Raw genomic sequence first — 57671 nt, forward strand, 5'->3', positions numbered from 1 at the left:
TGCGGATGCGCAGGCGATGCTCGACACGATCGTCGCGGAGAAGTGGCTGACGCCGCGCGGTGTCGCCGGACTCTGGCCGGTGCGGCGCGAGGGGGATGATGTCGTCGTGCTCGAAGGGGAGGGCGTGCGCCTCCCCATGCTCCGCCAGCAGATTGCCAAGCGCGAAGGCCGCGCGAACATGTGTCTGGCCGATTTCGTCGACACGCAGGACGACTGGTTCGGCGGGTTCGCGGTCGGTATCCATGGGATCGACGAGCACATCGCGCGCTTCAAGGCGGGGCATGACGACTATAACGACATCCTGCTGAAAGCGCTCGCCGACCGCTTCGCCGAGGCGTTTGCAGAGCGGCTCCACAAGCATGTCCGCACAGAACTGTGGGGCTATGCGCCGGACGAACAGCTCACCAACGAGGCGATGATCAAGGAGCAATATCGCGGCATCCGCCCAGCGCCGGGCTATCCCGCATGCCCCGATCACAGTCTCAAGCCGATCCTGTTCGACCTGCTCGACGCCGAGACCGCGACCGGGCTCGAACTGACCGAGAGCTTTGCGATGTTCCCGACCGCGGCGGTGTCGGGCTTCTATTTCGGCCACCCGCAGGCCGAGTATTTCGGCGTCGCACGTGTCGGTCGCGACCAGCTCGAGGACTACGCGGCGCGGCGCGGCGCGGACCTCAAGACCGCCGAGCGCTGGTTGCGTCCGAACCTCGATTAGTCCGTCATCCTGACGAAAGTCAGGATCCAGTGCCAGGAAAGTCAGCCTTAGTGGCTCTAGATCCTGACTTTCGTCAGGATGACGGGGTGGAAGTGACTAACGCACGCGCACCCCGCGCCTGCTTTGCAGGCTCGCCCCTCTCCCAAGATGGGAGAGGGGGCCCCACTCAGGCCCCCGCTTCAGCAGGCTTGCCCTCGCGCACGTCGCCCGGCAAGCCGGTGATCGTCTTCACTTCCATGAAGTCGGTCAGCCCATAGCGGCCGTTCTCGCGGCCGTTGCCCGACTGCTTGTACCCGCCGAACGGGGCGCCGATGTCGGGGCTCCACGAATTGATCGTGACCAGCCCCGCGCGCAACCGGCCTGCAACCTTCGCCGCCGCGGCCGGGTCGCCCGAGATCGTCGCCGACAGCCCGTATTCGGTCGCGTTGGCGATCCGGATCCCTTCGTCCTGATCGGCATAGGCGGTGATCGTCGCGACCGGGCCGAACGTCTCTTCCTGCGCGATCCGCATGTCGGGGCGCACGTCGGTGAACAGCGTCGGCTGGATGTAATAGCCCGCATTGCGCCCGTCCGGGCGACCGACGCCGCCCGTCACCAGCGTTGCGCCTTCGTCGATCGCGGACTGGATCAGGCCCTGGATCTTGTCGAACTGCGCCTTGTTGACGACCGGGCCGATATGCTGGCCCATTTCGGCAGGATCGCCGACCTTGGTCTGCTCCATCATCGACTTCACGATCGCGGTCGCCTCGGCGACCTGGCTCGCATGGACGAGCAGGCGGGTCGGCGCGATGCAGCTCTGTCCCGAATTGGCGAGCACGCCGGCCACCGTCGGCGGTAGCACCGCCGCCAGATCGGCCCCCTCGAGGACGAGGTTCGCCGCCTTGCCGCCAAGCTCCTGATGCACGCGCTTGACCGTCGGTGCCGCCGCCAGCGCGACCGCGATGCCGGCGCGCGTCGAACCGGTGAAGCTCACCATGTCGACGTCGCGGTGTGCGCACAGTGCTGCACCGACCCCCGGGCCGTCCCCGTTGACGAGGTTGAACACCCCTGCCGGCACCCCCGCCGCGTCCATGATCTCCGCCAGGATCACCGCGCACGACGGCGCCTCCTCGGACGGCTTCAGGATCATCGTGTCGCCAGAGGCCAGCGCCGGCGCGACCTTCGCGCAAATCTGGTTGAGCGGCCAGTTCCACGGCGTGATCATCGCGACGACGCCAAGCGGCTCGTGCACGACGGTCGCCTTGCCGATCGTTTCGGAGAATTCGAACGCCGCCAGCGCCTTGGCGGTCGCGGAGAAATGCGCGAGTCCCGTAGGTGCCTGCGCCATCGACGCGAGCGCCATCGGTGCGCCCATCTCCTGCGACATCGCCTTCGCCAGATCGGGCATCCGCGCCTTGTATTCGGTCATGATCCGGCCGAGCACATCGAGCCGTTCCTGCACGCTCGTCCGGCTCCAGCTCTCGAACGCCACGCGCGCCGCAGCGACCGCGTTGTCGACGTCGGCAGCGGTGCCCAGCGTGATTTCGGTGCACGCCTGCTCGGTCGACGGGTCGATCACCTGATAGACGGTGCCGCCCTCGCTATCGACCCACGCGCCATCGATATACTGCTTTAAATAGCTTTTCATCGTGCCTCTCCGCATCTTGTCTTGCCAAGGAATGGGCTCGCCGGAGATCGGTTGCAACCCGAAACGCGTCGGGTAGGTTGCCCTCGAAATTCATGAGGAGTCGGGCATGGCGAGAGTGGCATTCATCGAGCAGACCGGCGGCCCGGAGGTCATCCAGTGGCACGACGTCACGCTGCCGCCGCCGGGCAAGGGCGAGGTCTGGATGCGCAACACCGCGGTCGGCCTGAACTATATCGACACCTATCACCGCAGCGGTGTCTACCCGGTCGACCTGCCCTCGGGACTCGGCAGCGAGGCGGCGGGCGTGGTGATGGCAGTCGGCGAGGGCGTCGCCGGGTTCGCGCCCGGCGACCGGGTCGGCACGTTCGGCCCGTCGCGCGGCGCCTATGCGACCGAGCGCAACGTGCCCGCGACCGAGCTGTTCAAACTGCCCGACACGCTCGACGACCGCACCGCCGCGGCGATCCTGCTCAAGGGCACCACCGCCGAGTTCCTGATCGAGCGCTGCGCCAAGGTGCAGGCGGGCCAGACCGTGCTCGTCCATGCGGCGGCGGGCGGAGTCGGCCACATCCTGGTCGGCTGGTTGAAGGCGATCGGCGCGACCGTCATCGCCAGCGTCGGCAGCGAGGACAAGGCGGCGCGCACGCGGAAAGCCGGTGCGGATCACGTCATCCTCCACAAGTCCGAGGATATTGCCGCGCGTGTCCGCGAGATCACCGACGGCAAGGGCGTACCCATCGTGCTGGACGGCGTGGGCGGTGCGACCTGGACCGCCTCGCTCGACAGCGCGGCCAGGCGTGGTCTGATCGTCAGCTACGGGAATGCGGGCGGCGTGGTCGACGGCGTCAACATCGGCGTTCTCGCGCGGAAGGGCTCGCTGTTCGTCACGCGGCCGACGCTGTTCGATTATTATGTGACGCCGGACGAGAGGCAGGCCGGCATCGCGCGCCTTTTCGCAATGCTCGACAGCGGCGCGATCACGCCCGAGATCGGCCAGACCTTCGCGCTCGAGGATGCGGCCGACGCGCACCGCGCGGTCGAGAGCGGCGACACCTGGGGCAGCACATTGCTGCTGCCGTCATAGGGTCGGTGATCGAGCGGCTGAATTAGCGAATGTGGAACGGCAGGTGCGTTGTTAACCTGCACCTAACCCGTTGATTGTACGTCGAACGAATGTCTCGTTCTTACAATCTCGCCACGCTCTCGTGCCTCGTCGCGCAAGGGCTGGCGGTCGTGCTCGGCTTTGCGGTGCTCACGGTGTGGCCGCCGCGACGAGGCGAGTATCTGCTGGTACCGGTCGGACGCGACGCCACCGCCAGCCTGCTGCCGATCGCGGTGGCGGAGCATGCCTTGCTGATCGGTGCGGGACCTCTGCCGCACAGCTATGTGGTGCGGGGCGACCGGTCGTTGCTGGCGAGCGTGATGATGTCGCACGGGATCGTCCTGCTTGCGGCTTCGGGCGTCGGCTGCGGTTCGTCCGACGGTGCGGCATGAACCCGACCGAGCTCGAAAGCCTGCGCGCGCGCGGCATCGCGATCCTCGCGGTTGCGGGCTGGGCGTGTACCGCATGGCTCGCGGTGATGGGGCTGTGGCTCGACGCTGACGGCCTCGTCCCGGTTCTCGTCGTCGCTACGCTGGTCAATCTCGCGCCGAGCGTGATGGCGCAGCAGCGGCGGCACGACGCGTGCGCACGGCTCGTCTCGGGCGCCCCGGCCGCGGTGTACCCTGCGCTCGGGGTGTATCTGTTGCAGGGGCACCCGTGGCAGATGGATGCGCACATGTACTTCTTCGTCGCGATGGCGGCGCTGGTGGTGCTGTGTGACTGGCGGCCGATCGCGCTCGCCGCGGGGTTGATCGCGCTCCACCATCTGGCGCTTGAGCATGCCGAGCCTGGCTGGGTCTTTACCGGCGTGGGCAATATCGGCCGGGTCGTGATCCACGCGGTTGCGGTCGGCCTGGAACTGGCGGTGCTGAGCTACGTCACCATCCGCCTGCGCGAGCTGACGATCCGGCAGGAGGTCGCGCGCAGCGAAAGCGAGACGTTGGCCAACGAGGCGATCGACAGCCGCAACCGGATGGAGGCCGCGATCGCAGGGTTACGTGCCGCCGAAGCGCGCGAGGCCAGCGAACGCATGCACCGGCAGGCGATCGAACGCGAACTGGTCGAGCGCCGCGAGGCTGAGATGATGGCGCTCGCCGAGGCGTTCCAGGCCTCGGTCGCGGACATCGTCGATTCGGTCGGCTCGGCCTCGACCAGGCTCGATGGCTCTGCCCGCGCACTCAACGAACTGGCACAGGCCGCGACCCGGCAGACGGTTGCGAGTGCCGCCGCCGCGACTCAGTCGTCCGAAAGCGCCGGCCGGCTGTCCGCGCAGATCCACGCGCTGACCCAGTCCGTCACATCAATCGCGGCCGTCGCGGCGCAACAGGTCCAGCTGGGGACCGAGGCGCGGACCGCGTCGACGTCGAGCCATGCCGCGATGCTCGCGCTGGTCGAGCGGACGCAGACGATCGGCGGTTTCGCCAATTCGATCCAGCAGATCGCGGCGCGCACCAACCTGCTCGCGCTGAACGCAACGATCGAGGCGGCGCGCGCGGGCGAGGCGGGGTACGGCTTCAAGGTGGTCGCGAGCGAGGTCAAGCAACTGGCGGGGCAGGCGACGGGCGCGTCGAGCGAGATCCGTGCACTGGCGGGATCGGCGGAGGAGGGCGCGGGGCTGGCGCATGATGCGATCGGCCGGATCGCCACGACGATCGGCCAGCTGGCGACGGCCGCGGACACGATCCAGGCCGAGGTCCGGCATCATCACCAGACTGCCGCGTCGATCGAGCGCACCGCCGACACGACCGCGGCGGGGATCGACCTGATGGCGGACGAAATGCTTGGCGTCGCGCGCGTGGCCGGGGAGACCGCGGGGCTGTCGGACATGGTCGCCCGCGCCGCGACCGGCCTGCTCGATACCGCGCGCCAGCTGAGGGCGGCGACCGACCGCTTCGTGGTGCAACTCAGGGCGGCGTAGCGCGCGGACCCGTTTGCGTTGGCGGCAAAGCGCGGTAGGGCAGGGGCCCCTTTCGGCGAGACGATGATGAGCCTGAACCTGTTGCTGGTCGAGGACGATGCGGTGTTCGCGCAAGGGTTGGCGGACGAACTGCGCGGGTTCGATCACGCGGTGACGGTCGCCGCGGATGGGCGTGAGGCGCTGGCCGCGGTCGACAGCGTGCCGTTCGACGCGGTGGTGCTCGATCGGATGTTGCCGAAGGTCGACGGGATGTCGGTGCTCGCGCGGTTGCGCGGCAGCAACATGACGCTGCCGGTGATCATGCTCACCGCGCTCGGCCGCTCGGTCGAGAAGGTCGAGGGGCTCGAGGCGGGCGCGGACGATTATGTCGTCAAGCCGATCGCCGCCGCCGAACTCACCGCCCGGCTGCTGGCGATGGTGCGCGGGCGGCGCTGGACCGCGGGCAGCAGCGACACGATCCGCGCGGGCGACATCGTCGTCAGCCCGACCAGGTTCCGGGCCTGGCGCGCCGGCACCGCGATCGATCTCGGCAAGCTCGAATTCAAGCTGCTCGCCGAGTTCGTCGCCAATGCCGATACCGTGATGACCCGCGCCATGCTGATCGAACGGGTCTGGGGCTATGACTTCGCGCCGACCACCAACATCGTCGACGTGTATGTCCGGCATCTGCGCGTCAAGCTGACCGCGGCGGGGGGTGAAGACCCGATCCTGACGGTGCGCGGCGTCGGCTATATGTTGCGCGGATGATCCGGTTCCGGTCGCTGCGCGCGCTGACGCTGGCGTTCCTGCTCGCGTTCCTCGTCGCCACGATCGGCACCGGTTTCGCGATCCACGGCATCACGCTGCAGACGATCGAGCGGCTGGTCGACCGCCGAATTGTCGTCGTCAGCGACGCCATTGCGGGCGTGCCGGGCGAGCGACGCCAGTCCGACGTGTTCCGCCGCATGGACGCCGCGATGCGCGAGCGCGACACCGGCGATATCGGGCTGCTGCTGGTCGATGCCAGCGGCCGTCCGCTTGCCGGCAACATCGCGCTGTCGCGCCGCCTGCCTTCCGGCTTCTCGACGATCGCGCGCGACGAGGGGATTGCCGGGCTGACCGCGGGGCGCGCGCTGGTCCGCGACGTCGGCAGCGGGATGACGCTGACGACGGTCGCCGAGACCGAGCCGTTCGACGATTATAATGCCGCGCGCACCTGGATCTATCTGTTCGGCTTCGGGTCGATCGTCCTGATCGTGGTCGGCGGCCTGCTGTTCTTCGTCGTCACGATCGGGCGGCGGATCGGCGAGACCCGGCGCACGGTCGAGGCGATCATCGATGGCGACATGGCGCGCCGCGTGCCGATCCATCCGTCGGGCGGCGAGTTCGCGCACCAGGCGCGGGCGTTCAACCGGATGCTCGATCGGATCTCGGACCTGATGGCGAGCATCAGCAACGTCTCCAGCGACATCGCGCACGACCTGCGCACCCCGCTCGCGCGGTTGCGGGGGCAGCTATCGCTGGTGCTGCGTCGAGCGGAAACCGACGCGCAGCGCGGCGACATCGAAGCGGCGATCGCGATGAGCGATGACCTGCTCGAGATGTTCGCGGCGATCCTGCGGATTGCGGAGGTAGAGGGGGGCGATCGCCGCGCCGCCTTCGCGCCCCTCGACCTAGCCGTACTGGTCGACGAGATCGCGACGATGATGCAGCCGGTGGTCGTCGACGACGATCGGACGATGCTGGTTCACTGCGCTGGCCCGGCCCGGATCACGGGCGACCGGCATCTGCTCGGCCAGATGCTCGTGAACCTGATCGAGAACGTGCTGCGCCACACGCCGCGGGGCACGCGGATCGCGATCGGTGTCGCGACGACGGGGAAGACCGCAACGCTCTCGGTCAGCGATACCGGGCCCGGCATCCCGGCAGATCAGCGCACGCTGGCGCTGCGACGCTTCGGCAGACTCGATGCGAGCCGCCACGAACACGGGCACGGGCTTGGCCTGCCCCTGATCGAGGCGATCGTCCGGCTGCACCGCGGTACGATCGTGCTCGAAGACGCTTCCCCCGGGCTGCGCGTCGTGATCGCGTTGCCAAGGGGCTGAGACGGGAAACCCGGACAGGCGTGGCGCCTGTCCGGGTTTCCCGTCTCACGATAGCGTGGCGATCAGAACTTGACCGACGCCTCCATGCCGTAGGTGCGCGGCGCGTTGAAATTGCCGTAGTCGCCCAGGACGTTGCTGATGCTGCCCGAGGTCGTGCTCGTCGTCGGCGAGCCCGGCAGGCTGTTCGACGGATCGCGGCGGAACACATACTGCTTGTCGAACAGGTTGCGGACCCAAGCCGAGATCGTCACCGCGTTGCTGCCGGCGACATGGATGTTCGCCAGCGCCAGGCGCGCATTGGCGATGAACGCCGCATCGTTCTTGGTGGCATATTGATCGAAGGTCTGCGTGGCCTGCGAGTAGTTGCCGTCGAGATGGAACTTCAGGTCCATGTCGCTCACCGGCACCGTATAGTCGATCGATCCGTTGGCGGCGTTGCGCGGCGTGAACACGATGTAGAAGTTCTGGTACACGCCGGTCGACGCGATCAGCACCGGCGGGATCTTCGTATAGGTATAGGCATAGCCCGCGGTCAGCGTGAGGCCCGTGACCGGCTGCACCGTCAGGTCGGCCTCGATCCCGCGGATCTTGGTGATGCCGGGGGCATTGATCGTCACCAGGTTGTTGAAGCTGCCCGACGCAGTGGTCTGGATCGAGCTGATGTCGACCTGGCTGTTCTTGCGATCCATGATGTAGCCGGCAAGGTTCAGGCGCGCGCGGTGACCCCAGAAGTCGGTCTTGGCGCCGATTTCGTACGACTTCACGTCCTCGGGGTTGAACGTCTGGTAGTTGGACGTCCGCGAGCTGGCACCGCCGGCGCGGTAGCCGGTCGCGTATTTGGCATAGAGATGGACCGAGTCGCTGGCGTCATAGGCGAGCGTGGCCATCGGGTTGAACCGGTTCCAGCTGGCGTCGAGCGGCTTGTACCCGGCGGCGGTCAGCTGCGCGGCGGTGGCCGTGTCGTAGTTCAGGTTACGCGAATAATGCAGCACGCCCTCCTTCTCGTCACGCGTGTAGCGGCCGCCTGCGGTCAGGTGGATCGTGTCGGTCGGGTTCCAGGTGACCTGGCCGTAGCCTGCATAGCTCTTCGAATGCACTTCCGAGGCGCGATCGATCGAGCGGCACCCAGGCTGCGAACCGAACCCGCCAGACCCGGTGCAGGGATCGAGAACCGAGATCGTCGACAGCGTCGAATTGAACGCCAGCGAGTTCGGCGTCGCCGCGTCGTCGCTGATGTGCTCGTTGAAATAATACAGCCCGGCGACATAGTCGAACTGGCCGACCGTGCCGACCGCCTGGAATTCCTGGCTGAACTGGTTCTGGTGGAGGTCGGCAAGGCTGTAGCGGCTGAAATTGCACGCCGTGCCGGTGCAGCCTGCGGCGACGACGGGGACGCGGTGATAGCCGCCGCTATTGTCATACTGCGTCGCGTTCACGCCGCGCCATGCGGTGATCGAGCGGAGTTCGATCTCGGGCGCGACGTTCCAGCGGATGTTCGAGGTGAAGCCGTGCGTCTTGTCCACGCTCGGCTGCTGCGGCACGCCGATATCGGCAGTCTTCATGCGGCTGGTGCCGTTGACGACGACCTGGCTGGGGACCGGCTTCACGCTGCCGGTGAGCGTCGTGTAGTTGGTGCCGGGCAGCTTGCACGCGGACGCGGCGGACTGGGCGCCGGCGACGCAGCCGTTCGGGTTCACGTTCAGCAGCTGGCTGTAGAACGGGCTGTTCGAGTCGTAGCCGTTATCGTAGCTGAAATCGGCGGTCATGCCCGAGATCGGGTGGACGCGTGCCGTCGCCTTGAAACCGCGGCGATCGTAATAGTTGAAGCCGGTCTGGCCGACGAGCGGGTTCTTGGTGGTCGCACCCTGATACTGGATGACACCGTCGAGCTTCAGCGCGACGCCGTAGACTTCGGGAAGGTCGAGCCGCAGCGCGCCGTTATAGCCGCCGTAATTGGCGATCCCGCCGGTCGCGCTGCCGCCCCATTTGCCGCTCGGGCCCTTGGTGACGATGCTCAGCGCGCCGCCTTCGGTGTTGCGACCGAACAGCGTGCCCTGCGGACCCTTCAGCACTTCGATCCGGTCGACGTCGAACAGCGCTGCGTTCAGGCCGTGCTGGCGACCGAGATAGACGCCGTCTATATAGACGCCGACGCCCTGTTCGCGCGCGGGCTGGTTCGCGTCGAGCGGGACGATACCGCGAATGCCGATGGTCAGCGCGGACTGGCGCGCTTCGAACGTCGCGACGCGCAGCGACGGTACGGCGCCGTCGGCGAGATCGTACAGGCTCTGGACGTGACGATCGGTCAACGCCTGGCTGCTGAGCACGTTGATCGCGATCGGCGTCTTCTGCAGGTTCGTTTCGCGCTTGGTCGCGGTCACGACGATGTCGCCGAGACCGGTCTGGTCGGCGGGGTCGGTCGTCACCGGATCGGTGGGCGCAGGATCGGTCGCGGTCGGCGCGGCGGCGCTCGGCGCGGCAGCGGTCGGCGTGGCATCGGTTGGCGTGGCGGCGGCGATGGCGGGCGACGCGATCGCGACCGTCAGGGCGGCGCCGGCCAGCAGCCGCAAGCGCAGGCTTGCTGAATTCAACATCGAGGGTTTCCCTTTTTCGGCAGTGTTTGCCTTGAGGGGCGCGATAGGCGGCGGTCGTGGCACGTCCGTTACGATTATAAGAATCGCGTGTCCGGGATTCTTAATGGTGGTTTAATGTTGGGCCAGGTGACGGCGCTGTCATGATCCCGTCATGACCCCGTAACGCGTAAGCCACGCGCGGCGGCTACCGCGCCCCCAAGCCGGCTGGACAAAGCCGGGACACCCGGGGATCTATTATGACACTCAATCCGTCGCGCCGCGTTCGCGGCCCTGTTTTCGCGCATGTCCTGCTCGCCGGTTGCGCGCTGACGCCGTTGACGATCGCCACCGCCTATGCTGGACCGATCGCCGCGACTCCCGCCGCTGCGCCGCGCGCTGCCGGATCGATCACCGGCACAGTGTCGCAGGCGGGCAGCGGCGATTATCTGGATGGCGCATCGGTTTCGATCCCTGCGCTCGACCTGTCGACGGTGGTCGATCGCACCGGCCGGTTCGCGCTGGTCGGCGTGCCCGCCGGTACGCATGACCTCGTCATCCGCTATGTCGGCTTTCCCGACGCGCGCCGGACCGTGACGGTCGCCGACGCCGCCGTGACGCTCGACGTCGCGATGACCGTCGGCGCGCCCGCCGACGCCGGGGAGGGCGACGAGATCGTCGTCTCCGGCTCGCGCCCGATCGCGGAATCGGAAGCCGCCGCGCTGCAGATCCAGCGGACCAGCCCGTCGCTGGTCTCGGTCATCGCCTCGGATTCGATCGGTCGTCTGCCCGACCAGAATGTCGCGCAGGCGGTCAGCCGGCTGCCCGGCGTTGGCGTCCAGCGCGACCAAGGTCAGGCGCGCTACATCACGTTGCGCGGCGCGCCGATCAACTGGACCACGCTGTCGATCGACGGCATCAACGTCGTCAGCCCCGAGGGCCGCGACGCGCGCTTCGATTCGATCCCCTCGGCGATCGCGTCGCAGATCGTCGTGCGCAAGGCGGTCACCCCCGACATGACCGGCGAGACGATCGCGGGCAATGTCGACATCATCACGCGCTCCGCGTTCGATTATCCGGGCATGAAGGTGCAGGCCAAGGGCGGCCTCGGCCATGTCGAGCTCGGCAAGAAGACCGAATATGAAGGCTCGCTCGTCATCTCCGACCGGATCGACACGGGGATCGGCGAATTCGGCATCGTGTCGTCGGCCAGCCTGTATCGCCGCGGCATGGTGACCGACAATTTCGAGACCGATTTCGAGGCGGTCGACCGCGATCGCCGGCCCGGCTACCAGACGCGCAACTGGGCGCGCGAGACCGAGAACAAGCTCTATCGCCTGACCCGCAAGAACTACTCGCTGTCGACCCGGCTCGACTGGCGTCCGGCGCCCGGCCACAAGCTGTTCGCCGAGACGATCTATTCGGCGTTCCAGGACGACGAACAGCGAAACAACTATATCTTCGATCTCGACGACCAGCAGTCGCGCACGCCGAACGGCACCGCCGGCTGCACGGTCAACGCACGCCCCGCTTCAGGAACCACGGGCTATGCCGATGTGTGCACCGGCAACACGCCGCTGCTCGGCACGGTGTACGGGATCGATCTCAACTCGAACTTCACGGTGCGCAAGTACAAGCAGTCGGTGTTCACCAACACGATCGGCGGCGATCACGAACTCGGCGCGTGGAAGGTCGCCTGGCGCGGCAACTTCACGCGCTCGATCGACGATCGCACGCAGCCCGCACAGCTCAATTACGACAGCCCGGCATTCGGGACGAACGGCGCGAACGCGGCCAATCGCCTCACCGTCGGCTACGACCTGACCGATCCGCAGCTCGCCAAGGTCCAGCTGTTCCGGACGATCCGCAACGCCGACGGCACCTTCTCGCGCGGGGACCGGGTGACCTCGATCGAGGACTTCCCGCGCACGCTGACTCGTCTGCGCTCGCTCAAGGCGCAGGACGTCACCGAGGCGTACACCGCCAAACTCGACATCAGCCGCGAAGCCTCGCTGTTCGGCGCGCAGACGGTGTTCACCGCCGGCGTCCGCTATGACGATCGCACCAAGACCGCGAACGAGGATCTGCTCGACATCAGCACCCCCGCACAGTTTGCCGCGGCGGGGATCCCGACGGGCTATGCGGCGATCGCCAAGACCGGCGGGTTCCAGGGCGAGATTCCGCTCGGCTACACCTTCCAGTATTTCGACCGCGACAAGGTGCTCGGGCTGGTCGACCAGGCGAAGACCGTGGCCAGCTACCTGCCGGTCGATGCGAATTTCTACGAGGTCGGCGAGAAGGTCTATTCGGCCTATGCGATGGCGACCGTGACGACCAACTGGGGCAGCATCATCGGCGGTGCCCGAGTCGAGCATATCCGCAACGACGCGCGTGCCTTCTCGATCAACGCTTCGACCAACGCGACGACACCGGTCGAGGCGAAGTCGAGCCAGACCCTGGTCTATCCCAGCCTCCACCTGAACTGGGACGTCAACGATCGGATGAAGGCGCGCCTGTCATTCAACACCGGGGCTGCGCGCCCCGATTACGATCAGCTCCGCCCGAACCTGACGTATAACGATGCTAACCTGACCGTGTCGGGCGGCAACCCGGATGCGAAGCCCGAAAAGGCCAAGGGCGCGGATCTCTACGTCGAATATTACACGATGCCGCGCGGCTTCCTGTCAATCGGTGCCTATTACAAGGACGTCACCAACGTCCTGTTCGATTCGGTCCAGACCTTCGGCAGCACGATCCTCAACAGTGGCAGCACCGATCGCTCGCAATATCAGTTCTCGACCGTCCTGAACGGCGGCAAGGGCTATATCATGGGCATCGAGGGCGCGATCCAGCAGCAGCTGGAGCCCTTCACCGCCGATCTCGGTCTGCCCGAGTGGATGGGCGGCTTCGGCGTTCAGCTCAATGCGACGATCAACAAGAGCCGCGCGGATACGCCGGGTGCGGCGGGCATTCCGTCGCGCAAGGTGCCGCTGCCGGGCGCCTCGGACGCGATCTACAATTTGATCGGCTATTACGAGAAATACGGCTTCTCCGCGCGAGTCTCGTACCAGAACCGGTCCGCCTGGCTCGACGCGATCGGCGCGGTCGCGCAGGTCGGGGACACCGTTCGCGGCGTCGATGGCGGCGATTTCTACTGGGCCAAGGACAATGAGCTCGACGCGTCGGTGCGGTATGCGATCAACGGCAATGTCGAGATTTACGCCGATTTCGCCAATTTGCTGAACGGCCCGGGGCGCCGCTACGTCGGCTCATCCGCCTACACGATCGAGCATGAGACGTTCGGGCGTCGCTATACCGGCGGCATGCGGGTGACGTTCTGATGCGCGCGCTTCCCTTCGCCGCCTTGCTGCTCGCGGGGTGCGCCACGACCTCGGCCCCGCTGGCGACCGAGGCACCGATGGTCGCGGCCACGGCGGAGACCGATCCGGTCGACACTTCCGCCGATGCCGCCGACGATCCCGCGATCTGGCGCAACTCCGCCGATTCGTCGAAGAGCCTCGTTATCGGCACGGACAAGAAGGCGGGCATCCATGTGTATAGCCTGGCGGGCAAGCGGCTGAGCTTCACGCCCGCCGCGCGCCTCAACAATGTCGATCTGCGCGACACCGGCGCGCGGGTGATCGCCGCCGCCAGCGACCGCGCCGACGTCGCGACCGCGCATGTCTCGCTGTTCACGCTCGACACCGCCGCGGCAAAGCTCGTGCCGCTCGGTCGGTTCCCGGTCGGCGCGGGCGAGGCGTATGGCATGTGCCTGTGGACCCGCGCCCGCGACCACGCGCTGTTCGGTTTCATCGTGCTCAAGGACGGTCGCATCGACCAGGTCGCGATCGATCTGTCGGGTGCGACGCCCAAGGTGACTACGGTACGCTCGATGAAGCTCGCCACGCAGTCCGAAGGCTGCGTCGTCGACGATCGGACGGGGCAGTTATACGTCGCCGAGGAAGATGTCGGCCTCTGGCGGTTCGATGCCGACCCGTCCGCAGCCACGACCGCAACCGCGATCGCCAGGGTCGATGGCAAGACGCTCGTCGCGGACGCGGAGGGGCTGGCGCTCGCACCGTCGGGCAGGACCGGTGGCTATCTCGTCGCGTCGAGCCAGGGTGACAATGCCTATACGCTTTATCGCCTGCCCGGCGTCACCTATGCCGGCCGCTTCCGCATCGGCGGCGGCGCGATCGACGGCACCAGCGATACCGACGGCATCGACCTGATGCTGGGCAATTTCGGTCCGGCCTATCCGCGCGGGTTGCTGGTCGCGCAGGACGGCGACAATGCGCCCGCCACGCAAAACTTCAAATATGTCAGCTGGGATGCGGTCCGCCGCGCGCTCAAACTGCGCTGATCGTCAGGCCGTCGGTGGCTGTCAGCGCTGGGATTGGAGCGGGTGAAGGGAATCGAACCCTCGTCACTTGCTTGGGAAGCAAAAGCTCTACCATTGAGCTACACCCGCAGACGCATGCCTATACCGGCGCGGTCCGGTGTCCGTACCCGGCACGATCGCGAAGTTCAAGCGTCAAGCGCATGGGAACGTCCGTCTGCGTCCAAGCGCTGTAGCGCTACGGGCGCGATGCCCGACAAGGATCAAGGCATGACGACCTCCCCATCGACCCGCGGATCCCAGCCAGGCGTTCCCGAAACCGACCGTTCAACCGAGGCGCGCGCGAGAGACGGTTTGTCGCGGCCGATGGCAGCGTTGATCGTCGCCGGCGTCTTGGGGGCGAGCGCGGTGCTCGGGCGGCGCAACGCCCCCGATCCGTCGCATCCCAACACGCGGCGCTGGTACAAGCGGCTCGACAAGCCCGACTTCACGCCCCCCGATCGCGTGTTCGGCGCGGTCTGGCCGGTGCTCGAGACCGGGCTGGCGGTCGGCGGCTATCGACTGATGCGCGCGCCCGCCAGCCCGCGTCGCAACGCGGCGGTGGGGCTGTGGCTGCTCAACACCGCGATGGTCGGCGGATGGACCGAATTGTTCTTCCGCAAGCGCGCGCTGGAGACGAGCACGGTTGCGGCGGGCGCGATGGTCGTCACCGGCGCCGCCTATGTCGCGACCGCGGCGAAGGTCGATCGCCCCGCGGCAGGGCTGGGCGTACCGTTCGTCGGCTGGCTGGGGTTCGCTACCGTGCTCGCGGCCGGGATCAGCCGGCGCAACGATTCGCGACGATGAGCCGGCTCACCGTCTGGCATGACGGCGACTGCCCGTTATGCCGCCGCGAGATCGCGCTGATGCGCCGTCTCGACCGGCGCGGTTCGATCGACTTCGTCGACGCGACCGATGGCGACGCGTCCTGTCCGATCGATCGCGGCGCTCTGCTCGCGCGGTTCCACGCCTGCGAGGATGGGCAGATGCTGTCGGGCGCCGCAGCCTTCGCGGCGATGTGGCGGGCGATCCCTATCCTGCGCCCGCTGGGCCTTGCCGCACGGCAACCCACCGTGCTGCGGGTGCTAGAGCGCATCTATGTCGGTTTTCTGCGCGTCCGGCCGAAGCTGCAACGTGCGGTGCGTCGGCGTGAGGCGAACGCGCGATGACAGTCCGCCGTGATCCCGTGCGGCCGGGGCAAACGAGCGTTTGGGATTTTCCACGGCCGGCGATCGCGGTGCCGAGCGCGCAGCACGTGCGGATCGAGCATCGCGGCCAGGTGATCGCCGACACGCGCGCGAGCGTGAAGACGCTCGAGACCAGCCATCCGCCCAGCTATTACATCCCGCCGGACGCCGTCGTGATGACGCTGTTCCGCCGGTCGACCCACACCTCGTTTTGCGAATGGAAGGGCGATGCGGTCTATTACGACCTGCTGATCGACGGCGAGACGCTCCGCGGCATTGCCTGGAGCTATCCCGCCCCGACGCGCGCCTTCGCCGCGTTGCGTGACCATCTCGCCTTCTATGCAGCGCCGTTCGATGCATGCTTCGTCGACGACGAGCGGGTCGTGCCGCAGCCGGGCGGATTCTATGGGGGGTGGATCACCAGCGATCTTGCCGGGCCGTTCAAGGGCGTGCCCGGCAGTCGCTATTGGTAGAAGGCGTCAGTCCAGGCCAGCCGCCCGGCGGACGGCGAGGCCTGCACCCGCCCAGTCGACATCCTCGCCCTCCAGCGCGATCGCGGTACGCAGATGATCGCGAACGATCCCGAGCAGCGGCATCGGCGTCCGTGACGCGCCCGCCGCGGCGTCGACCAGGTTCATGTCCTTCAACCCCAGCGGTGCTGCAAAGCCCGCTGGCTTGAAGGCATCTGCTACCAGCATGTCGCCATAGGTCTTGTAGACCGGCGCTGAGAACAGCGTGCCGGTCAGCACCTCGAGCAAGGTCGCCCGGTCGACGCCGCCCTTTTCGGCCAGCGTCATCGCCTCCGCCATCGCCTCGACCGCGGCCATGATCATGAAATTGCCGCTCAGCTTGACCAGATTGGCGGCGGAGGGCGTGGTGCCGACGCGGAAGACGCGCTGGGCGATCGCCTCGAACACGGGTTCGCACAGGTCGATCAGGTCGTCCGCGCCGGCCGCGACGACGAACAGCTTGCCCGCCTCCGCCGCGGGCGGGCGGCCGAACACCGGTGCGGCGACATAACGCTGCCGCTCGCCTGCGAGCCGGTCGGCGAGCGCGACGCCGATCGTGCTGTGCGACACGTGCAGCGCCGGGCAATCGAGGATGCCGTCCTCACCGAAGACCACGGCTTCGAGCGCGCGATCGTCCGCCAACATCGTCATCACGACATCGCCCTGCGCGGCGGCGGCGGGGGTGTCCGCAAGAACCGCGCCCGCCGCAACCAGCGCATCGGCCTTGCCGGGCGAGCGGTTCCAGACGGTGACCGCGTGGCCCGCCTTGACCAGGTTGGCGGCCATGGCGCTGCCCATCTGGCCGAGCCCGATGAATCCGACCTTCATGCTACTTCCTTCCGAATGCCTGTCGCGGGGCCAACGCACGCCGCGACGGATCGCTGCGTCATGCGCGCAGCGGGAGGCTGAGGCGTGCGAGCAGTCCGCCGGTCGTCGAGCGCCCTAGGACGAGCGTGCCGCCGCTGAGTTCGGCGAGTTCGCGCGTGATCGACAGCCCGAAGCCATGGCCGTCGCCGCGTTCATCGAGGCGTCGGCCGGGCAGCATCGCCTGCGCGATCGCGTCGTCGTTGATACCTTCGCCATCGTCCGCGACGTCCAGCGTCACGACGCCGTCGACCGCCGCGCCGCCGATCGCCAGCGCCGAGCGCGCATGGCGCCAGGCGTTGTCGAGCAGGTTGCCGATCATCTCGTCGAGATCCTGCGCGTCGATCGCGACCGCAAGCCCGGCGGGGATGGCGATGTCGACCGCGATCGGGCGGTCAGCGTGGATGCGACGGAGTACCGTGACGAGATCGTCGACCGCGGGGGCGATCGGCGTCCGGCTCCGCGCGCCGCCGGTGACATCGGCGCGCGCGCGGCCAAGATGATGGCGCACGCGGCGGTCGATCTGGTCGACCATGTCGCGGACGTCATCGCCGGCGCCCGCCTCGGCGAGCCGCAGCGACAGCGTGGCGAGGGGGGTCTTCAAGCCGTGCGCGAGGTTGGCGACATGCTGGCGCGCGTGCGCGAGCCCGGCGGCGTTCTGGTCGATCAGCGCGTTCAGTTCGGTGACAAGCGGTTGCAGCTCGCCCGGTTGCTCGTCGGGGACATGGCGCTGCGTGCCCGCGCGCACGGCGGCGAGCGCGGTGCGCAGATCGCGCAACGGACGCAGCCCGAACCGCAACTGGAGAAGCGTCGCCAGTGCAAGCCCGGCACCAAGCAGCGCGAGCGAGCCGAGCAGTGGGATCATCGCCTCACGCAGCGGCTCTTCGACGATCCGGCGCGGGCCGATCGCGGTGATCGTCACCGCACCGCGCGGCGTGGGCACGTCCATCGTCCGCGAATGCAGCCGCTCGCCGCTGCTTGCCCGCGTGTCGCCGGCGTGAAGCTGGCGGTCCTCGGGGCCGCCCGGGCCGGGCGGGGGCGGGGGGCGATCGGCACCGGGCTTGGGAGCCGGCGGTGGTGCGGCAGGTCTCGGGGCGGGGAGCGGCGGCGTCGTACCGCTATCGACCCGACCGGCGGGGCCGTCGACATGCCACGACCAGTCCGATCCGGGGACGCCGAAGTCGGGCAGGTCGACCGCGCGGGTCCGGTCGAGCGTCGCGTCGGGGCGGACCGCGCGGGCAAGCACCGCGACCTGCGCGTCGAGGCGCTCGTCGAGTCCGCGCATGACGAACCGTTCGAGCACGTTGCCGATCGTGATCCCCGCGAAGACGAGCGCCAGACCCGTCGACAGTGCGGCGATCACGAGCATCCGGCCGAACAGCGACCGCGGGATGATGCGCAGGGGCCTCTTCATCGCCGTGCTCGCGGGAGGATGGAAAAGGCCGGCACGATCACGATCCGTCCGCCGTCAGGCGGTAGCCGCGGCCGCGCACCGTTTCGATCATCTGCGCGCCGATCTTGCGGCGCAACCGGCCGATGATGACCTCGATCGAGTTCGAATCGACATCCGCATCGCCTTCGTAGACGCGCTCGATCAGGTCGGCGCGCTCGATCACGACTTCTCGGCGGAGCATCAGCGCCGAAAGGACTCGCCATTCGAACGCGGTGAGCTTCAACGGCAGGCCATCGAGCTCGAACGTGCCGAGCTGTGCGTCGAACGCCAGCGGCCCGCAGGTGACTCGCGCCGCCGCGTGGCCGGCCGCGCGACGGACGAGCGCGCGAAGCCGCATCACGACCTCCTCGACCCGGAAGGGTTTCACCACATAGTCGTCCGCGCCGGCCTTGAACCCCTCGACCTTCTCCGACCAGCCGTCGCGCGCGGTCAGGATCAGCACCGGCAAATCGCGGCCCGCGGCGCGCCAGTCGCGCAGGACGGAGAGCCCGTCGCGCTTGGGCAGCCCCAGATCGAGCACCGCCGCGTCGTAGAGTTCGGTGGCGCCGAGATGGCCGCCATCCTCGCCGTTGCTCGCGACGTCGACCGCGAAATGCTCCGCGCGCAGGGCCCGCGCGAGCCCGTCGGCGATCGCCGCATCGTCTTCGACCAATAATACCCGCATGCGCATCCCCTAAGTCCGAGACCCCAACGGAATCTGAACGGCTTGGTTCAGCGGGCGTCGGCAGCGTGCGCCTAAACGGTGATTCGTCAACCAATGAGAGGAAAGACGCACGTGACCGAACATTCCCACATCGCCCCGAAGAAGGGCTTCAACTTCCGCCGTAACCGCCTGGCGCTTGCCGCGGCCGGCCTGCTCGCCGTCGGTGGTGCCGCCGGTGCCGTCACCGTCGCCGCCACGCGCCCCAGCGTGACGATGGCGCCCGCCACGCCCGTGGCGATCCGCTCGCTCCAGTCGGACGGCATCGTCACGATCCGCGGCACCGTCGCCGAGATCTATGGCAACAAGTTCGTGATGGCCGACCCGACCGGCCGCGCGCTGGTCGACCTCGGCCGCGAGGGCGACAATGGCGCTCTGGTCACCGCCGGCCAGCCGGTGACGATCCAGGGCCGGTTCGAGGATGGCTTCGTCCATGCCTCGTTCCTGGTCGGTGCCGGTGGCAAGGTGACCGCGCTCGGCCCGGTCGGTGGCCCGCCACGTGGTCCGGGCGGTCCTGGCGGTCCGGGTGGCCCCGGTCGTGACGGCCCGGCCGGTCCTGGTGGTCCGGGCGGCCCCGGCGGTCCGGGTGCGCCTCCGCCCCCGGCCGGCATGGCACCCCCGCCGCCGCCAATGACTCCGGGTGCGGCGCGTGCGCCGGTCGGTGTCCCGGCGGGTGCGCCTGTTGCCCCGGCACCGGCTACCGCGCCGGCACCGCAGGCGGCGCCAGCGACCTGATCCAGATGGAGCCGGTCATGCCGGCTCCATTACTCGTTCACTGTCGACAGGGCGGGGGCCGCAAGGACCCCACCCTGTCGTCGTACGTTTAGGCCCGGCGCGCGACTTGCGCGGCCCTCGGCGATTCGGCGCGGCGCGGTTGCGTGGCGGGGGGCAGGACCCAGCATCGGGCGGTCACGGCCAGCGGCAACGCGAGCAGCAGGCCTGCGCCGACATCCCAGACTCCGTCGCCCACCAGCCCCGCGCCGAGACCCGCGACGGTCGACACGCCCAGCAGGATGGGCACTGCGAAGATCTGGCGGTTGGTCTTGTGGCTCACGCTGTTTCTCCCGCCATCACGACTTCGCGGACTCGTTGCTCGCTCGGACCGCCCTTGCGGCGCAGCCACAGATACAGACCGCTGCCGAGCACCACGATCGTCAGCACGTCGAAAACCGCCCAGACGATCTTCATCACCAGCCCGCCATAATCGCCGAAGTGCAACGGCTGCGCGAGCAGCATCGCCTGCATGTACCACGGCATCGGCGTCACCGCGTCGAGTTGCCCGGTCGCGGCATCGACGAACCCGGGCAGCAACAGCTTCGACGTCATCGGCGTCGTGCCCTTCATGAACACCGCATAATGATGCTTGCTGCTGAACACGACGCCGGGGAAGGCGATGAACTGCGGTTCCATCTCGGGTGCCTTGCGCTGCACCGCATCGAGCGCCGCCTGCACCGAGGCGCGATTGGGGCCGAGCGGCGTGCGCGTCTCGCTCGCGGCGATCGCGGCGAGGCCGTTCGCCTTCCAGATGCTCGTGATCGGCACGACGAAGGTGTTGATCGTCCCCGTCACGCCGACGACGCTCGCCCAAACAAGCGTGACGATGCCGAGCAGATTGTGGCGATCGAGCCAGCCGAGCCGCTTGCTGCGACCGCGCCGCAGCGTGCCGAAGTCGAGCTTGGCCATGAACGGCGCATAGAGAACGACGCCCGAGACGATCGCCGCGAAGAACAGCAGCCCCATCACGCCCAGGAAGATTTCCGCCCAGAAGCCGAGCAGCATGTCGGTGTGGAGTTCGAGGATGAACGCCATCACGCCGGGCACATAGGGCGGCATCGTCGCACCGGTGCGCGCGTCGAAAGCGAGGAAATGCATCGCGGCCGGGGCGACATCGCCGGTCGCGCCGGTCGTCACATAGACGATGGGTCGGTCGTCGTCGAAGCTGATATAGAGCGGGATATCGCCCGGCGCGGTCGCGGCGGCCCGCTTCAGGATCGCGTCGAGTGGGAGCGAGGGCGTGCCCGTGGGCATCGTCGCCATCGGTGCTGGCGGGTTGAGCCAGCCATCGATCTCGTCCTGGAAGATCAGCGGCAGCCCGGTGACGCACAGCATCAGCAGGAACGCGGTGCAGATAAGGCTCGTCCATTTGTGGACGAGGTACCAGGTCTTGATCGTGCCGCGAGTCATGCGCGCGCCGCGGCGTCGTCGAACGAAAAAGGCGGCCGGATGGTCACCGGCACACAAGTACAGAATTGATAACGATGTGCAATAGCGACGTCGCTGATCAAGCCTTGAACCGATCCTCCCCCGCCAGGGGGAGGTGGCTGGCGTCAGCCAGACGGAGGGGGAGGGAAGGGTAACTGCTGTTCCGTGTCCGCCCCCTCCGACACCTCCCCCTTGCGGGGGAGGAGCACAGTAGGTGCGGCTTACTTGAGCAGGATCAGCGCCTTCGACAGCGTCATGTAGATCCCCCAGAGGATCGGCAGCCCGACCGCCAGCCATGCGAACACCACGATCGGCGAGGTGCCGGTCTCCGCCGCGACGGTGCCGCCGGCAACCGTCTCGACCGCCCGCGGCGCATCATCCGCGGGCATGTGGAACTTCGCGGCGACCGGCCGGACGAACAGGTTCGCGACGAACCCGGCAACCAGCATCGCCGCCAGCACCCAGAAGATCGGCGGGTAGATATCGCCGCGCGGCACGCCCGCGGCGATCGCCCGGTCGCGCATATTCGCGACGAGCAGCGGCCCGACCACGCCCGCGGTCGACCAGGCGGTCAGCAACCGGCCATGGATCGCGCCGACATATTTCGTCCCGAACAAATCGGCGAGATAGGCCGGCGCCGTCGCGAACCCGCCCCCGTACATCGATGCCAGGATGCAGAAGACGAGGATGAACAGCCCGAGCGTCGTGCCCGCAAGCGCCGGTGCGGCAAGCCCATAGAGCAGCGCGCCCGCGACGAGGATGGTTGCGAACAGCGGCTTGCGGCCGATCCGGTCGGACAGCCACGCCCAGAAGAACCGGCCGCCGATGTTGAACAGGCTGATCGCGCCGACAAAGCCCGCGCCGACCGCCGCCGCCGCCTTTTTCTGGTCGTCGTCGAACGCGGTGAACAACACGCCCGGCGCGTCGATCAGGCGACCGCCGAACAGCTCCTGCAACATTGGCGATGCGATGCCGATGATCCCGATCGAGGCGGAGACGTTGAAGAACAGCACCAGCCACACCAGCCAGAATTGCGGCGTGCGGTGCGCGTCGGACAACGCGACGTTGAATCGGCTGATCGATGCCTTGGCACTCGTGGGTGCGGTCCAGCCTGCCGGGGCCCAGCCCTCGGCCGGCACGCGGTAGCCGATCGCGCCGGCCATCATGAACACGAAATACACGGCCGCGAGCACCAGGAACGTCTGCCAGACGCCGACGCCGGTCGCGCTGGCGAAATGCTTCATCAGCAGATCGGCGAGCGGTCCGCCGATCATCGCGCCGCCGCCAAAGCCCATGATCGCCATGCCGGTCGCCATGCCGCGCCGGTCGGGAAACCATTTGATCAGCGTCGAGACGGGCGAGATATAGCCGAGCCCAAGCCCGATCCCGCCGATCACGCCCGATCCGATCCAGATCAGCCACAACTGGTGCATCGCCACGCCGATCGCGGCGATCCCCATGCCGCCACACCAGCAGAAGGCGGCGACGACGCCGGCCTTGCGCGGCCCCGCGCGTTCGAGCCAGCCGCCCCAGATCGCCGCTGCGGCACCGAGCACCACGAAGAACAACGTGTACGTCCAGACGAGATCGCTCACCCGCCAGTCGCAGCTCGTCGTGGTCAGCGCGCCGAGCAGCGAAAGGTTGGGGCAGGCGACGGGGTCGGTGATCCCGATCGCACGTGACAGCGGCAGCCAGAAGACGCTGAACCCGTACGCCATGCCGATGCACAGATGGATCGCGAGCGCGCAGGGCGGCACCAGCCACCGGTTGAAACCGGGGGCGGCAACGGTGCGCGCGCGGCTGAGAAAGCCGTGTCCGCCTGCGTTGCCGATGCCCGTATCGATCGTATCTGTCATCCAACCCCCGATTATATCTGGTTATATTCGGGAGCGTGGACGATCAGGCGGCGAATGTCACTCGCAGCGTTTCAAATCCGTCGATCGTCGCGCTGACGCTTTGCCCCGGGCGGATCGGGCCGACTCCCGCGGGGGTGCCGGTGAAGATCAGGTCGCCCGGCGCCAGTTCGACGAAGGTCGACAGCGTCGCGATGATCTCCGGCACGCTCCAGATCATCATCGACAGGTCGCCCGACTGGCGGGTCTCGCCGTCGACCGTGAGCGCGATGCCGCCGCTCGCTGCCGGCGCGCCCGGCGTGATCGCGCCGATCGGGGCGGAGCGATCGAAGCCCTTCGCCATGTCCCATGGCCGGCCGATCGCCTTGGCCGCCGCCTGCAGATCGCGCCGGGTCAGGTCGATGCCGACCGCGGCACCGAAGATCGTCGCCGGGGCATCGGCGACCGCAATATTCTTGCCGCCCGCGCCCAGCGCGATCACCAGCTCGACTTCGTGATGCAGGTCCCGCGTCTGCGGCGGGAAGGGGAGCGTGCTGCCGTTTTCGACGACCGCGTCGGCCGGCTTGGAGAAGAAGAACGGCTCCTGCCGGTCGGGATCGGAGCCCATCTCGCGCGCGTGATCGGCATAGTTCTGGCCGACGCAGAAGATCCGGCGGACGGGAAAGCGGTCGGTCGTACCGGCGATGGCGACGCTCGGCGCGGTGATCGTGGGAATGTGCATGATGGCTCCTTTGCCGGCCTACATCACGTGTCCGGGCATGGTTTGCAACGCACGCGGAACGTCCTCCGGCACGATGGGTTGGGCCTGTCTACGCAGTGGAGATCGCGATGCCCAGCACCCAGCCCGTCCGTTTCGAAACGTCGGTCGAGACGATCGCACCCGACGAAGCGGAGACGTTGCAGGGCCTCAAGGCGTCGTTCCAGGAGATATTGGAGACCACGTCGCAGGATTACGGCCATGCGGTCCGTGCGGTCCATGCCAAGGCGCACGGCATCGCGCGCGGGTCGATCACGATTTCGGAAGGCCTGCCGCCGCTCCTCGCGCAGGGAGCCTTCGCTAAGCCCGGTCGTCACGAGGCGGTAATCCGCATCTCGACCAATGCGGGCGACATCCTCGACGACAGCGTCAGCCTGCCGCGGGGGCTGGCGCTCAAGATCCTCGACGTTGCGGGGGATCGACTGCCCGGGTCGGAAGGCGACACGACGCAGGACTTCATCATGGTCAATGCGCCGGCCTTTTCCGCGAGCGACCCCAAGGCGTTCGGCAAGAACCTCAAGTTGCTGACCAAGACGACGGATCGGTTCGAGGGCGTGAAGAAGGCGATGTCGGCGACATTCCGCGTCGTCGAATCCGCGCTGGAAGCGGTCGGAACGCAGTCCGCGACGTTGCAGACGCTGGGTGGCGCCAAGCCCGTGCATCCGCTCGGCGAGACCTATTATTCGCAGACCGCGTTCCGCTACGGCGACTCGATCGCCAAATTCGCGCTGGTCCCGGTCTCGCCCGAGCTGGTCGCGCTGACCGGCACGCTCGTCGATATCACCACGCGCCCGGATGCCTTGCGTGAGGTCGTTCGCGATGCGTTGGCCGAGCATGGCGGGACATGGGAGCTGCGCGTCCAGATCAACACCGACCTCGAAGCCATGCCGATCGAGGACGCGTCGGTGGTGTGGGACGAGGCGATCAGCCCGTTCACGACGATCGCAAAGCTGGAGATCCCGGCGCAGGCGTCCTGGGACCAGGGCAGCAGCGAGCGCACCGACGACGCACTCGTCTACAGCGTGTGGAACGGGATCACCGCGCACCAGCCGCTCGGCGGGATCAACCGCGTCCGCAAGGAAACCTATGAGCTGTCGTCCGAATTTCGCGGGCGGTTCAACGGATGCCCGGTGCATCAGCCAGCGAAGCTCTCCGACCTTGCGTGACGTCTCAGCCAAGGGGGGCGCGTCGTTGAAGCTGTTCCATGTCAGCGACGTGCATTTCGGTGCAGAGGATCCGGCGGCGATCGCCTGGTTCTCCGAACGCGTCGCAGACGAGAAGCCCGACGCGGTCATCATGACCGGCGACCTGACGATGCGCGCCACCAAGGACGAATTCCAGCGGGGCGGCGACTGGCTGCGATCGCTGGGCGTGCCGGTCACGCTGGAAGTCGGCAACCACGACATTCCCTATTACTGGGATCCGTTCCGGCGGTTCTTCGCGCCCTATCAGCGCTATGCAGCGGTCGAGCAGATGATCGAGCGGCCGCTCGAGCTTCCCGGCGTCACGGTCGTGCCGTTGAAGACCACCGCGCGCGCGCAGTGGCGGTGGAACTGGTCGAAGGGGCGCGTGAGCTCGGGCTCGTTGAAGCGCGCGCTGGCGATGATCGCCGACGTGCCCAAGGGCAATCTGATCTTCATCGGCGCGCATCATCCGCTGATCGAGGGCGGGACCACCGGCACAGCCAAGACTCGCCACGGCGACGAGGCGCTGACCGCGCTGGCGGAGGCCGGCGCGCACGCGGTGCTGTCTGGGCACGTCCATGACCCGTTCGACGTGCCGGTCGAGCGCCAGGGGCGGACGATCCGGATGATAGGCGCGGGCACGCTGTCGAAGCGGACACGCGGCAGTCCGCCTGCGTTCAACGAGATCCGGTTGGAAGGCGGCCGCTTCGAGACGCTCGCGCGGACGTTGTCGGACGAAGCCAAATACTCGATCACGAGCGCGGTCTGACGGGCCTCGCGCTTGGTCGGGCGCCTGGTCGGGCGCCTAGTCGGGCGCCTTCCCGGAATTGAACTCGATGACGATCTCGACCCAGCCGCCGAGGATCTGCTTGCCGCCGACGCGCGGCGGGCGGACGCGGAATTGCCACGCAGCCTGCCGCATCGCGCGCGCAAGGCCTGAGCCGACCGGCGACTCGCTGAGCGCGCGGCAATTTTCGACCTGGTAATTCTCAATCATCCGGCACGCGATCCGGGCCCAGCTGTTCGGCGGCGGCGGGCTCTTCAGATAGCCGTTGAGCTCGGCATCGGTCGGGCGGCGATACCATTCGACCCTGTACAGCCGCTCACCACCCGGGCCCTCGCCGGGACCATAGGTCGAGCCGCTGTCCTTGCCCTTGCCCGACCCGCTGCCGCCGTCACCGCCGGCAAGCTGGTCGTTGGGGTGCGACGGCATCTTCGAGATATCGGCGGCCTCGAACATCTCCATCCCGCCGAGCATCTTGATCGGCAGCGGGGGCGGCGCCTTTGGCGGGGCAGGGGGTGCCTGCGCCGCTTCGACGCGCGGGGCAGCGCGTTGCGGCGAACCCCCGCTGGCGCGCTTCTGCTTGGTCGGCGACGGCGTGCGCTTTTCGGGCGTCGGGGTAGGCTGGTCCGGGGCGATCTGGAACGTGACCGGATCGCGCCGTTCCTCCGGCTTGACGATCGACAAGGGTGGCGCCAGCCGCAGCAGAAGCAGGATGATCAGGATATGCGCGATCACCGTCAACACGAACGCGGCGCTGCGCCGTCGCGTAGAACCGCGCGTCTCGCTCGACGAAGGATGGTACGCCGACCGCATCGGCAGTCCGCCTAGACCGGCAACGGTCCAACGGCAACGTCCGGCATCGACGATCTTTTTTGCGCTATTCACCTGCAAAGCGCCTGTCGGGTCAGCCGTACGCGATCAGCAGCGCCGTGATCTCGTCCGCGGCGGCGTCGGCGCCGTTCTCTCGCGAAACCTGCGCGCCGATCTGCGCAGCCTTCGATTCCAGGGACGGGCTCAGGATCGCGGCGATCGCGGCCCGCGCGCGCGCCGTCGTGAACCGGCGCGACGACAGCGTCCGGCCGACACCCATCCTCAGGATCCGACGCCCATTGTCGTGTTGGTCGCCCATATGCGGCACGACGAGTTGCGGTTTTCCCGCCCGCAGCGCCTGGCCGGTCGAGCCAGCACCGCCATGATGGATGATCGCGCACGCACGCGGAAACAGCAGCGAGTGCGGCGCATAGCGGCAGACGTGAACCTGCTCGGTCGATACCGCGTGCGCGTCGTTGCCGGTGAGCAGGACCGCTCGCAGGCCGAGCGCACGGGGTGCCGCTGCCGCCGTCGCATAGAAATCGCCCGGCGCGAACGTGGCGAACGATCCCAGCGTGAACACCAACGGCGCCGGTCCTGCGGCGAGGAAGGCGCCCAGCGCCGGATCGAGCCTTTCGGGCGCGCCGGTATCGCTGTCGAACACGGCAAAGCCCGTGATGCGCATCGTGGCGGGAAGATCGGGCTGTGACGGCGCGATAAGCGGCGAATAGCAGCAGAGCGTCAGCGCCGTGGCAGCGGGTGTCTCCAGCAACAGCGCCTGGGCGGATGGCGGCAAACCGTGCGCTGCGCGAACCGCGTTCACCGGCCGCGCGTGGCGGTGCCGCAGGACGCCGCGCATGACGCGGTACACCGCCCTGTTCCACGCCCTGCCGACTGGGCCAGCCGGGGCGGGGGCCATCATCCGGAAATCGGGGGTGCTGGGCGGCGCGTAAGCGGAGAAGGTCGCCATCGGCTGCAGCAGCACGTTGACGAGCGGTACGCCGCGCAGTTCCGCGACGATCGGCGCGGCGAACACGAACAGCGATGCGACCAGGGCGACGGCGCCGTCCATCGCCTCGTCCAGCGCGGTCGTACTGTCGGCGAGCCACGGCATCAGGATCCGGTCCATCAGATAGGTCTGATCCGCCATGATCCGCCGCGCCGCCTGTTCGGGCGGCAGGCCTAGCGCCTTTGCCAGCGTATCGAACCCGCCGACGATCGCCACGCCGGCCAATCCCGCCGCTTCGACCTTGGCGACATGATCCGCCGGCACCGCCAGCACGACCGCGAACCCGCGGGCCTTTAGCGCGAGACCGATGGCGATGAAGGGATGCAGGTCACCAAGCGAGCCGATCGTGGCGAGGACGATCTTCCGCATCGGCGCTATGGTCCTTTTCGGCCGCATGAACAGGGGCCGTCATCAGCCGCCGAGAGGGGGCTGGTACGACATATTCATTGCGGGAAAATGTCAGCGACGCGCGCGCGCGGATCGGACCGCTGCCACCAGGACTTGGACGGCCGCCCAAACGAAAAAGGCCGCCGCCCGGTGTCCCGGACGGCGGCCTTTTTTCCGTCGGCGCCGAGGCGTCCGACGAAGCCGATTACTCGGCTTCGTTCAGATACTCGCCGGCATCGGCATCGGTACCGGTGCCCGACGTCACGACCTTGGCGAGCGGGTCTTCACCCGCGCCACCCTCGTCACGCGGCGAGCGCGCGAGTTCGGCCGCATGCTCGTCCGCCGCCGACATCGGTGCGACGATCGAGGCTTCCGCCATCTTGCGCTGGGCAACGCGCATCGACGCATCGCGGCTGTTCGCCACGACCCGCAGACGGTTGAGGCCTGCGCCGGTGCCTGCCGGGATGAGCCGGCCGACGATGACGTTTTCCTTCAGGCCCATCAGCATGTCCTGCTTACCCTGGACAGCCGCTTCGGTGAGGACGCGCGTGGTCTCCTGGAACGATGCCGCCGAGATGAAGCTGCGGGTCTGCAGCGACGCCTTGGTGATACCGAGCAGGATCGGCTTGCCCTGTGCGCGGGCCTGCTTCTTCTCCAGCTTCTCGTTGGTCGCGTCCATTTCCTCGCGATCGACCTGCTCGCCCTTCAGCAGCGTGGTGTCGCCGCCGTCGGTGATCTCGACCTTCTGCAGCATCTGACGAACGATCGTCTCGATGTGCTTGTCGTTGATCTTCACGCCCTGGAGTCGATAGACCTCCTGGATTTCCGACACGAGATACTCGGCGAGGGGCTCGATACCCATCGTCTCGAGGATGTCGTGCGGATCGGGCGAGCCGCCGATCAGGTTGTCGCCGCGCTTGACGTAATCGCCTTCCTGCACGTCGATGACCTTCGACTTCGGCACCAGATACTCGACGACGTCGCCGCCATCCTCGGGCTGGATGCCGATCTTGCGCTTCGCCTTGTAGTCCTTGCCGAACACGACGCGGCCCGAGATCTTGGCGATGATCGCCGAGTCCTTGGGGATACGCGCCTCGAACAGCTCGGCAACGCGCGGCAGACCACCGGTGATGTCGCGCGTCTTGGCGCTCTCGCGGCTGACGCGGGCCACGACGTCGCCGCCGAACACCTGTGCGCCATCCTCGACCGACAGGGTGGCACCGATCGCCAGCATGTAGCGGCCGGTCTCGCCCGACGTCTCGTCGAGCAGGGTCATGCGCGGACGCAGATCCTCCTTCGACTTGGTCGCCGCACGATATTCGATCACGACGCGCTGGGCGATACCCGTGGCTTCGTCGGTCTGCTCGGTGAGCGTCTTGCCCTCGATCAGGTCGACATATTTGATCGTGCCCGGGTTCTCCGTGATCACCGGCATGGTGAACGGATCCCACTCGGCCATCCGGTCGCCGCGCGACACGATGTGGCCATCGTCGAACAGCACATAGGCGCCGTACGGGATACGATCGACCGAGAGCTCGCGACCGTCCATGTCGACGATCGCGATTTCGCCCGAGCGGCTGAGCACCACGCGACGGCCACGCTGGTCGACGATGATACGCAGATCGCGGAACTGCACCGTACCGTCGGCATGCGCCTCGAGGTTCGACGTCTCGTTGAGCTGCGCTGCACCACCGATGTGGAACGTGCGCATCGTCAGCTGCGTGCCCGGCTCACCGATCGACTGCGCGGCGATGACGCCGACAGCTTCACCGATGTTGACCGGCGTACCGCGGGCGAGATCGCGCCCGTAGCACTTGCCGCAGACGCCGATCTTGGACTCGCAGACCAGCGGGCTGCGGATCTTGCACGACTGCGTGCCGAGGCCTTCGATCGTCGTGATCATCGGCTCGTCGAGCAGCGTGCCCGACGGGATGATGACCTTGCCGGTCTTCGGATCGACGATGTCCTCCGCGGTCGTACGACCCAGGATGCGCTCGCCGAGGCTTGCGATCGTCGAACCACCCTGAAGGATCGCCTTCATTTCGAGGGCGCGCGTGGTGCCGCAATCGGGTTCGATGATGACGCAATCCTGCGACACGTCGACCAGACGACGCGTGAGGTACCCCGAGTTCGCCGTCTTCAACGCCGTATCCGCGAGGCCCTTACGCGCGCCGTGGGTTGAGTTGAAGTATTCAAGGACGGTCAGGCCTTCCTTGAAGTTCGAGATGATCGGCGTCTCGATGATCTCGCCCGATGGCTTGGCCATCAGGCCGCGCATGCCGGCAAGCTGCTTGATCTGCGCCTGCGAACCACGGGCACCCGAGTGGGCCATCATGTAGATCGAGTTGATCGGCTTTTCACGGCCGGTCTCCTTGTCGACCTTCACCGCACGGATCTCGTCCATCATGGCGTTCGCGACCTGGTCGCCGCAACGGCTCCAGGCGTCGATCACCTTGTTGTACTTCTCCTGCTGCGTGATCAGACCATCCTGATACTGCTGCTCGAAGTCCTTCACGAGCGCCTTGGTGTCGTCGACCAGACCAACCTTGGCGTCCGGAATGATCATGTCGTCCTTGCCGAACGAGATGCCGGCGCGGAAGGCGTGGCGGAAGCCGAGCGTCATGATCGCATCGGCGAACAGCACGGTCTCCTTCTGGCCGGTGTGACGATAGACCTCGTCGATCACGTCGCCCACGTCCTTCTTGGTGAGCAGGCGGTTGACGGTGTCGAACGGCACCTTGTGGCTGTGCGGCAGGCACTCGCCCAGCAGCATGCGGCCCGGGGTCGTCTCGTACCGCTTGAGGTACTGCTTGCCCTTCTCGTCGGTCTGCGGAACGCGGCTGATCACCTTGGTGTGCAGCGTGACCGCCTGCGCGTTCAGCGCCTGGTGCACCTCGGCCATGTCACCGAGCAGCATGCCCTGGCCCGGCTCGTTCTCCTTCATCATCGACAGATAATAGAGACCGAGAACCATGTCCTGCGACGGGACGATGATCGGCTTGCCGTTGGCGGGCGACAGGATGTTGTTCGTCGACATCATCAGGACGCGCGCTTCGAGCTGGGCCTCGAGGCTCAGCGGGACGTGCACGGCCATCTGATCGCCGTCGAAATCGGCGTTGAACGCGGAGCAGACCAGCGGGTGAAGCTGGATCGCCTTGCCCTCGATCAGCACCGGCTCGAACGCCTGGATGCCAAGACGGTGAAGCGTCGGCGCACGGTTGAGCATGACCGGATGCTCGCGGATCACCTCGTCCAGGATGTCCCAGACTTCCTTACGCTCCTTCTCGACCCACTTCTTCGCCTGCTTCAGGGTCATCGACAGACCCTTGGCATCGAGACGCGCGTAGATGAACGGCTTGAACAGCTCGAGCGCCATCTTCTTCGGCAGGCCGCACTGGTGCAGCTTGAGTTCCGGCCCGGTCACGATGACCGAACGACCCGAATAGTCGACGCGCTTGCCGAGCAAGTTCTGGCGGAAGCGGCCCTGCTTGCCCTTGAGCATGTCGGACAGCGACTTGAGCGGACGCTTGTTGGCGCCCGTGATCGTGCGACCGCGGCGACCATTATCGAACAGTGCGTCGACGGCCTCCTGGAGCATGCGCTTCTCGTTGCGGACGATGATGTCCGGCGCGCGGAGCTCCATCAGGCGCTTCAGGCGGTTGTTGCGGTTGATCACGCGGCGATACAGATCGTTCAAATCCGACGTCGCGAAACGACCACCGTCCAGCGGCACCAGCGGGCGCAGCTCGGGCGGGATGACCGGCACGACTTCGAGGATCATCCACTCGGGGCGGTTGCCCGAATCGATGAAGCTCTCGACGACCTTCAGCCGCTTGATGATCTTTTTGGGCTTCAGCTCGGACTTGGTGACCGCGAGCTCTTCGAGCAGTGTGGTACGCTCACCCTCGAGATCGAGCGATTCGAGCATGATGCGGACCGCTTCGGCACCGATACCGGCCGAGAACGCGTCCTCGCCATACTGGTCCTGCGCGTCGAGGAGCTCGTCCTCGGTCATCAGCTGGTACTTCTCGAGCGGGGTCAGGCCCGGCTCGATGACGATGTACGCCTCGAAGTACAGCACGCGCTCGAGCTGCTTGAGCTGCATGTCGAGCAGCAGGCCGATGCGCGACGGCAGCGACTTCAGGAACCAGATGTGCGCGACGGGAGCGGCGAGCTCGATATGGCCCATCCGCTCGCGGCGAACCTTCGAGACGGTAACCTCGACGCCGCACTTCTCGCAGACGATGCCCTTGTACTTCATGCGCTTGTACTTGCCGCACAGGCACTCGTAATCCTTGATCGGACCGAAGATGCGCGCGCAGAACAGGCCGTCACGCTCGGGCTTGAACGTGCGATAGTTGATGGTCTCGGGCTTCTTGATCTCGCCGAACGACCAGCTGCGGATCTTGTCCGGGGACGCGATGCCGATCTGGATCTGGTCGAACGTTTCGGTCTTGGCGACCGGATTGGCGAAGGGGGTCATCTCGTTCATATATTGATCCTTCCAACTCCCCTCCCGCAAGCGGGAGGGGAAGGGGCCCAAGCTCTTGCTTGGGAAGGGGTGGGCACCCGGTTCGATCTTGGCGCTCCATCACTGGCCGGGAGCCCACCCCCGGCCCCTCCCGCGAGCGGGAGGGGAGCTAAGTTAACCGCGTTACTCCGCCGCGATCTGGATGCCGTCGCTGTCGAAGCCGGGCTCCGACTGCTTCAGGTCCACATTCAGGCCGAGCGAGCGCATTTCCTTGACGAGCACGTTGAAGCTCTCCGGGATGCCGGCCTCGAACGTGTCGTCGCCCTTGACGATCGCCTCGTAGACCTTGGTGCGCCCGACGACATCGTCCGACTTCACCGTCAGCATTTCCTGCAAGGTATACGCCGCGCCGTAGGCCTGGAGTGCCCAGACCTCCATCTCGCCGAAGCGCTGACCACCGAACTGCGCCTTACCACCCAGCGGCTGCTGCGTGACCAACGAGTACGGCCCGATCGAGCGTGCGTGGATCTTGTCGTCGACCAGATGGTGGAGCTTGAGCATGTAGATATACCCAACCGTCACCTTGCGATCGAACTTGTCGCCGGTACGTCCGTCGAACAGGTCCGACTGGCCCGACGGATCGAGACCCGCCAGTTCCAGCATCGCCGACACGTCCGCCTCGCGGGCGCCGTCGAACACCGGCGTCGCCATCGGCACGCCGCCCTTCAGGTTCTTGGCCAGCTCGACGATCTCGTCACCCGAACGGGCGTCGATCTCGGCGTGATACTGCTCGCCATAGACGGTCTTGAGGCGATCGCGGACCGCTTCCGGCATCGCGCCGGCCTTGGCCTCGGGATTCTCCTCGCGCCACGTCTCGAGCGCCGCGGTGATCGACTGACCCAGACCGCGTGCGGCCCAGCCCAGATGCGTCTCGAAGATCTGCCCAACGTTCATGCGGCTCGGCACGCCCAGCGGGTTGAGCACGATATCGACCGGCGTCCCGTCGGCGAGGAACGGCATGTCCTCCGCCGGCAGGATGCGGCTGATGACGCCCTTGTTCCCGTGACGGCCGGCCATCTTGTCGCCCGGCTGCAGCTTGCGCTTCACCGCGACGAACACCTTGACCATCTTCAGCACACCCGGCGACAGCTCGTCACCACGCTCCAGCTTCTCGCGACGATCGTGGAACTTGTCCGTGATCAGCTTGGCGGCATCGTCATACTGGATCTTGACCGCTTCCAGATCGCTCTGGATCTTGTCGTCGGCGACCGCGAACTTCCACCACTCGTGGCGGTCGACGCTGTCGAGCAGATCCATGTCGATCACGACGCCCTTCTTGACGCCCTTGGGCGCCGAGGTGGCCGTCTGGTCGAGCAGCATCTCGCGGAGACGCGACCAGGTCGCACGGTTCAGGATCGAACGCTCGTCGTCCGAATCCTTCTTCAGGCGCTCGATCTCCTCGCGCTCGATCGCCATCGCGCGCTCGTCCTTGTCGATGCCGTGACGGTTGAAGACGCGAACGTCGACGACCGTACCCGACACGCCCGGCGGCAGGCGAAGCGACGTATCGCGCACGTCGCTGGCCTTCTCGCCGAAGATCGCACGGAGAAGCTTCTCCTCCGGCGTCATCGGCGATTCACCCTTCGGCGTGATCTTGCCCGCGAGAATATCGCCCGGCTCGACCTCTGCACCGATGTAGACGATGCCCGCTTCGTCGAGGTTGCGCAGCGCTTCCTCGCCGACGTTCGGGATATCGCGCGTGATATCCTCAGGCCCAAGCTTCGTGTCGCGAGCCATCACCTCGAACTCGTCGATATGGATCGACGTGAACACGTCGTCCTTCACGATCCGCTCCGAGATCAGGATCGAATCCTCGTAGTTGTAGCCGTTCCACGGCATGAACGCGACGAGGCTGTTACGACCCAGCGCCAGCTCGCCGAACTCGGTCGACGGGCCGTCGGCGAGCACGTCGCCGGCACGGACCACATCGCCCACCTTCACCAGCGGACGCTGGTTGATGCAGGTCGACTGGTTCGAGCGCTGGAACTTCATCAGCGTGTAGATGTCGACGCCCGACTTGCCGGCATCGATCTCGCCGGTTGCGCGGATGACGATACGCGCCGCGTCGACCTGGTCGACGATGCCCGCACGCTTGGCCGAGATCGCAGCACCCGAATCGCGTGCCACGGTCTCTTCCATGCCGGTGCCGACGAACGGCGCCTCGGCCTGGACGAGCGGCACGGCCTGACGCTGCATGTTCGAGCCCATCAGCGCACGGTTGGCGTCATCGTTTTCCAGGAACGGAATGAGCGATGCGGCGACCGAGACGAGCTGCTTGGGGCTGACGTCCATCAGCGTGATGTTGTCGGGCAGCGCCATCAGGAATTCGCCAGCCTGACGCGACGAGACGAGCTCCTCGGTGAACCCGCCGTCCGACGTCAGCTCGGCGTTGGCCTGCGCGATCGTGTGCTTGGCCTCTTCCATCGCCGACAGGTACACGACGTCGTCGGTCACCTTGTGGTCGACGACTTTCCGATACGGCGTTTCAATGAAGCCGTACTTGTTCACCCGCGAGAAGCTGGCGAGCGAGTTGATCAGACCGATGTTCGGGCCTTCCGGCGTCTCGATCGGGCAGATGCGGCCATAATGCGTTGGGTGAACGTCGCGGACTTCGAAGCCGGCACGCTCGCGCGTGAGACCACCTGGTCCAAGTGCCGACACGCGACGCTTGTGGGTGACTTCCGACAGCGGGTTGGTCTGATCCATGAACTGCGACAGCTGCGACGAGCCGAAGAATTCGCGGACCGCGGCAACCGCGGGCTTCGCGTTGATCAGGTCGTTCGGCATCACGGTCGAGACGTCGACCGACGACATGCGCTCCTTAACGGCGCGCTCCATGCGGAGCAGGCCGACGCGGTACTGGTTCTCGAGCAGCTCGCCGACCGAACGGACACGACGGTTACCGAGGTTGTCGATATCGTCGATCTCGCCCTTGCCGTCCTTGAGGTTCACGAGCGTCTTGATGACCTCGAGAATGTCCTCGGTACGCAGCGTCGTCACGGTATCCTCAACGTCGAGGTCGAGACGCATGTTGAGCTTCACGCGGCCGACGGCCGACAGGTCGTAGCGATCCGGATCGAAGAACAGACCGGAGAACAGGGCCTCGGCCGTCTCCAGCGTCGGCGGCTCGCCGGGACGCATCACGCGGTAGATGTCGGACAGCGCCTGCTCGCGCTCTTCGGCCTTGTCGACCTTGAGCGTGTTGCGGATCCACGGACCGGTCGCGACGTGATCGATGTCGAGCAGGTCGAGACGCTCGATGCCTGCCTGGTCGAGCAGTTCGAGGTTCTCGGCGGTCACTTCGTCACCGGCTTCGATGTAGATGCGGCCGGTCGACTCGTCGATCAGGTCGTACGCCGAATAGCGGCCGAAGATTTCCTCGGTCGGGATCAGCAGGTCGGTAAGGCCGTCCTTGAACGCCTTGTTCGCAGCGCGGGGGCTGATCTTCTGGCCGTTCGGGAATACGACTTCGCCGGTCTTCGAGTCGACGATGTCGAACATCGGCTTCTGGCCACGCCAGTTCTCGACCTGGAACGGAACGATCCAGCCACCCTGGCCGCGGACGAACGTCACGCGGTTGTAGAAATAGTTGAGGATCTCTTCCGACGTCATGCCAAGCGCGTAGAGCAAAGCCGTCACGGGCAGCTTGCGCTTGCGATCGATGCGGACGTTGACGATGTCCTTCGCGTCGAACTCGAAATCGAGCCACGAGCCGCGATACGGAATGACGCGGGCGGCGAACAGATACTTGCCCGATGCGTGCGTCTTGCCGCGATCGTGATCGAACAGGACGCCCGGCGAACGGTGCATCTGGCTGACGATGACGCGCTCGGTGCCGTTGATGAAGAACGTGCCGTTCTCGGTCATGAGCGGCATGTCGCCCATGTACACGTCCTGCTCCTTGATATCGATGACCGACTTGGCCTCGGTATCGGGATCGACCTCGAACGCGGTCAGACGCAGCGTGACGCGCATCGGCGCGGCATAGGTGATCCCGCGCTGGCGGCATTCCTCGACGTCGAACTTCGGCGGCTCAAGGACGTAATCGTCGAAATCGAGATAGGCGGTGCCGGCGAAATCCTGGATCGGGAACACGCTGCGCAGCGTCTTCTCAAGACCCGAGACATGGCCGATCGACTTGTCGGAGCGCAGGAACTGCTCGTAGCTCTCGCGCTGGACTTCGATCAGGTTCGGCATCTGCACGACTTCGTGGATGTTGCCGAAAACCTTGCGGATACGGCGCTTTGCAGTGCCGTGTTCGATCGCCTTGGATGCCATAGGTTTTGTTTCGCCCTATAAAAACTGACGGGTCAGTCGTAATTTCGTGCTTGGGAACCCCCAAGCGGGACGCACGTTCACGCAAAAAGGCCGCTCGCATCAGGTGCGGCGGCTCTCAGCGTATGAAACCTCAGTATCCAATACGATCGACACGCTGCGCGACGGCATGTCATTTCCCGGATGCTGTGGTGAGCTGCGGATATAGGCGTGGCACGGCGTCATGTCAAAGGGGGAAGGGGTCACCGTGTCGCCCGATCGAAGGCCGGGTCCTTTCGAACCGTCGTTACCGACGAAAATACTATAGATTGTGCGTCCCCCGCGCAGCTAGTCGCATCCACGGTAGGACCTCGATCGTATACGCATGGGGAATACGGCAGGATGAACGACAAAGTGGTAAGCCAAAGCGTTGGAGTGCAACCAGCTTCGGACGAGGATCGCGCGAACTGGGCACGACTTATCGACGATCACCGGCATATCGCCGCGCAGTGCGTCGAGATCGCCGACCTGGCGCAGGGGCCGCGCGAGCAGAGCGGGCCGGCGTCGCGCAAGCTGATCGAGCTCGCAATCACCGTGGCCAAGCATCTCGACGTCGAGGACGAGGTGATCGACCGCACCGTCATCGCGATGGAGCCGCGGTTTTCGGCCGAGACGATTGCGATGATGGAGGAGGACCTCGATATCCTGCGATCCGACTGGAAGGTGTTTATCAGTCGCTGGCTGCCGGTAATCGCGCCGAGCGAGTGGGAAGCGTTCGGCGTCGAGGCGGAGTCGATGCTCGATCGCCTGTCGAGCCAGGTGATGCTCGAGACCGAGATCCTCTACGACCACGCGCTGCGCGACGGCGTGGTCCGTGCCGGTGGCGCGGTGCTGCACTGAGCCGAGGGGGCGACGGCGACCTACGCTATCGTCGTGTACAAGTAGTACCGCCAAACCCTGCCACCCCGGCGAAGGCCGGGGTCCAATTGGAGAGGTGGCTGTAACGAAGCGCTGCGCTCAACCATCGGCGTCCCCCAATTGGGCCCCGGCCTTCGCCGGGGTGGCGGCTGTGTAGATTGTCAGCGCGGCTCCGCTCCGAGCTACCGCCGCTTCTTCTTCGACGGCACAGCGACCACCGGAGCGACCGGCACAGGCGGTTGCGTCGTCACCTTCACCACGATCGGCACGATACCAGGATCCGCCGGATATTGCCGCCGAGCGCGCGCGAACACGAAGCGCGCCTTGGCAGCGCCGAGCGCGCTTTCGCTCACACCGACCCAGCGCCAGTGCCACGGCTCCCACTTCACATTCTGCTTGTTGCCGCCGGGAAAGCTCTGCTCGAACCCGAACCGCGGCGCATTGGCGCGCAGCCAGCGCGCGGCGGGAGTGGCGGCCATGCACGCCTCCGCGTCCGGACACCCGTTGGACGGGCGTACCGCGAAATCGAGCGCATAGCCGGTCGAGTGCTCGCTATAGCCGGGGGGCGCGACCGAGATCGCCCGGTCAGCCGCGCTGCTCGACTCGCCGCGACAGAAGACGCTGCGCTGGCGGGCGATCGAGCGCTGGCACGACAGCGCGCGGAGCTGGCCCATCACCGCCGGATCGCTCTGGGCCGCGGCGAACAGTCGCAGCAGGTCGGGCAAGATGTCGGCTCGCACCACGCAGGGATTGCCCACCGAATATTCGGTGGGCAGCGTAACGAGCTCGGTCTCCGGTGCGTCGCCGTAAGGCAGATGCCCGAAGGCGCGGCCGTCGGGCGCGATCGCCGCGCTCTGCCCCTCGCAGAGTTGCGCGTCCGCGATGGTCGGGGCGAAGAGGAGCGCGAGGGCCAGTGTGCGGTGCAACATCGACGCGGGCTCTGGCACGCAGGCGCTAATGATGGCAAGGGCGGCGCCATGCATGGTGAACGCGTACTCTTCCTCGACGGCGAGGCCCTGGTGATCGACAAGCCCGCAGGGCTGCCGGTCGATCCGCCCCGCGATGGCTCGTTGAGCCTCGAAAATCATCTCGAAAGCCTGAAGTTCGGTTTTCAGCGCTGGCCCAAGGCCGTCCACCGGCTCGACCGCGACACGAGCGGCTGCCTGCTCCTGTCGCGCAATCCCAAGGCGCATGCCCGCTTGCAGCAGGCGTTCGAGCAGGGCCTCGTGTCGAAGCGCTACGTCGCGCTGCTCGACGGCGTGGTCGAGGGCACGTCCGGCCTGATCGAAATGGCGCTGGGCAAGGTCAGCACCGCCGAGACCGGCTGGCGGATGATCGAGGATCCCAACGGCAAGAAGTCGCGCACCAAGTGGCGCGTGCTCGAGATCAAGGACGGGCGCTCGCTGGTCGAGTTCCTGCCCGAGACCGGCCGCACGCATCAGATCCGCGTCCACGCGGCCAGCGGCCTCGGCGCGCCAGTGGTCGGCGACGGTGTGTACGGCAAGGCGGACGGCCTCGGCATGATGCTCCACGCGCAGCGGCTGATCGTGCCGCGCGCGGGCAAGCCCGACGTGCTCGCCGAAGCGCCGCTGCCGGAGCGCTTCGCCAAGGCCGGGTTCGCCGACGAGGCCGCGCCTGCGCCTGCGCCCGCGGCAGTTGCGACCGACGTCGTGACGCCTGCACCCACCGACGATTGAGCGGCCTGAGGGAAGACGCGGATGGTCGCGATCCCGATAACCCGGTCCATCTCGATCGATGACAGCGAACTGATCGAGAGCACGACTCGATCGGGCGGTCCCGGTGGGCAGCACGTCAACACCACCGATAGCGCGGTGATCCTGCGGTTCGATGTCGGTCTGTCGCCGGGATTGCCGCTGGCGGTGAAGAACCGGATCGCGGTGCTCGCCGGATCGCGGCTCACGCGCGACGGCGTGCTGGTGCTGCGGAGCGAGGGATCGCGATCGCAACTGCTCAACCGGCAGGAGGTCCGCGAGCGGCTCGTCGCGCTGATCAAGGACGCCACGATCGTCCCCAAGGCGCGACGCGCGACCAAGCCGTCCAAGGCGGCAAAGGCACGCCGCGTCGATACCAAGAAGGTGCGCAGCGGCGTGAAGGCGGGGCGAGGCAAGGTCCGCGACGATTGAACGCCGGCGCGACAGAGCGACGATCAAAGCGACAAAACATTGCCACGGAGCTCCGCCCCAAAACCCGTCACCCCAGCGAAAGCTGGGGTATCCTTGAGGAACGGGCAATGCGCGCCAACATGGAGACCCCAGCGTTCGCTGGGGTGACGGACGTTACAGCGTGCCAACGCCATAACGCCGCCGACCAAGGAAGAAGACATGTACCAGTTCGATATCGCCGCCGGCAGCAAGGCCGATCTCTACCGCGACCTGCTCGCCGCGCTCGACGCGCTGACTGCGGACGAGCGTGATCCGATCGCCAACATGGCCAACGCGGCCGCGCTGGTGTGGGAATATCTGCCCGATCTGAACTGGGCGGGCTTCTACCGGCTGGTGGAGGGCGAGCTCGTGCTCGGGCCGTTCCAGGGCAAGGTCGCCTGCATCCGCATCCCGGTCGGCAAGGGCGTCTGCGGTGCCGCCGCCGAGACGCTGACGACGCAGCTGGTCGAGGACGTGCACGCCTTTCCCGGCCATATCGCCTGCGATGCCGCGAGCCGTTCCGAACTGGTCGTGCCGGTGACGAAGGACGGCGTGCTGATCGCGGTGCTCGACCTCGACAGCCCAGAGCCCGCGCGGTTCGATGCCGAGGACGCGGCAGGGTGCGAGGCGCTCGCGGCGTTGCTCGGCGAACGCCTGCTGGGGTGACCCGTTTCGGGACTGTACGCAAACTGGCGAGTCCCCCGGCGCTTTGGTAAGCAACCGGACAAGATATTCGGCGTTTGCGCGGGATTGGGTGGCAAAACCAGGGAGACGGACATGCGGGGCCTTTTGATCGCTGGCGTGGGAATGGCGCTGGCTGGTGGTGGCGCAGCGGATGCGCAGCAGCGCCCCGGCGCAAGCTACGCTGTCCCGGGCGTCGCGATGCAGGCCCCGATGCAGACGCCCCAACGCCCCGGTCCGATCGCGGCGCGTCCGCCCGTCGTCCACACATCGTCGCAGCAGCTGGGCGGTCACCGCGCGCCGCGCTGGGGCAGCAAGATCGGCGGGCGCTGGTGGGGCGGGGCGAATGCGCCCGGCGGCTGGGCAGCCTATCGCCGGCCCAATCGCGGCTGGGCAGTACCCGGCTACTGGAACGCGCCGCGCTTCTACGTCGACGACTGGTCGACCTATGGCCTGCCGCAGCCGCCGGCGGGGTATCGCTGGGCGCGCTATTATGACGACGCGGTGCTGATCGATCCGCGAGGTTCGGTCTACGACACGGTCAGCGGTACCGACTGGGACCGGTATGACTCGGACGGCTATGCGCGCGTCGCACCGGGCGCGTACGCGCAGACCGACTCGGTCTATGCCGGCCCGGCGGACCGTGGTTCCGTCGCGCCCTATGCCGATCGCGGGCCGCGCCGCGACTCCGGTCTTGGCGGTGCCGCGATCGGTGCGGTGGCGGGGGGTGCTGCGGGCAACCTGGTCGCAGGGCGCGGCAACCGGCTGGGCGGCACGCTGATCGGCGCAGGCGTCGGCGCCGCGGCGGGCTATGCGATCGACAAGGCCGAGGACCGCGGTCGTCGCCCTTTGCCGCCACCGCCGGCAAGCTATGGCGCGCGCTACGCCCCGCCGCCACCAGCCTATGCGGAGGATTACCCGATCTACGACGCGCCGCCGGTATCGCAGGCCGCACGCTATCCGCAACCGCAGCGCTATGCCTCGGCGCCAGGCGGAACCTGGGTATCGCCCGACGGGATGACGACGGTGACGACGACCAGCGGCACCGTGTATCCCACCGGTGCGACCACCGTCGTGGTGCAGTCCGCGCCGATCGTGACGACCACGACCACGACCGACTATTACGACTCCGTGTCCTACGCCCCGCGCAAGACCTGGCGAAAGCGCGCCCGCTAGCGCGCGACCATAGCCCCGTCTGAGGCCTTCCCGCCAGGCGCCTGACCGCGCCGCGGCAGGGTCGGCGCATTCCCGAAGATCGTCCCGCCGTCGCCTGGTTCCAGGCGGCGGTTTCGCGTGTCGTGCGCACGTCGAGTTCGAGTCAGATGCAAAAATAGAATATCGTATATTATATTTGACATCGTTTCGGCGACGTGATGGATTGCGCGCAACATCCAAACAGGAGCGCGGGCACTCATGACATTTCCGGTCGCAAAACTTCGCCAACGGTCGAGCATCGGTGCGATGCTCGCGATGCTGCTGTCATCGGGCGCCTATGCGCAGGTACTCCCCGCGCCGCAGCCCGGCACCGAATCGACCCCCGATGACGCGATCGTCGTGACCGGCACGCGCATCCGCCGCCCCGACCTCGCGAGCAACAGCCCGATCACCTCGGTGACCGACCAGGAGATCAAATATCAGGGCGCCGTCAACGTCGAGAACGTGCTGAACCGCCTGCCGCAGTTCACCGCGGACGCGAACGAGAACGTCTCGAACGGATCGGACGGCACCGCCAACATCAACCTGCGCAACCTCGGCTCGAACCGCACGCTGATCCTGCTCAACGGCCAGCGCCTGTTGCCGCAGCAGGCGATCGACCTGAACTTCGTGCCGTCCGCGCTGATCGACCGGGTCGACGTGGTCAGCGGCGGCGCCTCCGCCGTCTACGGGTCCGACGCGGTCGCGGGCGTCGTCAACTTCGTGCTGAAGGACCATCTCGACGGGTTGCGGATCGACGTGCAGTCGGGGCTGGGCGTGCACACCAACGACAATAGCGGGGTGCGCGATGTCGTCTCGTCGCGCGGCTATGCGAACGCGCCGGGCCACGTCGCGGACGGCGGCAAGCAGGATATCAACGCCGCCTACGGCAAGAATTTCGCGGACGGCCGCGGCAACGTCACCGTCTATGGCGGCTATCGTCACACCGATCCGGTGCTGCAGGCGAATCGCGACGTCTCCGCCTGCGCGCTCAATCCGTCGGATTCGGCCGGCACCGGCATGGTCTGCGGCGGATCGAGCAACACCCCGACCGGAACGTTCGTGCCGCTCGGCGGGCCCAATTCGGGCAAGACGCTGACCAACAATGCCAACGGCACGCAGACCTGGGTGCCGTACACCTCGGCCTATGCGTATAACTACGCGCCGACCAACTACTTCCAGCGCTCCGACGAACGCTACACCGGCGGCGCGTTCGCCCGGTTCGAGATCGCGCCGATCGCCGAAGTCTATGGCAGCTTCATGTACATGAAGGACCACACCTTCTCGCAGGTCGCGCCGTCCGCGCTGTTCCTCGGCACCACCTTCACCGTCCCCTGCAACAACCCGCTGATGAGCGCGTCGCAGCAGCAGTCGCTCTGCGGCGCGGCGGCGGGGACGAGCGCGACTCAGGACACGCTGATCGGCTATCGCCTCGGCTCGGGCCAGTCGCGACGCGACGATCTGCGCCACCAGGATTATCGCTATTCGGCGGGCGTCCGCGGCGATCTCGGCCACGGCTTCCGCTACGACGTCAACTATCTGCACTCGCTCGTGAAATTCAACGAGACCTACCTGAACAACGTTGACAATGTGAAGGCGCAGCGCGCGCTCGACGTGGTCAGCGTCAACGGTGTGCCGACCTGCCGCTCGGTCATCGACGGCAGCGACCCGGCGTGCGTGCCGATCAACGTGTTTCAGGCGAACGCGATCACCGACACGCAGGGCGCATACCTGTTTTCGGAGAGCAACACCGCGTCGCGCAACGTGCTCGACGTCATCTCCGCGAGCGTGAACGGCGATCTCGGGACGTTCGGTATCGCCAGCCCCTGGGCCAAGCGCGGCGTCAGCATCGCGCTGGGCGGCGAGCATCGGCGAGAGACGCTCAACTTCACCGCCGATGAGATCGCCAAGCAGGGCGGCACCACCGATTCCGACGGGCGCATCACCGTCAACGAAGGCTATGGCGAGATCGAGATCCCGATCCTGCAGGACCTGCCGTTCGCGCACGAACTGACGCTGAACGGCGGCCTGCGCTACTCCGCCTATCGCAACTCGCAGCAATCGACCGGGCTGAAATCGAAGTACAACGTCTGGACCTACAAGGGCGAGGCAAGCTGGGCGCCGGTCAGGGACGCGCGGTTCCGCTTCAGCTACAACCGCGCGATCCGCGCGCCCAACATCGGCGAGCTGTTCGGTTCGCGCTCGATCGGCAACGTCTCCGCGCAGGATCCGTGTTCGGGCGCGTCGCCGAGCGCGTCGATCGACATCTGCCGGCTGACCGGCGTGACGCAGGCGCAATATGGCAACATCGTCGAATGTCCGGCGGATACGTGTTCGGCGCAATATGGCGGCAACGCCGCGCTGAAGCCCGAAAAGGCGGACACCTATACCGCGGGGCTGGTGTTCACGCCGCGCATGGTCCGCAACCTGACGCTGACGGCGGATTATTACCACATCAAGGTGAAGGACTATATCAGCTCGGTCGATCCGTCGCTGGCGATCAGCCAGTGCGTGGCGGCGAGCGATCCCTTCTATTGCGGGCTGTTCACGCGCGATCCGCGCTCGGGTGCTCTGTTCGGCAGCAACGGCTATATCGTCTCGACGACGTATAATACGGGATCGCTCACGACGTCGGGGATCGACCTTACCGCGGACTACACGCTGGGGATCGGCGCGCTCGGCAAGATCAACCTCAACATGGTCGGCACGCGGTTGATCTCGCAGGAGTCCGAGCCGTTGAAGGGCCTCGGCAGCTACGACTGCAAGGGTCTGTACGGCTATACCTGCGGCCAGCCCAACCCGAAGTGGCGGCACGTGCTGCGGACGACATGGACGATGCCGCAGGGTGCGAGCGTGTCGGTGTCGTGGCGGCATATCGACCAGGTCAAATTGTCGTCGCTGTCGGACAACAGCTTCCTCGCGGGGACGCCGAGCGTGATCAACCGCAAGATCCCGGCGTATAACTATATCGATCTGGCAGGCACGGTCGCGGTCGGCGAGGGTCTCCAGCTGCGGGCTGGCGTCAACAACCTGTTCGACAAGGATCCCCCCGCGATCGCCTCGGGCATCCTGTCGTCGTTCGGCAACGGCAATACCTATCCGGGCGTGTATGACGTGCTGGGCCGGACATTGTTCGTCGGCGCGACGGTGAACTTCTGACACGCCTTGCTGGGATGACATGATGACGAGCTTGGTCCGCCGCGACGTTCTGAAGACGGGCGGCGTGACCGCGCTTGCCGCGATCGTTCCCGCGGTTCCCATCGGCGCGGCGCCGCCCCCGGCCAGCCCTCGCGAGGTCGCGTCGCTGGACACCGGGTGGCGGTTTCATCTCGGCCATGCGAGCGATCCGGCGAAGGATTTCGGCTTCGGCCGCTCGCACGACACCTACGCCAAATCGGGCGATGTCGGCACGCCGGTCGCCGAGCCGAAATTCGACGACGCGACATGGGACGCGGTGACTCTGCCGCACGACTGGGCGGTCGACCTGCCGTTCGAACGGTTCGGGCCGGCGGGGAGCGAGGCGGATCGCACCGGCGCGTTCCAGGGGTTCAAGCCGGTCGGGCGGATGTGGCCCGCGACCAGCGTCGGCTGGTATCGGCGCACGATCCGGCTGGAGAAGGCGGATGCGGGGCGGCGCCTGCTGCTCCAGTTCGACGGGGTGGCGCGCGACTGCATCGTTATCCTCAACGGCTTCGTCGTCGGCGCGAACGAGAGCGGCTATGCGCCGTTCGAGATCGACGTTACGGATTTCGCCAAGCCCGGCGCAGACAATATCCTCGTCATTCGCTGCGACGTGAGTCTGGGCGAGGCGTGGTCGTATGAAGGCGCGGGGCTGTACCGCAACGTCCGTCTGGTGAAGACCGCGCCGGTCCACGTGCCACGCTGGGGCGCGACGGTGCGGTGCGCGGTCGATGCCGGCGGCGCAAGCGTCCGGGTCGCGACCGAGATCGCGAACGACGGTGCCGCGTGCGACGTGCGGGTGCGGTCGACGGTGATCGGCCCCGATGGGAAGAATGTGGTGCTGGTCGCGGACCCGCTCGCATTGCCGGCCTGGGGCACGACGACCGCGACGCAGGAAACGCGTCTTGCCGCGCCCGCCTTATGGTCGCTGGAAACGCCGCATCTCTACACGCTGATCAGCGAGATCCTCGTCGATGGCGTCGTCGTCGATCGCGACACGAGCAGCTTCGGGATCCGCACGATCCGGTTCGACGCGACCCACGGCTTTTTCCTCAACGGCAGGCCGGTCAAGATCAAGGGCACCTGCAACCACCAGGATCATGCCGGGGTCGGTTTCGCGGTGCCCGACAGCCTGCACGTCTGGCGGCTCGAGCAACTGAAAGCGATGGGCAGCAACGCCTATCGCTCGACGCATCATTCGCCGTCGCCCGCGATCCTCGACGCGTGCGATCGGATGGGGATCCTGATGATCGACGAGACCCGGCAGATGTCGAGCAATGCCGAGGGGCTGGGCCAGCTCGAACGCATGGTGCGGCAGGGGCGCAACCATCCGTGCATCATCCTGTGGAGCATCGGCAACGAGGAGCTCCACCGCGGCACCGAGACCGGCGCGCGGATCGCCGAGACGATGAAGCGCAAGGTCTACGAACTCGACGGGACGCGGCCGGTGACGGAAGCCTTTAACGGCAAGTTCGGCGAGGGGGCGTCGCGCGTGCTCGACGTGATGGGGTGCAATTACTACCTCGACGCGATCGATCCGTACCATGCCGCGCACCCCGACATGCCGATGATCGGCACCGAGACGGGCAGCACGGTGATGACCCGCGGCGAATATTTGCGCGACGAGACGCAGGGCTTCGTCCCCGCCTATGACCGCGACTTCCCCAAATGGGCGACGACCGCGGAGACCTGGTGGCGCTTCTACGATTCGCGGCCGTTCCTGAGCGGCGGGTTCGTGTGGACCGGGTTCGATTATCGCGGCGAACCCACCCCGTTCGAACGCTGGCCGGAGAATGTCTCGAACTTCGGCCAGATGGATCTGTGCGGCTTCCCCAAGGACAATTATCATTACTACCGCGCATGGTGGAGCGGCGAGCCGGTGCTCCACCTGTTCCCGCACTGGAACTGGGCGGGGCGCGAGGGGCAGCCGGTGTCGGTGTGGGTGCACAGCAATTGCGACGCGGTCGAGCTGATGCTCAACGGCCGCAGCCTCGGGCGGCAGACGGTGGTGAAGAACACGCATCTCGAATGGCAGGTCGCCTATGCGCCGGGGCGGATCGAGGCGCATGGCTACCGCGCCGGCAAGCGCGTGATGCACGCCATACGCGAGACGACCGGGGCGGCGGCGCGGATCTGGCTGACGAGCGACCGGCGGCATTTGGCCCCGGGCGAGGTCGCGGTGGTCCGCGTCGCGATCCTCGACGCAAAACGGCGCGAAATACCGACCGCGTCCGATCGCGTAACGTTCGCGCTGTCGGGCGATGCGCGGTTGCTCGGCGTCGGCAATGGCGATCCGCGAAGCCTTGAGCCCGATCACGCGACGGCGCGCTCGGCGTTCAACGGGCTGTGCACGGCGCTGGTGCAGGCGGGGACGACGGGCGGGCCGATCCGGCTCGAGGCGCGCGGCGGGGGGCTTGCGCCGGCGATGCTGGCGCTGATCGGGCGCGGCGCGGACTGATCGTTTGCTTGCTACTGCGGAGAAAGATCGAGCTGCGTCGGTACGGCCCCTAGCGCTAAAGTGTAGCCGCCCCGTTCCTCCCGTACGGCAGCGGCGTACCGCCGGCCGGCTTTCGTCGTCGTCTCCACAAACACGCGCGCGGTCGGATTAATTGCGGTCGCGGCGTCGAGCGTCAGCGTCACCACGCCCGTGCTCGGCCGATACGTAGCCCGCGCGATCTTGCCGGATTCGAGCGTGATCCACAGGCCCGCAGGCGCGACGAACAGCCGCGCCCGCGCGCCGTCCTTCGGCACGATGCCGATCGCGTCGGCTGCCTGATCCACCGTCCCGCCAAAACCGAGCCAGCCGAAGGTCGGGTCGTTCACCAGATAGCTCGCGGCGGTGATCGCGTGGCCGTAAAAGCCCATGCCGTAATCGCCGCTATACGCGTCCCAGCGCATCATGTCGGGCGCGGAATGGAACGCCGCCGACGAAAACCCGTCGCGGTCGATATTGGTGATCCCGCCCATCATCCCGCCATAGGCGATGCGCAGCTGCCGCAGGTCGCTCGGGTCGGCGCGATAGGCGTCGAACAGCGGGACGGCGTTGAGCGTCGAGCCATAATGATGAAGCTGCCGCTCGATCCGCGGGTATTTGCCGCCGTACAGGAAGTCCCAATAGCGCCGCGCATTGCCGTTATAGCCCCAGCTCGGGATCGTCGGGTCATAGGCGAGGATCACTTGGCGCGTGACGTCGGCCTGCGGCTGATAGCCGAAATAGCGCATCCACGCGTAGACCTCGGGCTGGCCGGTCGAATCCCACGCCATCTCGCTGCCGAACGGATAGCGCAGCGTGCGCCAGTGATCCGCGCGCCGCTTCATCAGGCGTTCCATGTCGGTCGCCTCCGCGCTCAGGCCCTCGCGCTTCAGGTCCTTGAGGATATCGACGAACACGTCGCCCTCCATCAGCCCGAACTGCGTGTAATAGGGCGCGTCGCGCATCATCGCGGTGGTCGTCTGATAGGCATGGTCGAGATACCAGCGCCAGGGATGCGCGGTGACGAGCCCCGGATGGTTGCGCGCGACCCGGTAGAGCACCCAGTGCCCGATCGCGACATGCGGGTAATTATACGCGCGACCGAGATCGCCCGCGTCCTTCTTCGACCAGGACGTCCAGGTCTTCCAGTCGATGCTCGGGTCGTAATAGCGCGGGTGCGCGGCGGGATCGTAATAGAACAGGCTCTTGCGCACCGCGCCCGCGTGGGGACCGTCGGGAACTTGCAGCCCGCCCTGGATCGTCTCGTCGACGAGGCGTTGCAGCTTGGCGATCTCGGCGGGGTCGGGGTTGTCGAGCTGCTTGACGATCGCCGCGACCCAGCTGCCCGCGCCGCCTTCGTCGCTCATGCCCGAGATCCAGACCCGGGGATCCTGCGTGACGACCTTGCCCGCCTCGCGGTCGTAGGTGAGGATCGCGGGGTTGCGGCCGAACGGGTCGGCCTTGTTCTCGTACCATTGCTGGTTCGTCGAGAAGCGGCCGAGATCGGCCATCGTCTGGTCGAGCGGCTTGGTGATGTAATAGCTGACCGTCTGGACGCTGCCGTCCGCATAGGTGATCGCGAGGCTTGCGCGGCCCCAGCCTTTGCTGCGGACGGTATAGCGCGCCCAGCCTTTCGCGCTCGCAATCGGGGTTGCGGTGAGCGCACCGGCCGGCCGGCTCTCGACCTTGGCGACGGGCGACGGTGTCTTGAGGAACAGCGACGCGTCCTGATCGGTCGGGACGACGTAGCCGGGGATGCCGACCGCGACCGGGCGGTGATTGGCGACCAGCGTGTCCTCGATCGCGGCGATCGAGGGCGCAGTGACGAAGCGGACGCCGATCGTGCGCGCCGCTCCCGGCGCGAGCGTGATGCTCGTCGGCGCGTTCCACTGCTCGCCTGCCTTGGCCCATTCCTTGTCGGCAAAGGCTTTGCTGGCGACGGTCCAGTCGTAGAAGCCTTCCGACGTCTGGCTGCGCTTGCTGCGGTCGGTGAAGATGTCGCTCTTTGGCGCCTTACCGGCTTCGAGGATTGGGCGATAGGCTTCGAGCGGGGTGTGCTTCTCGGGGAGGACGAGCAGCGCGGGGCCGGCGCCATTGAGCCGTGTGACCTGGAGGTAGCCGGCATCGCGGCCAATATACGGGTCGACGAAGCTCGCCTGCGCATGCGCCTGTTCGAGGCTGCGATCGGTGATGATGTTGTCGAACACCATCGGCATCCCGAGCGCGCCGATCTCGACGGGGGCCTTCGTCGTGTTGGTCAGCGTGAACCGGAGCGCGAGGACCCCGTGATCGTCCACCCAGCGGCGTTCGACGCGCAAAGGGCTGGCCGTCCCCAGCGAGGCGGTGATGTCGGCGGCGGCGAGCGTCGTGCCGGTCGCGGTCATGCGGCGTATCGCCTTGCGGTGCTGCGCGGAGGCGAAGTCGGCCCACGTGCCTCCAGCCTGGCGCACGCGGAGGTGAATGTCGCCGATATGGACATAGCCGTCGGCCGCACGCTCGGCTTCGCGCGCGCCGGGGACGAAGTCAAAACCGGGCTCGGCGGCTGGCGAGAGGCGAGCAAGCGTCTGCGTATCCGTCCGGAGCGCAGCGCGGAACGCGGGGGTGCGCAGTGCGGTCTGCGCGATCGAGCGATAGGTTGGACGTGCGACCTTGGGCTGCGCGTCGATCGGCAGCGTCGCGGTGGTGACGAGGAGCAGCGCGAGCAGGGGGCGGAATGGCGACATGATGGGGCTCGCTCGTCAGGATGCGGTGTCGAGATGGCGCTTGCACCGCAAGGCTGGACGTATAGTATACGATATCCAAGTGGAGATAAAGATGTTCGCAAACCGCCGGGACGTATTGATGGGCACGACGGCGGCGGCGCTGTTGTCGGCGGGCGACCAGGCATTTGGCAAGGGGCCGCCGACGCTGCCGACAAGCGCGAAACCCTTGCCGCTGTCCGCGGTCCGCTTGCGCCCATCCGCCTACGCAACCGCGGTCGAGGTCAATCGTACGTACCTGCTGCGGCTGAGCGCGGACCGGTTGCTCCACAATTTCATGGTCTATGCAGGGCTCCCGGCCAAGGCGCCTCTCTACGGCGGGTGGGAGAGCGACACGATCGCCGGCCATACGCTCGGCCATTATCTCACCGCGCTGGTGCTGATGCACGCGCAGACCGGCGACGCGGACTGTCGGGCACGCACCGACTATATCGTCGCCGAACTGGCGCGCGCGCAGTCGAAGCGTGGCACCGGCTATGTCGGCGCGCTGGGGCGCAAGCGGAAGGACGGAACGATCGTCGACGGGGAGGAAATCTTCCCCGAAGTGATGCGCGGCGAGATCAAGTCGGGCGGGTTCGATCTGAACGGCTCGTGGTCGCCGCTCTACACAGTGCACAAGCTGTTTGCGGGGCTGCTCGACGTGCACGCGGCATGGGGGAACACGCAGGCGCTGACCGTCGCGACGGGCCTCGCCACCTATTTCGCGAAGGTGTTCGCGGCGCTCGACGATGCGCAGATGCAGACCTTGCTGGGGTGCGAATATGGCGGGCTGAACGAGAGCTATGCCGAGCTGTCCACGCGCACCGGCGACAAGAAATGGCTGGCCGTGGCGGAACGGCTGTACGATCGGAAAATGCTCGACCCCATGGCCGCGGGCGAGGACAAGCTCGCCAACTTCCACGCCAATACGCAGGTCCCCAAGCTGGTCGGCCTCGCGCGTATTCACGAACTGACCGGCAAGCCGGCGCCCGCGAACGCCGCGCGGTTCTTCTGGGACACTGTCACGCAGCATCACAGCTACGTGATCGGCGGCAATGCCGACCGCGAGTATTTCTCCGGCCCCGACAGCATCGCGAACCACATCACCGAGCAGACGTGCGAGCATTGCAACAGCTACAACATGCTCAAGCTCACGCAGCATCTCTATGGCTGGCAACCCGACGGCGCACTGTTCGACTATTACGAGCGCGCGCATCTGAACCACGTCATGGCCGCGCAGAACCCGAAGACCGCTGGCTTCAGCTACATGACGCCGCTGATGACGGGCACCGCGCGCGACTATTCGACGGCGAAGGACGATGCGTTCTGGTGCTGCGTCGGCAGCGGGATGGAGAGCCATGCCAAGCACGGCGAGGCGATCTTCTGGGAGGGCGAGGGCACGCTGCTCGTCAATCTCTACATCCCCGCCGAGGCGCGGTGGCAGGCGCGCGGCGCGGTGCTGACGCTCGACACGCGCTATCCGTTCGAGCCGGAGTCGCGGCTGACGCTGACGACACTGGCAAGGCCGGGGCGCTTCCCGATCGCGTTGCGCGTGCCGGGCTGGGCGAACGGTCGCGCGACGGTGACGGTCAACGGCGTGCCGGTCGAGCCGGGAATCGCGAAGGGCTATGCGATCGTCGACCGCCGGTGGACGGCGGGCGATATCGTCGCGATCACCGTGCCGCTCGACCTGCGGCTGGAGAGCGCGCCGGGCGACGTCGATACGGTCGCGGTGCTGCGCGGGCCGATGGTGATGGCCGCCGATCTCGGGCCGAAAGACGTGCCATGGGAGCAGGCGGATCCGGCGATGGTCGGCGCGGACCTGCTCGCCGCGTTCACGCCCACGGTAGGCACCGCGGCGACCTATGCGACGAAGGGGATCATCCGCCCGGCGGACCTCAGCTTCGTGCCGTTCTACAGCCAGTATGACCGGCGCAGCGCGGTGTATTTCAGGCGCTTCGGCGAGGCGGCGTGGACAACGCAACAGGCGGCGTTCCTGGCCGATCAGGCGCGGCTGAAGGATCTCGCCGCGCGCTCGGTCGACGTGATGCACCTCGGCGAGATGCAGCCCGAGCGCGATCACGGTCTCACGTCGGAGATATCCTATCCCGAGAGCTATCGCGGACGGAACGGGCGCGATGCGCGGTCGGGCGGGTATTTCGAGTTCGCGATGAAGACTCGGCCCGTCCCCCTGGTTTTGCAGGCGACCTATTGGGGCGACGAGCGCGCGCGCGATTTCGACATCCTCGTGGACAATGTGAAGGTCGCAACGCAGCATCTCGAGGCGGACCAGCCGGGCAAGTTCTTCGATGTCGAATATCCGCTGCCCGTCGCGCTGACCAAGGGCAAGGCGAGCGTGAAGATACGGTTCGTACCGCATGACCGCTCGTCCGCTGGGCCGGTGTTCGGGGTGCGGATGGTGGTTGCCAAATCGGGGGCGAGCGCGTGAGCGAAGACGTGCGGATGACGCTCGACGCAGTGCGCACGCTGGCGCGCACGGTCCTGCTCGGGTCAGGCCTGTCGCGCCCGCATGCCGAGGCGGTGGCGGAGACGATGGTCGCCGGCGAACGCGACGGCTGTGCGAGCCACGGCATCTACCGGCTGCTGGTCGCGACGAACAGCATCGCCAAGGGCGTCGTCGCGGTCGATGCGGACCCGGTGGTAAGCGAGCCCGCGCCGGCGCTGGTCCGCGTCGATGGCGGCGGCGGCTTTGCGCAACTCGCGTTCGAGCGCGGCCGCGCGAGGCTGGAGGAGAAGGCGCGCGGCTATGGGATCGCCGCGTTGGCGCTGACCAACGTCGTGCATTTCGCCGCTTTGTGGCCCGAGGTCGAGGCGCTGGCCGAGCGCGGGCTGGTCGCGCTCGCGGTCACGCCAAGCCATGCCTGGGTCGCGCCCGCGGGCGGCACGGTGCCCGTGTTCGGGACCAACCCGATCGCGTTCGGCTGGCCACGTCCCGGCGACCATCCGTTCGTGTTCGACTTTGCGACCAGCGCGGTCGCGCGCGGCGAGATCGAACTGCATCGGCGTGCGGGCCGCCCCGTCCCCGACGACTGGGGTTATGACGCGGACGGTCAGCCGACGACCGACGCGGCGGCGGTGCTGAACGGTGCGATGCGGACGTTCGGCGGGCACAAGGGCTCTGCGCTGGCGGCGATGGTCGAGCTGCTCGCGGGGCCGCTGATCGGCGACATGACCAGCCGCGAGTCGCTCGACGCCGACGCCGCGCGCGGTGGATCGCCGATCGGCGGCGAGCTGATCGTCGCGATCGATCCCGCCGGGTTCCTCGGCGATGCGGTCGCCGAGCACCTCGCGCGCGCCGAAGCGATGTTCGCGGCGATCGAGGGGCAGGGCGCGCGCCTGCCGTCGCAACGGCGCTATGCGGCGCGGGCGCGAAGTCTGGCAGAGGGTGTGGTCATACCCGGCGCATTGTACCGCGACATCATGGCGCTGGTTCCGGGAGAATGACGATGAAGGCGATGATCCTGCTGCTCGCGCTGGGCTCGACCGCGGTGGCCGCGATGCCCGCCAAGCCGTCGCAGACGGCTGCCAGGACGGGGGCCGATGCGCGGTTCAAGGCGCTCTACACGTCGGAATATGCATGGCGGCAACGCCAGATGGCGCAGGGCGAGGACAATCCGGGCGCGGCGGCGCGCCTGCCCGACGTCGGGCCCAAGGCGCAGGCCGAGCGCCTCGCGCGCTGGACCGACGTGTCGCGCCAGCTGGCGGCGATCGCACCCGCCAGCCTCTCGCCCGCCAATCGCATCAACTATGCGGTCTATGCGCAACAGATCGACGCGCTGCTCGCCGAGCAACGCTATCGCGAATACGAAAAGCCGCTGACCGCGGATACGAGCTTCTGGGGCGATGTCGCCGAGGGCGCGCGCGGCAGCTTCAAGTCGGTGAAGGACTATCGCGACTATATCGCGGTGATGCGCCAGATCCCGCGCTATTTCGACCAGCAGACGGGCAACATGCGCGCCGGGCTCGCGCGCGGCTTCACGCCGGCGCGCGTGACGCTGACCGGCCGCGACATCGGCGTCGCGCAGGTGGCCGAGGCGAAGACGCCGCAGGAGTCGCTCTTCTACGAACCGTTCAAGGCGTTCCCCTCGACCATCCCGGCGGCGGATCAGGCGGCGCTGCGCGCGGAGGGGACGGCGGCGATCGCGCAGGCGGTCGTGCCCGCCTATGCGACGCTGCTGAAGTTCCTGCGCACCGACTATATCCCGCATGCGCGCGAGGGGCTGGCCGCGTACGACCTTCCCGACGGCAAGGCCTATTACCAGTCGAAGATCCGCGAATACACCACGCAGAACCTCACGCCCGACCAGATCCACGCGCTCGGCCTCGCCGAGATCGCCAAGATCCGCGGGCGGATGGAGGGCGTGATGAACAGCGTGAAGTTCGACGGCGACCTGCAGGCGTTCTTCAACCACCTGCGCACCGATCCGCAATTCTATCCCAAGACGCCCAACGACCTGCTCTACCGCGCGGCGTGGATCGCCAAGACGTTCGACGGCAAGGCCTCGCAATGGTTCGGGCATTTGCCGCGCAGCCGGTTCGCGATTCGGCCGGTGCCTGCAGACATCGCGCCCTTCTACACCGGCGGGCGTGGGGGCCCGGGCATCTATCTAGTCAACACCTACGCGCTGCCGTCGCGGCCCTTTTATTCGCAGGTCGCGCTGACGCTGCACGAGAGCGCGCCGGGCCACGCGTTCCAGATGCCGCTCGCCGCGGAGAACACGGCGCTCCCCGCGTTCCGGCGCGACACGTATCTGTCGGTCTATGGCGAGGGCTGGGCGCTCTATTGCGAGACGCTCGGCGAGGACATGGGGATGTACGAGACGCCGTACGACCTGTTCGGGATGCTGAGCTACCAGGCGTGGCGCGCCGCGCGGCTGGTGGTCGATACCGGCATCCACGCCAAGGGCTGGAGCCGGGCGCAGGCGCAGGCCTATCTGCACGACAACACCGCGCTGTCGGATCACGAGATCGAGACCGAGGTCGATCGCTACATCGCGTGGCCGGGGCAGGCGCTGTCCTATTACATGGGCCAGATCGCGTTCCAGACCGCGCAGAAGAAGGCGCAGACCGCGCTGGGGCCGAAGTTCAACATCCGCGCATTCCACGACGCGATGCTGGCGCTGGGATCGGTGCCCGTACCGGTGATCGAGGCACGCACCGACCAGTTGATTGCGGCGGGCGGCAAGGGGCCCTATCCCGACGAGGAGTGAGCCACGCTCCCCGTCACCCCCATTCCATCATCCCCATTCCGTCATCCCAGCGAAGGCTGGGATCCAGAGCCAAGCAAAGCCTGCGTCCGTGGCTCTGGATCCTGGGTCGAGCCCAGGATGACGGAGACTTGGGGGGCCGCTAGCCGAACGGCCGGTCGATCGAGGGCTGCGGTTCGGTGAACCAGGCCGCGCCGGTGTCGGTGACGTGGAAATGATCCTCCAGCCGGATGCCGAATCGATCGGGCACCACGATCATCGGCTCGTTCGAAAAGCACATGCCGGGCGCGAGCGGCGTGCGGTCGCCGCGGACCAGATAGGCGGGCTCGTGGATCGACAGGCCGATGCCGTGGCCGGTGCGGTGCGGCAGCCCGGGCAGGCGGTAGTCGGGCCCAAGCCCGGCCTTCTCCAGCACCACGCGGGCGGCGGCGTCGATCGCCTCGCACGGCACGCCCGGCCGCACCGCATCGAACGCCGCGGCCTGCGCCTCATGCTCGATATCCCAGATCGCGCGCGCCTCGTCGCCGACCCGGCCGAACGCGTAGGTGCGGGTGATGTCGGAATGATAGCCCTCGACCTGGCAACCGGTGTCGATCAGCACGAGCTGGTCCTCCTCCAGCAGCTGGTCGCCGGGGAGGCCGTGCGGAAAGGCGGTCGCGCGGCCGAACTGCACCGCGCAGAAATACGAGCCCGAAGACCCAATCGCGCGATGCGCATCGTCGATGAAGCGGATCACCGTGCTCGCGGCGATGCCGGGGTGAAGGATCCGCGCGGCGCGACGCTGGACGTCGAGCGTCATCGCCTTGGCCTGGCGCAGCAAGGCGATCTCGGCCGGGCTCTTGATCATCCGGCACGCGTCGATCACCGCCGCGCCATCGCCGAGATCGAGCCCGGTCGCGGTAAGCGCGCTCGCCATGCCGTAAGGCAGCTGCGGATCGAGCAGCAGCCGACCGCGCACCGCATCGGCGACCAGCGCATAGGGGCTCTCATCCTCTTCCCAGAGCCGCAGCTCGGCCTTGATCTCGACCGCAGCCTCGAGCGAGCCTTGTTCGAAGCGCGGGCAGATCAGGATCGGCTCGCCCTTCACCGGCAGCAGCAGCGCGACCAGCCGCTCGGTCGCGCCCCACGGAATCCCGGCGAAATAGCGCAGGCTCGCCCCCGCACCGATCAGCAGCGCATCGGCACCCGCCGCCTCGACCAGCGCGCGCGCCTTGTCGAGCCGCGCGATCCGCTCGGCCAGCGCGATGCGTGGCGCCGGCGTCGCCCAGGGGGCGATGGTCGCCAGTTCGTCGGCTATCGAAGATCCGCCGATGGTCATGCGCGAGGTCCTTTTTTACCAAAGCGGTCGAGGTCGAACGGCGTGAGCGACACCGCCGGGGTATCCCCCGCCAGCATGGCCGCGACGAGCGTCGCGGTCACCGGCGCGAGCGTGAGCCCGAGATGTTGATGGCCGAACGCATAAGCGAGATTGGCATGGCGCGTCGACCGGCCGATCGCTGGAAGGTAATCGGGCAGCGTCGGCCGCGCACCCATCCAGCGCTCGAACGGTCCCTCGATCGGCAGCCCGAGCGTGCGGACATGGTGTTCCAGACGCGCCCATTTGCGCGGATCGGGCGGCGCGTCGGGATCGCCGAGTTCGACGAAGCTGGCCGCCTGCACGCAGTCGGCATAGCGCGTGACGATCATCGCATGATCCTCGAACACCAAGGGCGGCAGGTCGGCGGGCCAGCCATCGGCGCGCGCGCGGATATGATAGCCGCGCTCGGCGATCATCGGCACGCGGTAGCCGAGCGGCTCGAGCAGCGCGCGCGATCGCACCCCGGCCGTCACCAGCACCAGATCGACGTCGTGCCCCGCAATTCCGGTCCGCCCGGCCTCGTCCGTCAGCCGCGCCGCCTCCCGGACGATCCGGCCGCCGCGGACCGAGACAGCGGCCTCGAGCGTGGTCGCGAGTTTGCGAAGATCGACGATCTGCCCGCTGCCCGTGAAGCGGATCGCCCCCCCGACCGGATCGGCAAGGAAGCCGAGCCGCCGCAACAAGGCGGGTTCCGCATCGACGATCCGCGCCGTCCCGATCGCGCTCCGCGACCAGCGTCTGCGGCCGGCCTCCGCCTGCTGGGGCGTGTCCCAGATCACGACATGGCCGTCGGCCCGCACCAGGTCGGGCGCGCCGATCGTCTCGACCAGGTCGCACCAGGCAGGCATCGCCCCCGCCAGCA

General features: G+C 67.2%; 41 protein-coding genes and 1 tRNA gene (2 of these 42 cut by a window edge). 24 read left to right on the forward strand and 18 right to left on the reverse strand.

What is annotated here, in order from left to right:
• Positions 1 to 715: the end of a methionine synthase gene (metH, locus tag EV283_RS07345; RefSeq protein WP_242615846.1), read on the forward strand. It extends 1892 nt beyond the left edge of the window; 715 of the gene's 2607 nt are visible here — the last part of the coding sequence; its start codon lies off the left edge, out of view; its stop codon occupies positions 713 to 715.
• A gap of 166 nt (positions 716 to 881) precedes the next feature.
• On the opposite strand, the gene EV283_RS07350 is transcribed toward metH, so the two are convergent.
• Positions 882 to 2342 carry an aldehyde dehydrogenase family protein gene (locus EV283_RS07350; protein WP_130324112.1) on the reverse strand — a complete coding sequence of 487 codons (1461 nt, stop codon included), beginning with the start codon at positions 2340 to 2342 and terminating at the stop codon, positions 882 to 884.
• A gap of 106 nt (positions 2343 to 2448) precedes the next feature.
• On the opposite strand from EV283_RS07350, the gene EV283_RS07355 reads away from it, so the two are divergent.
• The 5 genes from EV283_RS07355 to EV283_RS07375 all read left to right on the forward strand — a co-directional run bounded on the left by EV283_RS07355 (position 2449) and on the right by EV283_RS07375 (position 7446).
• Positions 2449 to 3426, forward strand: coding sequence for a quinone oxidoreductase (locus EV283_RS07355; RefSeq protein ID WP_130324114.1), 978 nt, complete (start codon positions 2449 to 2451; stop codon positions 3424 to 3426).
• Between the two features lie 89 nt (positions 3427 to 3515).
• Positions 3516 to 3836 carry a hypothetical protein gene (locus tag EV283_RS07360; protein WP_130324116.1) on the forward strand — a complete coding sequence of 107 codons (321 nt, stop codon included), beginning with the start codon at positions 3516 to 3518 and terminating at the stop codon, positions 3834 to 3836.
• The gene (locus EV283_RS07365; RefSeq protein WP_130324118.1) at positions 3833 to 5362 is read left to right on the forward strand and encodes a methyl-accepting chemotaxis protein; all 1530 of its coding nucleotides are present in this window, start codon (positions 3833 to 3835) and stop codon (positions 5360 to 5362) included. The genes EV283_RS07360 and EV283_RS07365 overlap by 4 nt, the downstream gene beginning before the upstream one ends.
• 66 nt (positions 5363 to 5428) lie before the next feature.
• A complete protein-coding gene (locus tag EV283_RS07370; RefSeq protein WP_207223083.1) occupies positions 5429 to 6109 on the forward strand; it encodes a response regulator transcription factor in 681 nt (226 codons plus the stop codon).
• Positions 6106 to 7446, forward strand: a complete 1341-nt coding sequence (locus tag EV283_RS07375; RefSeq protein ID WP_130324120.1) for an ATP-binding protein — start codon at positions 6106 to 6108, stop codon at positions 7444 to 7446. The genes EV283_RS07370 and EV283_RS07375 overlap by 4 nt, the downstream gene beginning before the upstream one ends.
• Positions 7447 to 7508: 62 nt before the next feature.
• Here EV283_RS07375 and EV283_RS07380 read toward each other — a convergent pair whose 3' ends face one another.
• Complete coding sequence (locus EV283_RS07380; protein ID WP_130324122.1) at positions 7509 to 10040, reverse strand: TonB-dependent receptor; 2532 nt, start codon at positions 10038 to 10040, stop codon at positions 7509 to 7511.
• 236 nt (positions 10041 to 10276) lie between these two features.
• Between EV283_RS07380 and EV283_RS07385 the strand changes: the two genes are divergently transcribed.
• Both EV283_RS07385 and EV283_RS07390 read left to right on the forward strand, forming a co-directional pair.
• Positions 10277 to 13357 (forward strand): TonB-dependent receptor, encoded by a 3081-nt coding sequence (locus EV283_RS07385; protein WP_130324124.1) that lies wholly within the window; start codon positions 10277 to 10279, stop codon positions 13355 to 13357.
• Positions 13357 to 14379, forward strand: coding sequence for a phytase (locus EV283_RS07390; protein ID WP_165391718.1), 1023 nt, complete (start codon positions 13357 to 13359; stop codon positions 14377 to 14379). The genes EV283_RS07385 and EV283_RS07390 overlap by 1 nt, the downstream gene beginning before the upstream one ends.
• A gap of 34 nt (positions 14380 to 14413) precedes the next feature.
• On the opposite strand, the gene EV283_RS07395 is transcribed toward EV283_RS07390, so the two are convergent.
• Positions 14414 to 14487, reverse strand: a tRNA-Gly gene (locus EV283_RS07395).
• 234 nt (positions 14488 to 14721) lie between these two features.
• Between EV283_RS07395 and EV283_RS07400 the strand changes: the two genes are divergently transcribed.
• From EV283_RS07400 to EV283_RS07410, 3 genes are read left to right on the forward strand one after another with little or no spacing between them, the layout of a single operon-like run.
• On the forward strand, positions 14722 to 15201 hold the full coding sequence (locus EV283_RS07400; RefSeq protein WP_130324126.1) for a TspO/MBR family protein: 480 nt from the start codon (positions 14722 to 14724) through the stop codon (positions 15199 to 15201).
• Positions 15198 to 15563, forward strand: coding sequence for a DUF393 domain-containing protein (locus EV283_RS07405; protein ID WP_130324128.1), 366 nt, complete (start codon positions 15198 to 15200; stop codon positions 15561 to 15563). The genes EV283_RS07400 and EV283_RS07405 overlap by 4 nt, the downstream gene beginning before the upstream one ends.
• Entirely contained in the window at positions 15560 to 16054 is a 495-nt protein-coding gene (locus EV283_RS07410) for a DUF427 domain-containing protein (RefSeq protein WP_130324130.1), read from the forward strand. Before EV283_RS07405 ends, EV283_RS07410 begins: the two co-directional genes overlap by 4 nt.
• Positions 16055 to 16060: 6 nt before the next feature.
• Here EV283_RS07410 and EV283_RS07415 read toward each other — a convergent pair whose 3' ends face one another.
• Genes EV283_RS07415 through EV283_RS07425 form a run of 3 tightly spaced genes read right to left on the reverse strand, consistent with a single transcriptional unit; the run spans position 16061 to position 19071 of the window.
• Positions 16061 to 16957, reverse strand: coding sequence for an NAD(P)-dependent oxidoreductase (locus tag EV283_RS07415; RefSeq protein ID WP_347400208.1), 897 nt, complete (start codon positions 16955 to 16957; stop codon positions 16061 to 16063).
• Between the two features lie 19 nt (positions 16958 to 16976).
• Positions 16977 to 18368 (reverse strand): HAMP domain-containing sensor histidine kinase, encoded by a 1392-nt coding sequence (locus tag EV283_RS07420; RefSeq protein ID WP_242615847.1) that lies wholly within the window; start codon positions 18366 to 18368, stop codon positions 16977 to 16979.
• A gap of 37 nt (positions 18369 to 18405) precedes the next feature.
• Positions 18406 to 19071, reverse strand: a complete 666-nt coding sequence (locus tag EV283_RS07425) for a response regulator transcription factor (RefSeq protein ID WP_056420590.1) — start codon at positions 19069 to 19071, stop codon at positions 18406 to 18408.
• 111 nt (positions 19072 to 19182) lie between these two features.
• Between EV283_RS07425 and EV283_RS07430 the strand changes: the two genes are divergently transcribed.
• Positions 19183 to 19842: a hypothetical protein gene (locus EV283_RS07430; protein ID WP_130324134.1), complete on the forward strand. Its 660-nt coding sequence runs from the start codon at positions 19183 to 19185 to the stop codon at positions 19840 to 19842.
• A gap of 88 nt (positions 19843 to 19930) precedes the next feature.
• Here the strand turns inward: EV283_RS07430 and EV283_RS07435 are convergent, their stop codons facing one another.
• The 4 genes from EV283_RS07435 to EV283_RS07450 all read right to left on the reverse strand — a co-directional run bounded on the left by EV283_RS07435 (position 19931) and on the right by EV283_RS07450 (position 23883).
• Entirely contained in the window at positions 19931 to 20161 is a 231-nt protein-coding gene (locus EV283_RS07435; RefSeq protein ID WP_130324136.1) for a hypothetical protein, read from the reverse strand.
• Entirely contained in the window at positions 20158 to 21291 is a 1134-nt protein-coding gene (locus tag EV283_RS07440) for a PepSY-associated TM helix domain-containing protein (RefSeq protein ID WP_130324138.1), read from the reverse strand. The genes EV283_RS07435 and EV283_RS07440 overlap by 4 nt, the downstream gene beginning before the upstream one ends.
• A 239-nt stretch (positions 21292 to 21530) precedes the next feature.
• Positions 21531 to 23165 (reverse strand): OFA family MFS transporter, encoded by a 1635-nt coding sequence (locus tag EV283_RS07445; RefSeq protein ID WP_130324140.1) that lies wholly within the window; start codon positions 23163 to 23165, stop codon positions 21531 to 21533.
• Positions 23166 to 23208: 43 nt separating this feature from the next.
• Positions 23209 to 23883 carry a fumarylacetoacetate hydrolase family protein gene (locus tag EV283_RS07450; RefSeq protein WP_130324142.1) on the reverse strand — a complete coding sequence of 225 codons (675 nt, stop codon included), beginning with the start codon at positions 23881 to 23883 and terminating at the stop codon, positions 23209 to 23211.
• Between the two features lie 107 nt (positions 23884 to 23990).
• Here EV283_RS07450 and EV283_RS07455 point away from each other — a divergent pair, with 107 nt between their 5' ends.
• Together EV283_RS07455 and EV283_RS07460 are read left to right on the forward strand one after the other, a co-directional pair.
• Positions 23991 to 25085 (forward strand): catalase family protein, encoded by a 1095-nt coding sequence (locus EV283_RS07455; protein ID WP_130324144.1) that lies wholly within the window; start codon positions 23991 to 23993, stop codon positions 25083 to 25085.
• Positions 25078 to 25872 carry a metallophosphoesterase gene (locus EV283_RS07460; RefSeq protein WP_242615848.1) on the forward strand — a complete coding sequence of 265 codons (795 nt, stop codon included), beginning with the start codon at positions 25078 to 25080 and terminating at the stop codon, positions 25870 to 25872. Before EV283_RS07455 ends, EV283_RS07460 begins: the two co-directional genes overlap by 8 nt.
• A 36-nt stretch (positions 25873 to 25908) precedes the next feature.
• Here EV283_RS07460 and EV283_RS07465 read toward each other — a convergent pair whose 3' ends face one another.
• The 4 genes from EV283_RS07465 to rpoB form a co-directional block, all read right to left on the reverse strand.
• The gene (locus EV283_RS07465; protein ID WP_242615849.1) at positions 25909 to 26772 is read right to left on the reverse strand and encodes a hypothetical protein; all 864 of its coding nucleotides are present in this window, start codon (positions 26770 to 26772) and stop codon (positions 25909 to 25911) included.
• A 19-nt stretch (positions 26773 to 26791) separates the two neighbouring features.
• Complete coding sequence (locus EV283_RS07470; RefSeq protein ID WP_130324148.1) at positions 26792 to 28075, reverse strand: glycosyltransferase; 1284 nt, start codon at positions 28073 to 28075, stop codon at positions 26792 to 26794.
• Positions 28076 to 28298: 223 nt separating this feature from the next.
• The gene (gene rpoC, locus EV283_RS07475) at positions 28299 to 32585 is read right to left on the reverse strand and encodes a DNA-directed RNA polymerase subunit beta' (RefSeq protein ID WP_130324150.1); all 4287 of its coding nucleotides are present in this window, start codon (positions 32583 to 32585) and stop codon (positions 28299 to 28301) included.
• A gap of 162 nt (positions 32586 to 32747) precedes the next feature.
• A complete protein-coding gene (rpoB, locus tag EV283_RS07480) occupies positions 32748 to 36902 on the reverse strand; it encodes a DNA-directed RNA polymerase subunit beta (protein WP_130324152.1) in 4155 nt (1384 codons plus the stop codon).
• Between the two features lie 411 nt (positions 36903 to 37313).
• Here rpoB and EV283_RS07485 point away from each other — a divergent pair, with 411 nt between their 5' ends.
• Positions 37314 to 37778 (forward strand): hemerythrin domain-containing protein, encoded by a 465-nt coding sequence (locus tag EV283_RS07485; protein WP_130324154.1) that lies wholly within the window; start codon positions 37314 to 37316, stop codon positions 37776 to 37778.
• Positions 37779 to 37978: 200 nt separating this feature from the next.
• On the opposite strand, the gene EV283_RS07490 is transcribed toward EV283_RS07485, so the two are convergent.
• Entirely contained in the window at positions 37979 to 38725 is a 747-nt protein-coding gene (locus tag EV283_RS07490; protein ID WP_242615850.1) for a M15 family metallopeptidase, read from the reverse strand.
• A gap of 48 nt (positions 38726 to 38773) precedes the next feature.
• Here EV283_RS07490 and EV283_RS07495 point away from each other — a divergent pair, with 48 nt between their 5' ends.
• From EV283_RS07495 to galA, 6 genes are all read left to right on the forward strand, one after another.
• Positions 38774 to 39493: an RNA pseudouridine synthase gene (locus tag EV283_RS07495; protein ID WP_130324158.1), complete on the forward strand. Its 720-nt coding sequence runs from the start codon at positions 38774 to 38776 to the stop codon at positions 39491 to 39493.
• A 21-nt stretch (positions 39494 to 39514) separates the two neighbouring features.
• Positions 39515 to 39940, forward strand: a complete 426-nt coding sequence (gene arfB, locus EV283_RS07500; RefSeq protein ID WP_056420283.1) for an alternative ribosome rescue aminoacyl-tRNA hydrolase ArfB — start codon at positions 39515 to 39517, stop codon at positions 39938 to 39940.
• Positions 39941 to 40138: 198 nt separating this feature from the next.
• Positions 40139 to 40624, forward strand: a complete 486-nt coding sequence (locus tag EV283_RS07505; protein ID WP_130324160.1) for a GAF domain-containing protein — start codon at positions 40139 to 40141, stop codon at positions 40622 to 40624.
• A gap of 111 nt (positions 40625 to 40735) precedes the next feature.
• Positions 40736 to 41815: an RcnB family protein gene (locus tag EV283_RS07510; protein ID WP_130324162.1), complete on the forward strand. Its 1080-nt coding sequence runs from the start codon at positions 40736 to 40738 to the stop codon at positions 41813 to 41815.
• 237 nt (positions 41816 to 42052) lie between these two features.
• Positions 42053 to 44992, forward strand: coding sequence for a TonB-dependent receptor (locus tag EV283_RS07515; RefSeq protein ID WP_242615851.1), 2940 nt, complete (start codon positions 42053 to 42055; stop codon positions 44990 to 44992).
• A 19-nt stretch (positions 44993 to 45011) separates the two neighbouring features.
• Positions 45012 to 47471 (forward strand): beta-galactosidase GalA, encoded by a 2460-nt coding sequence (galA, locus tag EV283_RS07520; protein WP_242615852.1) that lies wholly within the window; start codon positions 45012 to 45014, stop codon positions 47469 to 47471.
• 11 nt (positions 47472 to 47482) lie between these two features.
• Here the strand turns inward: galA and EV283_RS07525 are convergent, their stop codons facing one another.
• Positions 47483 to 50209: a DUF5695 domain-containing protein gene (locus EV283_RS07525; RefSeq protein WP_130324164.1), complete on the reverse strand. Its 2727-nt coding sequence runs from the start codon at positions 50207 to 50209 to the stop codon at positions 47483 to 47485.
• A gap of 91 nt (positions 50210 to 50300) precedes the next feature.
• On the opposite strand from EV283_RS07525, the gene EV283_RS07530 reads away from it, so the two are divergent.
• Genes EV283_RS07530 through EV283_RS07540 form a run of 3 tightly spaced genes read left to right on the forward strand, consistent with a single transcriptional unit; the run spans position 50301 to position 55455 of the window.
• A complete protein-coding gene (locus EV283_RS07530) occupies positions 50301 to 52673 on the forward strand; it encodes a glycoside hydrolase family 127 protein (RefSeq protein ID WP_130324166.1) in 2373 nt (790 codons plus the stop codon).
• A 14-nt stretch (positions 52674 to 52687) separates the two neighbouring features.
• Positions 52688 to 53689, forward strand: coding sequence for an Ldh family oxidoreductase (locus EV283_RS07535; RefSeq protein WP_130325004.1), 1002 nt, complete (start codon positions 52688 to 52690; stop codon positions 53687 to 53689).
• A gap of 2 nt (positions 53690 to 53691) precedes the next feature.
• The gene (locus EV283_RS07540; protein ID WP_242615853.1) at positions 53692 to 55455 is read left to right on the forward strand and encodes a DUF885 family protein; all 1764 of its coding nucleotides are present in this window, start codon (positions 53692 to 53694) and stop codon (positions 55453 to 55455) included.
• Between the two features lie 139 nt (positions 55456 to 55594).
• On the opposite strand, the gene EV283_RS07545 is transcribed toward EV283_RS07540, so the two are convergent.
• Both EV283_RS07545 and EV283_RS07550 read right to left on the reverse strand, forming a co-directional pair.
• A complete protein-coding gene (locus tag EV283_RS07545; protein WP_130324170.1) occupies positions 55595 to 56770 on the reverse strand; it encodes a Xaa-Pro peptidase family protein in 1176 nt (391 codons plus the stop codon).
• Positions 56767 to 57671 carry the 3' portion of an FAD-dependent oxidoreductase gene (locus EV283_RS07550; RefSeq protein WP_242615854.1) on the reverse strand. The gene runs 343 nt beyond the window's last position, so the window shows 905 of its 1248 coding nt (coding positions 344–1248); the start codon falls outside the window, past its right edge — the gene reads right to left on this strand; it ends in the stop codon at positions 56767 to 56769. The genes EV283_RS07545 and EV283_RS07550 overlap by 4 nt, the downstream gene beginning before the upstream one ends.

Source organism: Sphingomonas sp. BK036 (assembly GCF_004216825.1).
GTDB lineage: Bacteria > Pseudomonadota > Alphaproteobacteria > Sphingomonadales > Sphingomonadaceae > Sphingomonas.

Bases quoted from the DNA above. Each gene is read 5' to 3' on its own strand.
- EV283_RS07350 (WP_130324112.1), bottom strand. From the start codon at position 2,342: ATGAAAAGCTATTTAAAGCAGTATATCGATGGCGCGTGGGTCGATAGC.
- EV283_RS07355 (WP_130324114.1), top strand. From the start codon at position 2,449: ATGGCGAGAGTGGCATTCATCGAGCAGACCGGCGGCCCGGAGGTCATC.
- EV283_RS07360 (WP_130324116.1), top strand. From the start codon at position 3,516: ATGTCTCGTTCTTACAATCTCGCCACGCTCTCGTGCCTCGTCGCGCAA.
- EV283_RS07365 (WP_130324118.1), top strand. From the start codon at position 3,833: ATGAACCCGACCGAGCTCGAAAGCCTGCGCGCGCGCGGCATCGCGATC.
- EV283_RS07370 (WP_207223083.1), top strand. From the start codon at position 5,429: ATGAGCCTGAACCTGTTGCTGGTCGAGGACGATGCGGTGTTCGCGCAA.
- EV283_RS07375 (WP_130324120.1), top strand. From the start codon at position 6,106: ATGATCCGGTTCCGGTCGCTGCGCGCGCTGACGCTGGCGTTCCTGCTC.
- EV283_RS07380 (WP_130324122.1), bottom strand. From the start codon at position 10,040: ATGTTGAATTCAGCAAGCCTGCGCTTGCGGCTGCTGGCCGGCGCCGCC.
- EV283_RS07385 (WP_130324124.1), top strand. From the start codon at position 10,277: ATGACACTCAATCCGTCGCGCCGCGTTCGCGGCCCTGTTTTCGCGCAT.
- EV283_RS07390 (WP_165391718.1), top strand. From the start codon at position 13,357: ATGCGCGCGCTTCCCTTCGCCGCCTTGCTGCTCGCGGGGTGCGCCACG.
- EV283_RS07400 (WP_130324126.1), top strand. From the start codon at position 14,722: ATGGCAGCGTTGATCGTCGCCGGCGTCTTGGGGGCGAGCGCGGTGCTC.
- EV283_RS07405 (WP_130324128.1), top strand. From the start codon at position 15,198: ATGAGCCGGCTCACCGTCTGGCATGACGGCGACTGCCCGTTATGCCGC.
- EV283_RS07410 (WP_130324130.1), top strand. From the start codon at position 15,560: ATGACAGTCCGCCGTGATCCCGTGCGGCCGGGGCAAACGAGCGTTTGG.
- EV283_RS07420 (WP_242615847.1), bottom strand. From the start codon at position 18,368: ATGAAGAGGCCCCTGCGCATCATCCCGCGGTCGCTGTTCGGCCGGATG.
- EV283_RS07425 (WP_056420590.1), bottom strand. From the start codon at position 19,071: ATGCGGGTATTATTGGTCGAAGACGATGCGGCGATCGCCGACGGGCTC.
- EV283_RS07440 (WP_130324138.1), bottom strand. From the start codon at position 21,291: ATGACTCGCGGCACGATCAAGACCTGGTACCTCGTCCACAAATGGACG.
- EV283_RS07445 (WP_130324140.1), bottom strand. From the start codon at position 23,165: ATGACAGATACGATCGATACGGGCATCGGCAACGCAGGCGGACACGGC.
- EV283_RS07450 (WP_130324142.1), bottom strand. From the start codon at position 23,883: ATGCACATTCCCACGATCACCGCGCCGAGCGTCGCCATCGCCGGTACG.
- EV283_RS07455 (WP_130324144.1), top strand. From the start codon at position 23,991: ATGCCCAGCACCCAGCCCGTCCGTTTCGAAACGTCGGTCGAGACGATC.
- EV283_RS07470 (WP_130324148.1), bottom strand. From the start codon at position 28,075: ATGCGGAAGATCGTCCTCGCCACGATCGGCTCGCTTGGTGACCTGCAT.
- rpoC (WP_130324150.1), bottom strand. From the start codon at position 32,585: ATGAACGAGATGACCCCCTTCGCCAATCCGGTCGCCAAGACCGAAACG.
- rpoB (WP_130324152.1), bottom strand. From the start codon at position 36,902: ATGGCATCCAAGGCGATCGAACACGGCACTGCAAAGCGCCGTATCCGC.
- EV283_RS07490 (WP_242615850.1), bottom strand. From the start codon at position 38,725: ATGTTGCACCGCACACTGGCCCTCGCGCTCCTCTTCGCCCCGACCATC.
- EV283_RS07495 (WP_130324158.1), top strand. From the start codon at position 38,774: ATGCATGGTGAACGCGTACTCTTCCTCGACGGCGAGGCCCTGGTGATC.
- arfB (WP_056420283.1), top strand. From the start codon at position 39,515: ATGGTCGCGATCCCGATAACCCGGTCCATCTCGATCGATGACAGCGAA.
- EV283_RS07505 (WP_130324160.1), top strand. From the start codon at position 40,139: ATGTACCAGTTCGATATCGCCGCCGGCAGCAAGGCCGATCTCTACCGC.
- EV283_RS07510 (WP_130324162.1), top strand. From the start codon at position 40,736: ATGCGGGGCCTTTTGATCGCTGGCGTGGGAATGGCGCTGGCTGGTGGT.
- EV283_RS07515 (WP_242615851.1), top strand. From the start codon at position 42,053: ATGACATTTCCGGTCGCAAAACTTCGCCAACGGTCGAGCATCGGTGCG.
- galA (WP_242615852.1), top strand. From the start codon at position 45,012: ATGATGACGAGCTTGGTCCGCCGCGACGTTCTGAAGACGGGCGGCGTG.
- EV283_RS07525 (WP_130324164.1), bottom strand. From the start codon at position 50,209: ATGTCGCCATTCCGCCCCCTGCTCGCGCTGCTCCTCGTCACCACCGCG.
- EV283_RS07530 (WP_130324166.1), top strand. From the start codon at position 50,301: ATGTTCGCAAACCGCCGGGACGTATTGATGGGCACGACGGCGGCGGCG.
- EV283_RS07535 (WP_130325004.1), top strand. From the start codon at position 52,688: ATGACGCTCGACGCAGTGCGCACGCTGGCGCGCACGGTCCTGCTCGGG.
- EV283_RS07540 (WP_242615853.1), top strand. From the start codon at position 53,692: ATGAAGGCGATGATCCTGCTGCTCGCGCTGGGCTCGACCGCGGTGGCC.
- EV283_RS07545 (WP_130324170.1), bottom strand. From the start codon at position 56,770: ATGACCATCGGCGGATCTTCGATAGCCGACGAACTGGCGACCATCGCC.